The organism is Streptomyces sp. NPDC050560 (genome assembly GCF_044457285.1).
Taxonomy (GTDB): domain Bacteria; phylum Actinomycetota; class Actinomycetes; order Streptomycetales; family Streptomycetaceae; genus Streptomyces.
Genome location: NZ_JBITGT010000004.1, coordinates 455198 through 512868, shown reverse-complemented (window position 1 = coordinate 512868; position 57671 = coordinate 455198). Strand labels below are relative to the sequence as shown.

General features: G+C 73.2%; 44 protein-coding genes (2 of these 44 running past the window's edge). 32 read left to right on the top strand and 12 right to left on the bottom strand.

The window, feature by feature from the left end; genetic code table 11:
* On the bottom strand, positions 1 to 714 hold the 5' portion of the coding sequence (lexA, locus tag ACIBIW_RS12000; protein WP_399334746.1) for a transcriptional repressor LexA. Its footprint begins 63 nt before the window's first position; 714 of the gene's 777 nt are visible here — the first part of the coding sequence; it begins with the start codon at positions 712 to 714; its stop codon lies off the left edge, out of view.
* A 935-nt stretch (positions 715 to 1649) separates the two neighbouring features.
* Here lexA and nrdR point away from each other — a divergent pair.
* Positions 1650 to 2207, top strand: coding sequence for a transcriptional regulator NrdR (gene nrdR / locus ACIBIW_RS11995; protein ID WP_399334744.1), 558 nt, complete (start codon positions 1650 to 1652; stop codon positions 2205 to 2207).
* A gap of 168 nt (positions 2208 to 2375) precedes the next feature.
* Positions 2376 to 5297, top strand: a complete 2922-nt coding sequence (locus ACIBIW_RS11990) for a vitamin B12-dependent ribonucleotide reductase (RefSeq protein WP_399334742.1) — start codon at positions 2376 to 2378, stop codon at positions 5295 to 5297.
* Between the two features lie 280 nt (positions 5298 to 5577).
* Here the strand turns inward: ACIBIW_RS11990 and ACIBIW_RS11985 are convergent, their stop codons facing one another.
* Complete coding sequence (locus tag ACIBIW_RS11985) at positions 5578 to 5715, bottom strand: hypothetical protein (protein WP_399334740.1); 138 nt, start codon at positions 5713 to 5715, stop codon at positions 5578 to 5580.
* A gap of 379 nt (positions 5716 to 6094) precedes the next feature.
* On the opposite strand from ACIBIW_RS11985, the gene ACIBIW_RS11980 reads away from it, so the two are divergent.
* Positions 6095 to 7858 (top strand): immunity 49 family protein, encoded by a 1764-nt coding sequence (locus ACIBIW_RS11980; protein WP_399334738.1) that lies wholly within the window; start codon positions 6095 to 6097, stop codon positions 7856 to 7858.
* 136 nt (positions 7859 to 7994) lie between these two features.
* Here the strand turns inward: ACIBIW_RS11980 and ACIBIW_RS11975 are convergent, their stop codons facing one another.
* Positions 7995 to 8549, bottom strand: coding sequence for a TerD family protein (locus ACIBIW_RS11975; protein ID WP_399334736.1), 555 nt, complete (start codon positions 8547 to 8549; stop codon positions 7995 to 7997).
* Positions 8550 to 8682: 133 nt separating this feature from the next.
* Here ACIBIW_RS11975 and ACIBIW_RS11970 point away from each other — a divergent pair, with 133 nt between their 5' ends.
* From ACIBIW_RS11970 to ACIBIW_RS11960, 3 genes are all read left to right on the top strand, one after another.
* Entirely contained in the window at positions 8683 to 9288 is a 606-nt protein-coding gene (locus ACIBIW_RS11970; RefSeq protein WP_399334733.1) for a YdbC family protein, read from the top strand.
* 69 nt (positions 9289 to 9357) lie between these two features.
* Positions 9358 to 10017, top strand: a complete 660-nt coding sequence (locus ACIBIW_RS11965) for a histidine phosphatase family protein (RefSeq protein WP_399334731.1) — start codon at positions 9358 to 9360, stop codon at positions 10015 to 10017.
* A gap of 240 nt (positions 10018 to 10257) precedes the next feature.
* Positions 10258 to 11142: an ADP-ribosylglycohydrolase family protein gene (locus ACIBIW_RS11960; protein ID WP_399334878.1), complete on the top strand. Its 885-nt coding sequence runs from the start codon at positions 10258 to 10260 to the stop codon at positions 11140 to 11142.
* A gap of 210 nt (positions 11143 to 11352) precedes the next feature.
* Here ACIBIW_RS11960 and ACIBIW_RS11955 read toward each other — a convergent pair whose 3' ends face one another.
* Positions 11353 to 12900 (bottom strand): MFS transporter, encoded by a 1548-nt coding sequence (locus ACIBIW_RS11955; protein ID WP_399334729.1) that lies wholly within the window; start codon positions 12898 to 12900, stop codon positions 11353 to 11355.
* Between the two features lie 153 nt (positions 12901 to 13053).
* Between ACIBIW_RS11955 and ACIBIW_RS11950 the strand changes: the two genes are divergently transcribed.
* From ACIBIW_RS11950 to ACIBIW_RS11940, 3 genes are all read left to right on the top strand, one after another.
* Positions 13054 to 13674, top strand: a complete 621-nt coding sequence (locus ACIBIW_RS11950; RefSeq protein WP_399334727.1) for a TetR/AcrR family transcriptional regulator — start codon at positions 13054 to 13056, stop codon at positions 13672 to 13674.
* Between the two features lie 174 nt (positions 13675 to 13848).
* Entirely contained in the window at positions 13849 to 14550 is a 702-nt protein-coding gene (locus ACIBIW_RS11945; RefSeq protein WP_399334725.1) for a ribonuclease HII, read from the top strand.
* A gap of 68 nt (positions 14551 to 14618) precedes the next feature.
* On the top strand, positions 14619 to 15284 hold the full coding sequence (locus tag ACIBIW_RS11940) for a hypothetical protein (protein ID WP_399334723.1): 666 nt from the start codon (positions 14619 to 14621) through the stop codon (positions 15282 to 15284).
* Between the two features lie 220 nt (positions 15285 to 15504).
* On the opposite strand, the gene ACIBIW_RS11935 is transcribed toward ACIBIW_RS11940, so the two are convergent.
* A complete protein-coding gene (locus ACIBIW_RS11935; RefSeq protein WP_399334721.1) occupies positions 15505 to 16143 on the bottom strand; it encodes a hypothetical protein in 639 nt (212 codons plus the stop codon).
* 331 nt (positions 16144 to 16474) lie between these two features.
* On the opposite strand from ACIBIW_RS11935, the gene ACIBIW_RS11930 reads away from it, so the two are divergent.
* From ACIBIW_RS11930 to ACIBIW_RS11900, 7 genes are all read left to right on the top strand, one after another.
* Positions 16475 to 18634 carry a RecQ family ATP-dependent DNA helicase gene (locus ACIBIW_RS11930; protein ID WP_399334719.1) on the top strand — a complete coding sequence of 720 codons (2160 nt, stop codon included), beginning with the start codon at positions 16475 to 16477 and terminating at the stop codon, positions 18632 to 18634.
* 352 nt (positions 18635 to 18986) lie between these two features.
* Positions 18987 to 20624: a DUF4192 domain-containing protein gene (locus ACIBIW_RS11925; protein WP_399334717.1), complete on the top strand. Its 1638-nt coding sequence runs from the start codon at positions 18987 to 18989 to the stop codon at positions 20622 to 20624.
* Positions 20625 to 20815: 191 nt separating this feature from the next.
* On the top strand, positions 20816 to 21577 hold the full coding sequence (locus tag ACIBIW_RS11920) for an NUDIX domain-containing protein (RefSeq protein WP_399334715.1): 762 nt from the start codon (positions 20816 to 20818) through the stop codon (positions 21575 to 21577).
* Between the two features lie 446 nt (positions 21578 to 22023).
* Positions 22024 to 24021 (top strand): ATP-binding cassette domain-containing protein, encoded by a 1998-nt coding sequence (locus tag ACIBIW_RS11915; RefSeq protein WP_399334713.1) that lies wholly within the window; start codon positions 22024 to 22026, stop codon positions 24019 to 24021.
* A 173-nt stretch (positions 24022 to 24194) separates the two neighbouring features.
* A complete protein-coding gene (locus tag ACIBIW_RS11910; RefSeq protein ID WP_399334711.1) occupies positions 24195 to 25079 on the top strand; it encodes a FadR/GntR family transcriptional regulator in 885 nt (294 codons plus the stop codon).
* Positions 25080 to 25651: 572 nt separating this feature from the next.
* Positions 25652 to 27202 (top strand): RNA polymerase sigma factor, encoded by a 1551-nt coding sequence (locus ACIBIW_RS11905; protein ID WP_399334709.1) that lies wholly within the window; start codon positions 25652 to 25654, stop codon positions 27200 to 27202.
* A 375-nt stretch (positions 27203 to 27577) separates the two neighbouring features.
* Positions 27578 to 28435: a serine protease gene (locus ACIBIW_RS11900; protein ID WP_399334876.1), complete on the top strand. Its 858-nt coding sequence runs from the start codon at positions 27578 to 27580 to the stop codon at positions 28433 to 28435.
* 216 nt (positions 28436 to 28651) lie between these two features.
* Here the strand turns inward: ACIBIW_RS11900 and ACIBIW_RS11895 are convergent, their stop codons facing one another.
* Positions 28652 to 28882, bottom strand: coding sequence for a hypothetical protein (locus tag ACIBIW_RS11895; RefSeq protein WP_399334707.1), 231 nt, complete (start codon positions 28880 to 28882; stop codon positions 28652 to 28654).
* A 438-nt stretch (positions 28883 to 29320) separates the two neighbouring features.
* On the opposite strand from ACIBIW_RS11895, the gene ACIBIW_RS11890 reads away from it, so the two are divergent.
* From ACIBIW_RS11890 to ACIBIW_RS11865, 6 genes are all read left to right on the top strand, one after another.
* Positions 29321 to 31444, top strand: coding sequence for a type IIA DNA topoisomerase subunit B (locus ACIBIW_RS11890; RefSeq protein WP_399334705.1), 2124 nt, complete (start codon positions 29321 to 29323; stop codon positions 31442 to 31444).
* A 177-nt stretch (positions 31445 to 31621) separates the two neighbouring features.
* Positions 31622 to 32149, top strand: a complete 528-nt coding sequence (locus ACIBIW_RS11885; protein ID WP_399334703.1) for a DUF1453 domain-containing protein — start codon at positions 31622 to 31624, stop codon at positions 32147 to 32149.
* A complete protein-coding gene (locus tag ACIBIW_RS11880; RefSeq protein ID WP_399334701.1) occupies positions 32146 to 33300 on the top strand; it encodes a sensor histidine kinase in 1155 nt (384 codons plus the stop codon). The genes ACIBIW_RS11885 and ACIBIW_RS11880 overlap by 4 nt, the downstream gene beginning before the upstream one ends.
* Positions 33297 to 33998 carry a response regulator gene (locus tag ACIBIW_RS11875; protein ID WP_399334699.1) on the top strand — a complete coding sequence of 234 codons (702 nt, stop codon included), beginning with the start codon at positions 33297 to 33299 and terminating at the stop codon, positions 33996 to 33998. The genes ACIBIW_RS11880 and ACIBIW_RS11875 overlap by 4 nt, the downstream gene beginning before the upstream one ends.
* Positions 33999 to 34099: 101 nt before the next feature.
* Positions 34100 to 34567 carry a DUF485 domain-containing protein gene (locus ACIBIW_RS11870; RefSeq protein ID WP_399334697.1) on the top strand — a complete coding sequence of 156 codons (468 nt, stop codon included), beginning with the start codon at positions 34100 to 34102 and terminating at the stop codon, positions 34565 to 34567.
* Positions 34564 to 36156, top strand: coding sequence for a cation acetate symporter (locus tag ACIBIW_RS11865; RefSeq protein ID WP_399334695.1), 1593 nt, complete (start codon positions 34564 to 34566; stop codon positions 36154 to 36156). Before ACIBIW_RS11870 ends, ACIBIW_RS11865 begins: the two co-directional genes overlap by 4 nt.
* 42 nt (positions 36157 to 36198) lie before the next feature.
* Here ACIBIW_RS11865 and ACIBIW_RS11860 read toward each other — a convergent pair whose 3' ends face one another.
* Complete coding sequence (locus ACIBIW_RS11860) at positions 36199 to 37140, bottom strand: sucrase ferredoxin (protein ID WP_399334693.1); 942 nt, start codon at positions 37138 to 37140, stop codon at positions 36199 to 36201.
* Between the two features lie 185 nt (positions 37141 to 37325).
* Complete coding sequence (locus ACIBIW_RS11855; protein WP_399334691.1) at positions 37326 to 38588, bottom strand: citrate/2-methylcitrate synthase; 1263 nt, start codon at positions 38586 to 38588, stop codon at positions 37326 to 37328.
* 147 nt (positions 38589 to 38735) lie between these two features.
* Here ACIBIW_RS11855 and ACIBIW_RS11850 point away from each other — a divergent pair, with 147 nt between their 5' ends.
* The gene (locus ACIBIW_RS11850) at positions 38736 to 39896 is read left to right on the top strand and encodes a citrate synthase (RefSeq protein WP_399334689.1); all 1161 of its coding nucleotides are present in this window, start codon (positions 38736 to 38738) and stop codon (positions 39894 to 39896) included.
* A 389-nt stretch (positions 39897 to 40285) separates the two neighbouring features.
* Positions 40286 to 41419, top strand: coding sequence for a CobW family GTP-binding protein (locus ACIBIW_RS11845; RefSeq protein WP_399334687.1), 1134 nt, complete (start codon positions 40286 to 40288; stop codon positions 41417 to 41419).
* A 39-nt stretch (positions 41420 to 41458) separates the two neighbouring features.
* Here ACIBIW_RS11845 and ACIBIW_RS11840 read toward each other — a convergent pair whose 3' ends face one another.
* The gene (locus ACIBIW_RS11840; RefSeq protein WP_399334685.1) at positions 41459 to 43903 is read right to left on the bottom strand and encodes a DNA topoisomerase (ATP-hydrolyzing) subunit A; all 2445 of its coding nucleotides are present in this window, start codon (positions 43901 to 43903) and stop codon (positions 41459 to 41461) included.
* A 285-nt stretch (positions 43904 to 44188) separates the two neighbouring features.
* Between ACIBIW_RS11840 and ACIBIW_RS11835 the strand changes: the two genes are divergently transcribed.
* From ACIBIW_RS11835 to ACIBIW_RS11825, 3 genes are all read left to right on the top strand, one after another.
* Positions 44189 to 45547, top strand: a complete 1359-nt coding sequence (locus ACIBIW_RS11835) for a M16 family metallopeptidase (RefSeq protein ID WP_399334683.1) — start codon at positions 44189 to 44191, stop codon at positions 45545 to 45547.
* 32 nt (positions 45548 to 45579) lie between these two features.
* Complete coding sequence (locus ACIBIW_RS11830; protein ID WP_399334874.1) at positions 45580 to 46965, top strand: M16 family metallopeptidase; 1386 nt, start codon at positions 45580 to 45582, stop codon at positions 46963 to 46965.
* Between the two features lie 357 nt (positions 46966 to 47322).
* Complete coding sequence (locus ACIBIW_RS11825) at positions 47323 to 48021, top strand: GntR family transcriptional regulator (protein WP_399334681.1); 699 nt, start codon at positions 47323 to 47325, stop codon at positions 48019 to 48021.
* Positions 48022 to 48260: 239 nt separating this feature from the next.
* On the opposite strand, the gene ACIBIW_RS11820 is transcribed toward ACIBIW_RS11825, so the two are convergent.
* Positions 48261 to 48542, bottom strand: coding sequence for an HPr family phosphocarrier protein (locus tag ACIBIW_RS11820; protein WP_399334679.1), 282 nt, complete (start codon positions 48540 to 48542; stop codon positions 48261 to 48263).
* A 285-nt stretch (positions 48543 to 48827) separates the two neighbouring features.
* Here ACIBIW_RS11820 and ACIBIW_RS11815 point away from each other — a divergent pair, with 285 nt between their 5' ends.
* The 3 genes from ACIBIW_RS11815 (at position 48828) to ACIBIW_RS11805 (ending at position 53641) form a co-directional block, all read left to right on the top strand.
* Positions 48828 to 51668 (top strand): GNAT family N-acetyltransferase, encoded by a 2841-nt coding sequence (locus ACIBIW_RS11815; protein ID WP_399334677.1) that lies wholly within the window; start codon positions 48828 to 48830, stop codon positions 51666 to 51668.
* 183 nt (positions 51669 to 51851) lie between these two features.
* A complete protein-coding gene (locus tag ACIBIW_RS11810; RefSeq protein WP_399334675.1) occupies positions 51852 to 52451 on the top strand; it encodes a DUF5998 family protein in 600 nt (199 codons plus the stop codon).
* A complete protein-coding gene (locus ACIBIW_RS11805) occupies positions 52451 to 53641 on the top strand; it encodes an alkaline phosphatase family protein (RefSeq protein ID WP_399334673.1) in 1191 nt (396 codons plus the stop codon). The genes ACIBIW_RS11810 and ACIBIW_RS11805 overlap by 1 nt, the downstream gene beginning before the upstream one ends.
* A 9-nt stretch (positions 53642 to 53650) precedes the next feature.
* Here ACIBIW_RS11805 and ACIBIW_RS11800 read toward each other — a convergent pair whose 3' ends face one another.
* On the bottom strand, positions 53651 to 54538 hold the full coding sequence (locus ACIBIW_RS11800; protein WP_399334671.1) for a LysR family transcriptional regulator: 888 nt from the start codon (positions 54536 to 54538) through the stop codon (positions 53651 to 53653).
* Between the two features lie 77 nt (positions 54539 to 54615).
* On the opposite strand from ACIBIW_RS11800, the gene ACIBIW_RS11795 reads away from it, so the two are divergent.
* Positions 54616 to 55803 (top strand): MFS transporter, encoded by a 1188-nt coding sequence (locus ACIBIW_RS11795; protein ID WP_399334669.1) that lies wholly within the window; start codon positions 54616 to 54618, stop codon positions 55801 to 55803.
* Positions 55804 to 55845: 42 nt separating this feature from the next.
* Here the strand turns inward: ACIBIW_RS11795 and ACIBIW_RS11790 are convergent, their stop codons facing one another.
* A complete protein-coding gene (locus ACIBIW_RS11790; protein WP_399334872.1) occupies positions 55846 to 56658 on the bottom strand; it encodes a VOC family protein in 813 nt (270 codons plus the stop codon).
* Positions 56659 to 56990: 332 nt separating this feature from the next.
* Between ACIBIW_RS11790 and ACIBIW_RS11785 the strand changes: the two genes are divergently transcribed.
* Positions 56991 to 57671 carry the 5' portion of a sulfurtransferase gene (locus tag ACIBIW_RS11785; protein WP_399334667.1) on the top strand. The gene runs 150 nt beyond the window's last position, so the window shows 681 of its 831 coding nt (coding positions 1-681); the start codon lies at positions 56991 to 56993; its stop codon lies beyond the right edge, outside the window.

Genomic DNA, 57671 nt, shown 5'->3' with positions numbered 1-57671 from the left:
CCGGTAGGCGGCGTTGTGGGGGAGGAGCCAGACGTGGCCGTCCTCGCGCTTGAAGCGTTTGACGGTGGCTTCTCCGTCGAGCATGGCGGCGACGATGTCGCCGTTCTCGGCGACGGGCTGGCGGCGGACGGTGACCCAGTCGCCGTCGCAGATGGCGGCTTCGATCATGGAGTCGCCGACGACCTTGAGGACGAAGAGTTCGCCGTCGCCGACGAGTTGCCGGGGGAGGGGGAAGACGTCTTCCACGGATTCCTCGGCGAGGATGGGTCCGCCGGCGGCGATGCGGCCGATGAGGGGGACGTAGGAGGCGGCGGGTTTGCCCGTGGTGTCGGTGGGCTGGGGGGCGGGCTGGTCGGAGCCGCGGACCTCGTAGGCGCGGGGGCGGTGAGGGTCCCTGCGCAGGAAGCCTTTCCGTTCGAGCGCCATGAGCTGGTGGGCGACGGACGAGGTGCTGGAGAGGCCGACGGCCTGTCCGATCTCGCGCATTGACGGCGGGTAGCCTCGGCGCTGGACGGAGTCGCGGATGACTTCGATGACGCGGCGCTGGCGGTCGGTGAGGCCGGAGCTGTCGGCCCTGATGCCGGGAGGTCGGCCGGGCATGGAGCGGGTGGGCCTTGGCCCGTCCTCGTTCGTGCCGGTGTCGTTGACGCCTTCGGGTCGGCTCTGGTTTCGGTCCTGGGTGCTGAGGATGGCGGTGTCGGCGGTGGTGGTCACGGCGGCCCCTTTCGAATGTTCTCCCTGGCTGGACAACGGTAGTTGGTTTCGAAAGGTTGCGCCAAACACACGTTCGAGTGAAAAATTCCCGTGAACCTGAAACGATCATGGTCTTGGGTGTACTGCCGGTGGAATTCGGGGCGTTCGACGCGCCCGGACCAGGCCGTCCGGCGGAGGGTGGCGCATTCCGCGCGGGTTCGCGGGAACGGGGCCCGCGGCCGCTTCCGCCGCGTGCGGCGCACGGCACTCCGTACCGGCCGCATCCCGTGGACCGGGTGTTCCCTCCTCGCCGCCGCCCCTGTTTCCGCTTTTCCCGGCCCGCGGCGCCCTCTCCCGGAGGTGAACGTCGCGGAGCCTTGGAACGTGCCGGGAAAGGGCGTGCGCAGCCCTTTCCCGGGCCGCTGTTCCTCCCTCTCGGCGCCCGCTCCGTTCCGACGCCGCTTTCCCCGCCGCGCGGCTTTCCTGTGACGCACAAGGGGTCCCGTTGGCGCGCAAGGGCCCCGATTTCCTTGCTCTGCGTGACGATGCGCGCACCCGCCCGCGGCGGCCGGGCGACACGCCCGCGCGCACGCGCGTGCCGCTTCCGCCGCCGTCCCGCGCGCACGCGTGCTGCCTGCGGGGAGTGGGGCGCGCGGCGCCCCGGGCGGTCGCGGGCGGCCGCCGATGGGGGGACCCTGCTGAACGGCGGCGTACCGCGCCACGTACTCTTTCCGCCGGGCGGGTGCCGCGCCACCGCGACACGCGGCGGCGCGGAATATGAGACCCGCCCCCAGATGTAGTGGTTGGATGGCGACAGCGGCCCAGAAGTTGTGGTCCCGGGCCTTCCTTCGCCGGGATCATCGCCTATGCTTGGGGCTGCTCCACGAGCCGCACGGGTGTCTTCCCCGGGCTCGGGTGAGCCATCGATTCGTGCTGGGTGAGGAGGGTTGGACGCGATGCACTGCCCCTTCTGCAGGCACCCCGACAGCCGGGTCGTCGACAGTCGCACCACCGACGACGGGGCGTCGATCCGCCGTCGCCGGCAGTGCCCCGGATGCTCCCGTCGGTTCACCACCGTCGAGACCTGCTCACTCATGGTGATCAAGCGCAGCGGTGTGACGGAGCCCTTCAGCCGTACGAAGATCATCGCCGGGGTGCGCAAGGCGTGCCAGGGGCGGCCGGTCACCGAGGACGCGCTCGCGCAGCTCGGCCAGCGGGTCGAGGAGGAGCTGCGGGCCACCGGCAGCGCGGAGCTGACCACGCACGACGTCGGCCTCGCCATACTCGGCCCGCTCCAGGAGCTGGATCTCGTGGCCTACCTGCGGTTCGCGTCCGTGTACCGCGCGTTCGACTCCCTCGACGACTTCCAGGACGCCATCGCGGAGCTGCGCGCGGAGCGCACGGCGCCCGCGGGCGACGGCGCGGGGCCCGGCGAGGGCCCCGGCGCCGACCAGGGGCCCGGCGGGCCGGGAGCGGCTGACGAAGCCCCCGTGCCCGCCGCCACGACCGACTGACCGGCCGCTTCGGGCGCACCGCGGGCAAAGACGGCCCGGAGCGCACCGGAGGACGGCACACAGACCTGCCGGGGGCGGCGCAGTGGCGCCCACGGCACCAGACAGAACACCGTGCCCGGGGAACATCGGGGCACTTCGGGGCGTTTTAGCCCGGTATAGGGAGGCGGCATGACAGAAACGACGAGCGGCCCGGCACGAGGCTCCCGGACCAAGGGGGGAAAGGCGGGCAAGGGGTTGCGTATCGAGCGCATCCATACCACTCCCGGCGTGCACCCGTACGACGAGGTCGCCTGGGAGCGTCGTGATGTCGTGATGACCAACTGGCGCGACGGCTCGATCAACTTCGAGCAGCGGGGCGTCGAATTCCCCGAATTCTGGTCGGTCAACGCGGTCAACATCGTCACCAGCAAGTACTTCAGGGGTGCCCTCGGCACCCCCCAGCGCGAGACGGGCCTCAAGCAGCTCATCGACCGCATCGTGAAGACGTACCGGAAGGGCGGTGAGGACAACAAGTACTTCGCCTCGCCCGCCGACGCCGAGATCTTCGAGCACGAGCTGGCCTACGCGCTGCTCCACCAGATCTTCAGCTTCAACTCCCCGGTGTGGTTCAACGTCGGCACCAAGCAGCCCCAGCAGGTCTCCGCCTGCTTCATCCTGTCCGTCGACGACTCGATGGAGTCGATCCTCGACTGGTACAAGGAAGAGGGGATGATCTTCAAGGGCGGTTCAGGCGCGGGTCTGAACCTGTCCCGTATCCGCTCCTCCAAGGAGCTTCTCTCCTCCGGCGGCAACGCGTCGGGCCCGGTCTCCTTCATGCGCGGCGCCGACGCCTCCGCGGGCACCATCAAGTCCGGCGGCGCCACCCGCAGGGCCGCCAAGATGGTCATCCTCGACGTCGACCACCCCGACATCGAGGACTTCATCCAGACCAAGGTGAAGGAGGAGGAGAAGATCCGCGCGCTGCGCGACGCGGGCTTCGACATGGACCTGGGCGGCGACGACATCACGTCCGTCCAGTACCAGAACGCGAACAACTCGGTCCGCGTCAACGACGCCTTCATGAGGGCCGTCGAGAACGGCGAGAAGTTCGGCCTCCGCGCCCGGATGACCGGCGAGATCATCGAGGAGGTCGAGGCCAAGGCGCTGTTCCGCAAGATGGCCGAGGCCGCCTGGGCCTGCGCCGACCCCGGCATCCAGTACGACGACACGATCAACCACTGGCACACCTGCCCGGAGTCGGGCCGCATCAACGGCTCCAACCCGTGCAGCGAGTACATGCACCTGGACAACACCTCGTGCAACCTCGCCTCGCTGAACCTCATGAAGTTCCTCAAGGACGACGGCCACGGCCGCCAGTCCTTCGAGGCGGAGCGCTTCGCGCAGGTCGTCGAACTCGTCATCACCGCGATGGACATCTCCATCTCCTTCGCCGACTTCCCCACCCAGAAGATCGGCGAGAACACCCGCGCGTACCGCCAGCTCGGCATCGGCTACGCCAACCTCGGCGCCCTGCTGATGGCGACGGGACATGCCTACGACTCCGACGGCGGGCGCTCCCTCGCCGGGGCCATCACCTCCCTGATGACCGGCACCTCGTACAAGCGCTCCGCCGAACTCGCCGCGGTCGTCGGCCCCTACGACGGCTACGCGCGCAACGCCGAGCCGCACAAGCGCGTCATGCGCCAGCACGCCGACGCCAACGCCGCGGCCGTCCGCATGGACGACCTCGACACCCCGGTGTGGGCCGCCGCCACGGAGTCCTGGCAGGACGTGCTCAGGCTCGGGGAGAAGAACGGCTTCCGCAACGCCCAGGCGTCCGTGATCGCCCCCACCGGCACCATCGGCCTCGCGATGTCCTGCGACACCACGGGCCTTGAGCCCGACCTGGCGCTGGTGAAGTTCAAGAAGCTCGTCGGCGGCGGCTCCATGCAGATCGTCAACGGCACCGTGCCGCAGGCGCTGCGCCGCCTCGGCTACCAGGAGGAGCAGATCGAGGCGGTCGTCGCGCACATCGCCGAGCACGGCAATGTGATCGACGCCCCAGGACTCAGGCCCGAGCACTACGAGGTTTTCGACTGCGCCATGGGCGACCGCTCCATCTCCCCGATGGGCCACGTCCGGATGATGGCCGCGATCCAGCCCTGGATCTCCGGCGCCCTCTCCAAGACCGTCAACATGCCGGAGTCCGCGAGCGTCGAAGAGGTCGAGGAGATCTACTACGAGGCGTGGAAGCTGGGCGTGAAGGCGCTCGCCATCTACCGCGACAACTGCAAGGTCGGCCAGCCCCTCTCCGCCAAGAAGAAGGACCCGGCCGACAAGCAGGCCGAGATCGCGGAGAAGACCGAGGACGCCATCCGCTCCACGGTGGAGAAGGTCATCGAGTACCGCCCGGTCCGCCGCAGGCTGCCCAAGGGCCGCCCCGGCATCACCACCTCGTTCACGGTGGGCGGCGCCGAGGGCTACATGACCGCCAACTCCTACCCGGACGACGGCCTCGGCGAGGTCTTCCTGAAGATGTCCAAGCAGGGCTCCACCCTCGCGGGCATGATGGACGCCTTCTCCATCGCCGTCTCGGTCGGCCTCCAGTACGGGGTGCCGCTGGAGACGTACGTCTCCAAGTTCACCAACATGCGCTTCGAACCGGCCGGTATGACCGACGACCCGGACGTGCGGATGGCGCAGTCGATCGTCGACTACATCTTCCGCAGGCTCGCGCTGGACTTCCTGCCGTTCGAGACCCGCTCCGCGCTCGGCATCCACTCCGCGGAGGAGCGCCAGCGCCACCTGGAGACCGGCTCGTACGAGCAGCACCCGGGGGAGCAGCCGGACGACGCGGACATCGACGTCGAGAGCCTGGCGCAGTCCGCGCCCCGCGCGAGCGAGTCCCTGAAGGCGGTCGGCACCCCGAACGCCGCGGCGGACACCGCGAGGCCCACCCCCAGCCAGGCCCACACGAGCGCCGAACTGGTCGAGATGCAACTCGGCATCCAGGCCGACGCCCCCCTCTGCTTCTCCTGCGGCACCAAGATGCAGCGGGCCGGCTCCTGCTACATCTGCGAGGGGTGCGGGTCGACGAGCGGGTGCAGCTAGAACGCGCCGAGCCGGATCGGACGCGACGGGCTGAACGCCCTGCGCAGGTGACGGCGGGGCGGTCCCCGGCTTCCTGAACGGAGCCGGGGACCGCCCCGTCCCGTCTCGCCGCCGAGACGCGGCGACCGCCGTGATCGGGAACGGCCGCGAGACACCCCGGCCGGGGAGGGGCAGGGGTGAGGCAGACGGTTTCCTCCGCCCCGCCGCCGACGCGCCGCTGGAGTCTGGGGATCACCAGCGATGCCGGCCGGAGCAGTGGCTCCATCCGCCTCACCAGGGGTCAGAGATCGACCCCTTCATGGTCGAGCAGCTTCACCACCAGCGCCCACAGCGCTCGCGCGCCGAGGGCGAGCGCCAGCCGTGCGGCCACCCTACGTAACCGGCCGGATCTCACTCGGCCGGGTTCCGCGTCGACCATCCCTGCCACCTCATCTCATAGGCCGGGACCCACGTGGATGCCGTGAGTCCCCAGAACTCGCGGCCATCCGCGCATTCAAGAGCCCCGGCCCCGCCTTGAGATGAGGCCCTGCCAGGGTAAGCAACCGGCGCCGCGCGCTCCACCCCGATGGACACATCTCCGCCGCGGACCGCGGGGGAGCGGGCCGGGGCCGCGGCCTGCTCTCGCGGGAGGAGCGCCGGACGCGGTGGCCCACGGACCACCGGGCGCCGTGCCGGGCGGCGCCGCCCGCCGCCGCTCGTCTCGCGCCACCTCCCGGCAGGGGAGACGGACGCGTTGTCGGACCCCCTCCCTATGCTGGGAACCGCCGGGCGCTGAGTGGACAATCCGGGAGGCACGGGTGCGGATCGAGCGGCACGAGGTGGGCGAGGCACGGCTGGCCGCGGCGACGGCCGACTTCGCCGAGCGGGTGGGCAAGGACGTGCACATGATGCAGCACGACCCCATGCCCGCCGAGGGCTGGACCATGGTCGCGGAGACCTTCCTCGACTACCTGGGCGCCCGCTCCGTACACGATCCGGACCTCACGGGAAGGGACGCGGAGGTCGCGTTCCGCTCCGCGTCCGCCGCGGGCGTCGGCTCCCTGCTGCTGCGCACCCGCTTCCACCGCCCCCACGACATCTTCGTCGACTACACCGGCGTCGGCGCCTCCTACGGCCCCGAGCGGGAGGACGACACCGGCGGCCCCTCGCCCTCGGACTGGCTGGACGCCTTCTGGCTCGCCTTCCTCGCCGGGACGAGCGAGACGGCCGCGGAAGGCTTCATCGAGGCCGCCTCCGCGTGGCGGGAGCGCCCGCCGCGGCCCGACATCGCGCTCGTCCACGCCCTGCTGCTCTACACGTACGGGTGCGTCCCGCCGGGCGGCCCCGCCGGGGTCCCCGCGCCCTCGGAGGACGCGGGGCGCTGCGCCCTCATCGACACCCTGATCGCCCGGCTCGGCCCCGGCGACGACTTCCCCCGTCAGCGCGCCGCGCTCACCACTCTGCGCGCGATCGCCGCCACCGACGAGGACGCCTTCGGTGAGGCCCTCGCCGCCCAGCTCTCCGCGCACCGCGCCCACCAGCACGCGTACACGGCCGCGGGCGGCAGTCCTGGGCCCGGCACCCTGCTGCCGCTCGCCCCGATCGCGCTGGCCGCGATGGCCCGTCAGTGGCACGGCATACGGCCGGGGTTCGAGTCGGACTATCTCCCGGCGGCCCTGGTCACCGCGTTCGCCACGGGCGCGCCCCGGGTCGCCGCCCACGGCCGCGACAAGCGGCCCGACGCCGTCGCCGCGCTCGCCGCGGGCCCCTTGGCGGTGTCCCGCCCCCCGCACCCGTACGAGAGCGGCGCCGAGCCGCTGTCCTGGTACGACGAGCAGGCCGACGAGGCCATGGCCCGCTTCCGCGACCGGGCCCAGCCGCCCGGGCGCCGGCCCGCGCGGCCGCTGCTGTCCCTGATGTCGGCCCACCGCGCCCGCTTCCTCGCCCGCGCCGCCGCGGACCCGCGGGGCGACGACTCCGGCCTCTACGAGTCCCTCGCCCTCGCCGCGGAGGCGGGCGCCGCCGCCCTCCGGCTGGCGCGCGCGGAACCAGGCACCCAGGTCGAGGTCGCCATCGGCGTGACCGTCCGGATGCTGCCCGGCGTCCACGGCGAGGACGAACCCTCCGCGCACCACTGGCGGGTGGCGACCTCGGCCGCCCTCGCGGTGGGCGCCCGCAAACCGCTCGCCGACTGCGTGCTGATGGACCCCGCCTTCCTCGACGCGGACACCCCCACCCCCGCGAGCGCCTACAGCGCGGCCCTCCACGACTACTTGAGGGGCGCGGAACCGGAGGGGGCGCTCGACCGGGCCGCCGCGCTGACGGCCCGCGCGGGCGCCACCAGCGCGCCCCCGCCGCCCGTGGTGCTGCTGTCCCAACTGGTGCAGGGGGACAGGGAGGGGTTCGCGCTGGCCCTCGCCGACGCCCTGGAGGAGTACCGCGACCACTACTCCGTCGCCGACCGCGGCAACGCCGTCGAGGCCGCCGCGAGCATCGATATCCTCGGCCTGGCCTGCCACGCCCGCCGAATAGGCTGGCCGGTCCCGGTCGTCTCGCCCTATCTCCCGCGCAACGTGTTCTAGCCGGACCAGGCGACGGCCCGGCGGCCGGTGCCGGGCAGCGTGCGGGGCGGCCGGGAGCGGACGCACCCGCGGGTCCGTCCGCTCCCGGCCGCCCCGGGCCGTTCACACGCCGCTCAGTGCGCGGCTCGCATGCCGCTCAGTGCGCGACGCTCCCCATGGTCTGGGCGAACTGCGTCGGATCGGCGTCGACGAAACCCCGCAGCCCCGACTGCATCGTCCACGCCCCGGCCGCGTCCCGTACGAACTCCGCGACGACCGCGGCGGTCGCGTCGGCGACGGCCGCGAAGTCGCTCTCGACGACGACAAGGCCCTCCGAGCGGATGCGGAAACCGGGCCTGGCGACCTGACCGAACGTCAGACGGCCGTGGGTCTGCTGAATCGCCACTCCCACGATCACCCGGGAGTACGACTCGGACAGTCGGTAAAGTTCCACGGTCATGATCTCGTCGTATCCGAAACCGCTGCCGTCGCGGCTGTCCCGGTCGAGCGAGATCGTGCCGTCCGGCGAGCGGTGGTCGAAGTACACCAGGTAGGCAGGCTCGCCCTGGGGATCGTCGGCGGAGTAGGTCGCCGCGATGATGTCGAGGTCGTGCGGCGGTGTGCCGAGGGGACTGGGGTCCCATTTCGCCCCCACTTCCACCTTCTCAAGCCCCTTGTTGAGTTCACTCACCAGGCTTCCCCCTTTATGCATTTGTCTTCGGCTGGGCTTTGGCAGTGACCTGTGTGCCCATGGTGCCACGCTCGGGGAGCGCCTTCGGTTCCCGGGAAACGGCTTGGCCGTCGAAGGACGTTTCCCGCCCGGTTCCCGGCCTTACGATGGTGCGGTGCTGGTCACGTGGATGTGCTGCACCGTGGTGGACCGTCCGGGTTTCGAGCGGGGGCAGCGTAAGTGGGCGGGGCTTCTGGGCGAGCCGGGTTTCCGGGGACAGGGTGGGGGATGGAGCCGTGAACGGCCGGGTGTGGCCCATGTGTTCGCCTTCTGGGAGAGCAGGTCCCTCTACGACTCGTTCATGGCCCGCTCCCACCCCAGGCTCGCCGCCTCCCAGTCCGGTACGTACCGCAACGCGCAGAGCAAGCTCTTCGACCACCGCTTCGACGTGAAGACCGGTTTCGAGCCGCGTTTCGGCGACACCGACCTGGTACGGGTGGCCCACTGCCGGGTCCGTGTCGAGCGCGCCGACCACTTCGCGCTGATGCAGGAGAAGGTGTGGAACCCGGCGATGGCCGGTTCCCCCGGCATGGTGCGCGGCCTGTTCGGCCAGGGGCGGCCCGACGAGTTCCTGGTGCTGTCGATGTGGCAGTCGGCGGCCGAGCACGGCAAGTACCAGGCCGAGCGGGTCAGGCGGCTGACCGTGCGCGCCGAGACGGAGGCCGACGTGGTGGACCTGAGCGGCGACATAGTGGAGCTCGAACCCGCCTGGACGGTGTGAGGCGCCGCGCCGCGCCCCGAGGGGCCGCCGGCCCGTGCCCGTCCTGCGGGGGAGATCTACAGTCGTCGTATGCCACGTCCACGCCGCATCGTTCTGGTCAGGCACGGCGAGTCGGAGGGGAACGCCGACGACTCCCTCTACGAGCGCCGCCCCGACCACGCCCTCGCCCTCACCGCCAGGGGCCGCGACCAGGCCGAGGCCACCGGCCGGGAGCTGCGCTCCCTCTTCGGCGACGAACCGGTGAGCGTGTACGTGTCGCCGTATCTGCGCACCCACGAGACCCTGCGGATCTTCGCCCTCGACCGGGGCCGCGTCCGTATCCGCGAGGAGCCGAGGCTGCGCGAGCAGGACTGGGGCAACCTCCAGGACCCGGAGCACGTACGACAGCAGAAGGAGCTGCGGGACACCTACGGCCACTTCTTCTACCGCTTCGCCCAGGGCGAGTCGGGCGCCGACGTGTACGACAGGGTCGGCGCGTTCCTGGAGAGCCTGTTCCGCAGCTTCGAGGAGCCGGGGCACCCGCCGAACGTGCTGCTGGTCACCCATGGGCTGACGATGCGGCTGTTCTGCATGCGGTGGTTCCACTGGACGGTCGCGGAGTTCGAGGCGCTGGCCAACCCGGGCAACGGCGAGAAGCGCGTCCTGGAACTCGGCGAGGACGACAGGTACACCCTGGACAAGCCCTTCGAGCGCTGGCGGGAGCCGCGGTCCTACGGCGAAACCGACTAGCCCGGCGGGCGGTTGCGCATAGGGTGACCGTTTATGACCGCATCCGACTCCGACCGTCCGGCACCCGCCGACCAGACCCCTCGCACCGCCACGCCCCCGACCTCTCCGGCCTCCCCCTCGTCTCCCCTCTCGCCTTCCTCGTCTTCGCCGTCTCCCTCGTCTCCGTCTGTGGGGTCCCGTCCCGGGGCCGCCGCCGACGACCGCCCCGCGCGAGCGCCGCGCACGGGCGACGCGGACCGGCTGGCGCGCGCCCGCGCGGCGCTGCGCGGCCTGGCGGTGGGGGACGCGCTCGGCTCCCAGTACTTCGTGCCGGTCAACCTCCTGCTGCTGGCGCGCAGCGAGGTCCCCGAGGGGCCCTGGCAGTGGACGGACGACACGGAGATGGCGTGCTCCGTCGTGGCCGTGCTCGCCGGGCACGGGGCGATCGACGAGGACGTACTCGCGCGGTCCTTCGCCCTGCACCAGGACTTCGACCGCGGCTACGGGGCGGCGGCGGGCCGGCTGCTGCGCCAGGTGCGGGAGGGCGGCGACTGGCGCGAGTTGGCCGCCGCGCTCTTCGACGGCAGGGGCTCCTACGGCAACGGTGCCGCGATGCGGATCGCGCCGCTCGGCGCCTGGTACGCGGGCGACCCCGAGCGTGCGGCGCACGAGGCGGCACTCTCGGCGCGCCCCACCCACCACCACCCGGAGGCGGTCGCCGGCGCGGTGGCGGTGGCGGTCGCCGCATCGCTCCTCGCGGACGGCGGCGGCCGGTGGGACGGCGTGTGGCTGCTGCGCGCGGTGCTGCCGTGGGTGGCGCCAGGCGAGGTGCGCCGCGGTCTCGAACAGGCCGTGGAGCTGCTGGGACGCGACGACCCGGCCGCGGTCGCCGCGGTGCTCGGCTGCGGGCGGCAGGTGTCCGCGCAGGACACGGTGCCGTTCGCACTGTGGTCGGTGGCCATCGGCGGCGGCGACTTCGCGGGCACCTTCTGGCGCACCGCGCTGGCGGGCGGCGATGTCGACACCACGTGCGCGATCGCCTGCGGGGTGGCCGCGGCCGGGGGAGCCGTCCCGCCTGCCGCGTGGCGCGAGCAGACCGAGCCGCTGCCCGGCTGGGTGCCTGAGCGGGTGCCTGGGGCGGTGTAGCGGGTGCTCGGTGCGGTGCGGTGGTGGGCGAGGCGCGGACGATGCCGAGCGGGGTGCGGTCGGTGGCGGGTGAGGCGTGATTGATGCCGGGCGTGGTGTGGCGTGTGGCGGGTGAGGTGTGGCTTGTGGCGAGCGCCCGGGTGGTACGGCCGCCCGTCTCGGCCGTACCACCCGGGCGCCGTCCTCGTGGGTCCCGGCGGCGGGCCCGTGTCACCCGGCCCCGGGGCCCGCGTTGCCCGCGAGGGCGTCGAGGTCGCTCCTGCGCACCCGGACCACAAGCAGCGCGGTGAGCAGGGCGAGCACGGCCATGCCCACGGCGGGCAGGAACGCCTGGGAGATCCCGTGCGCCAGCACGTGGTCGCCCCAGGGGGAGGGGAGTTGCTGGGTCTTGGCCAGTTCCGCCTTCTGGCCGGGCGTGGCGTGGGCGAGGAAGTCGGGCAGTTGCTTCTTGGCCTCGTCGCGGCTCGCGGTGCCGAAGACGGTGGTCAGGATGGAGAGGCCGAGCGAACCGCCGACCTGCTGCATCGCGTTGAGCAGCCCGGACGCCGCCCCCGCCTCGTGCTGGGCGACCCCGGACACCGCGGTGAGGGTGAGGGTGACGAAGTTCAGCCCCATGCCGAACCCGAAGAGCAGCACGGGCCCGAGGACCCCGCCGAGATAGCTGCTGTCCGGGCTGAGGAAGGTCTGCCAGCCGAGCGCGACGGCCACCAGCGTGGAGCCCGTCACCATGAACGGCTTCGGGCCGAGCGTCGGCAGCAGCCGCTGGGCGATCCCGGCCGCGGTCACGATCGCCGCGGTCACCGGCAGGAAGGCCAGACCGGCCTGAATGGGCGAGTACTCCAGGACATCCTGCACAAAAAGCACGATGAAGAAGAGCATGCCGAGCATCGCCGCGGAGAGCCCCAGCATGATCACGTACGTGCCGGAACGGTTGCGGTCGGCGAACATCCGCAGAGGGGTGATCGGCTCCTTGGCGCGGCTTTCGATGAGCGCGAACGCCAGCAGCAGCACCACCGCGGCGCCGAACGACCCGAGCGTCAGACCGTCGCCCCACCCCTCGTCGCCCGCCCGGATGAAGCCGTACACCAGCGAGGCCATGCCCAGCGTGGAGGTGAGGGCGCCTGAGATGTCGAAGCGGCCCGGATGGCGTTCGGACTCGGCGATGAACATCGGGGCGAGCACCAGGATCAGCGCGCCGATGGGCACGTTGACGAAGAGCACCCACCGCCAGTCGAGCCACTCGGTGAGCATGCCGCCCGCGAGCAGCCCGATCGCGCCGCCGCCCGCGGAGACCGCCGCGAACACGCCGAAGGCACGGTTGCGCTCGGGCCCCTCGGCGAACGTGGTGGTGATCAGCGCGAGCGCCGTGGGCGAGGCGATGGCGCCGCCGACGCCCTGGATCGCGCGGGCGGCCAGGAGCTGCCAGGGCTCCTGCGCGAGCCCGCCGACCAGCGAGGCGATGGTGAAGAGGAGAATGCCGGACATGAAGACCCGGCGCCGCCCCAGGATGTCGCCGGCGCGCCCGCCGAGCAGCAGCAGACCGCCGAAGGTCAGGGTGTACGCGCTGACCACCCATGTCAGATCGGTCGTGGAGAACTTGAGCGCGTCTTGAATGTGCGGAAGGGCGATGTTCACAATCGTCGCGTCGAGGACGACCATGAGCTGACAGGCGGCGATGACGGCGAGGGCGATCCCGGGGCGCCGGTCGTGCGTCGCCGCCTTCGGATCGGGTACCTGAAGGGTTGGAGAAGTTGTCACTGTGGAAGTCCCCCAGAGGTGCTTAGTGAACGGTTGCGTTCACTGTCGCCCTACCGTAATGAGTCCCCTTCAGTGAACGCAAGCGTTCACTGAACATCGCGGGCCGGGCGACGTCCCCACGTGTCCGCTCGTCGCACCAACGGAGAATCTCTGATGGCTACTTCGCGCTTGACGGTCGAAGCAGGACAGCCGCCGCTGCGCCGGCGCGGCGCCGTGCTGGAGCGCGCGATCCTCGACGCCGCGCTCGACCAGCTCAACACCGTCGGCTTCAACGGCCTGACCATGGAGGGAGTCGCCGCGGGCGCCCAGACCGGCAAGGCCGCGGTCTACCGGCGCTGGCCCTCCAAGGAGGATTTGGTCGCCGACGCCCTGCGCGCCGCCCTGCCCTCGCTGGCACACGCCCCGGACCTCGGAAGCGTCCGCGAGGACCTGTTCGAGCTGTGCAGGACGCTGCGCGAGGCGATGTACTCACGCCCCGGTACCGCCCTCCGCTCGGTGCTTCACGAATGCGATCAGGCCGAAGCGGAACGCTTCCATGAACTGATCACGGAAGGCGTGATGCGGCCCACCGAGGAACGCATCAAGGAGGTCGTACGGCGCGGCATCAAGCGGGGTGAAGTGCGCCCCGGCGCCGACCACACCTTCGTGTACGAGGTCATCCCGGCGATGATGATGTACCGGGCGAAGGTGTGCGGAAGCGAATGGGCGGATCCGGACTTCGAGCAGATGGTGGATCGGGTGATGCTCCCCCTGCTGCTCGCCCCCGCCCCCTGACGCCGCCTCGTCCCGCCGCTTGGCGCCACGGCGTCCCCGTCTCCTGACGCCACCGCGGCCGCACCCGCCGCACGCCTTCCGCCGTGCTCCCGCGAAAAGCCGCCCGCGCGCGGGAGTTCCCCCGGCCGGGGCGGGTGTCGCACGCGGCACCGGGCGGCGTACGCTGTGACCGCCATGCCCTACGAAGCACCCACCCACACCGTTGAACGCTCCCTCCGTGCGACCACCGGAGCGAAGGTGATCGCCGGTGTCGACGAGGTCGGGCGCGGTGCCTGGGCAGGACCCGTCACCGTGTGCGCCGCGGTCACAGGACTGCGCAGGCCCCCCGAGGGGCTGACCGACTCCAAACTCATCGCCCCGCCACGCCGCACCGCTCTCGCGCAGGTGCTCCAGGGCTGGGTGACCGCCCACGCCCTCGGGCACGCGTCGCCGGACGAGATCGACAACGTGGGCATGACCGCCGCGCTGCGGCTCGCCGCCGTCCGCGCCCTCGAAGGGCTCCCGGTCCGCCCGGACGCCGTCATCCTCGACGGCAAGCACGACTATCTCGGCGACCCCTGGCGGGTGCGCACCGTCATCAAGGGCGACCGCTCCTGCGTCGCCGTCGCCGCCGCCTCGGTGCTCGCCAAGGTCCACCGCGACAGCCTCATGGCGGAACTCGGCGCGGACCACGCGCACTTCGACTTCGGCGGCAACGCCGGATACCCCTCGCCCGTCCACCAGGCGGCGCTCGCGGAGTGGGGACCCACCCCGCACCACCGGCTCACATGGGCGTATCTTGATGCGCTGCCGCAGTGGCGGCACCTCAAGAAACCCCGCACGTGGGCGGAAGGTGGCATCCCGGAGATCGAGGGTCAACTGGAACTCGAACTCTGATGCTCATGTCCGTACTCACCGGCCACCCGCCCGAGCGGGCCGCACCGGTGTTTGATTAATATCAACTCATGCCTCTCATTCCCGAGGAGTCTCAGATTCACGAGAGTGCCCAGGGTCCGCGCGCCGCTTCGGCCGGTGGCCGTAACGTGCCGACCCCCCGTCCCGTACCCGGCCCCCGTCCCGCGGCCCCGCCGCGTCCCGGCCGACCGGGTCCCGCCCGGCCCATGCCCCCCGCGCAGCGCACACCGCGCGAGCAGGCACCGGCCGCCAAGCAGGGGCCCACGGCCCCCGCTCCCACAGCCCCGACGAAGAAACCCGCCCCCGACAGCACCCCGGCCGCCGGGGCGCCGCAGATCCAGATCATCCCGGCCTCGGCCGAGGGCGCGATCGACGCCGCCGAGGAGGCCGTCGACCTTCTGCTCGACTCCGGCCGCGCCCCCGGCGACATCCTGGTGATCACGACGGGCGAACAGCACCCGTGGACCGCGCACGAACTCAGCTTCGGCGAGCCCGCCTACTGGGCCCAGCACGACGCGGGCGACGACGTGTTCTTCACCGCCGCCGCGATGGCCTCCCGGGCCACCGCACGGCCCGTGGTCGTCGTCGCGGTCAACGGGGGACCGGACGAGGTGGCCGCGACCACCCTGCCGCTCGCCCTCGACCGCGCCGGGGCCCTGCTGATCGTCTGCGGCGACCCCCAGCGGATCAACGGAGTGCTCGGCGCCGGAGTCTGACCCCGAGAGGTCGGGCTCCGCGCCGTGCCGGGCCGCACCCGACACGGTCGGTGAGGCCCGCTCCCGGGCGCCTCGGCCCGCTCACCTGGGCCCGCGGAACCGGGCCCGGGACCGTGCCGTCCGTCACTGCCCCCGTGCCGCCGACCGGCGGCCCCACCCGCAGGCGGTGACGGTACGTGGCCGCCCCACCGCCTCGTTGGGAGCCCGGCGCGTCCAGCGGTCAGCGTGCCGCCGCCCGCCGCATCAGATCCGAGGCGGCCCCTCCGGTGCGATGCCGGGGCGCCGTGTCCGCCCGGCCGAGCGGCGCCGGCTCCGACGTCAGTGCCGGGCGCCTGCCGCCCCGGCCCTCCCCGAGCACCTGCCAGCCTTCCCCGGTCAGCGTGATGTACGCGCCGCAGCGCAGCCCGTGCAGGGTGCAGGCGTCCCTGAGCCCCCACATCCAGGCACCGTCCTCCTCGGTCCACCGGGTGTCGCCCTCGCGGCAGTACATCAACACCGCCGTACGCACCGGAGTCCGCCGTCGCAGATCGTGCGGGATGACCCGGCGCAGATGCGACAGCAGCGAGTTGCGCAGCACCCAGCCGTCCGCCACCGCCTGCCGCCCGCCGAACGAGGCGCTGGCCCTGAGCCGTTCTTCCGGATCGAGCACCGCCACCACCGCCGTGCTCGGCACAGGCCGGTGCCTGGTGTGCAGTCCTGTCACGATGTCGCGTGGATTGCGCAGCAGCGGTATGCCCGCCGACGCCCACTCCGCCGGTTCGAGAATGCGCGAGAGAGCGTGGCCGGAACTCGCGGACGGTCCGGCCTGCCCGGTACCCGCCGACGACCCCGACGGGGGCGGGGCGAATCCGAAGGTCATGGTCCTCCCTTCGGCTGCGCGCCAGCATGGCGTGCGGAGTGTGGGCTTGCGGAAACGCCCGCGGCGGAGTCCTCCAGGGCCTTGGGCGGACCACAAGGGAGTAGGCCCAATTCTTCCCTTCGCACTGCCTTGCGGCAACGAGCAATCGAGCGGTGACGAGTGATCTGCGGTGATACGCCGTGTATATCCCCGCCGCCCCACCCCGAACCCTCCGCCCCCGCACCCGTCCACCACCCGCAACCCGGCCGACAGCCCCCGCACCGCCCGCCCCCGGCGACGCGCGCAGGGCCGCGACTGGCAGAGCACCGGTGCCGTCAGGTTGCATGGGGGCATGGAAGAACCGGAGTTGCGCACCGAGGCCGACACCCTCCTCGCCCGGCTCGTGGGCGACCCGACGGGCTCGGCACGGCTGCGCGAGGACCAGTGGGCGGCCGTCTCCGCCCTGGTGCGGGAGCGCAGGCGCGCCCTCGTCGTACAGCGCACCGGCTGGGGCAAGTCCGCGGTGTACTTCGTCGCCACCGCGCTCCTGCGCAGACGCGGCTCGGGCCCCACCGTGATCGTCTCCCCGCTCCTCGCCCTCATGCGCAACCAGGTGGAGGCGGCCGAGCGCGCCGGTATCAGGGCCCGCACCATCAACTCCGCCAACCCCGAGGAGTGGGCGGACATCTACGGCGAGATCGATCGCGGCGAGACCGACGTGCTCCTCGTCAGCCCCGAACGCCTCAACTCCGTCGACTTCCGCGACCAGGTGCTCCCCGGGCTCGCCGCCACCACCGGGCTGCTCGTCGTCGACGAGGCCCACTGCGTCTCCGACTGGGGCCACGACTTCCGCCCCGACTACCGCCGACTGCGCGCCATGCTCACCGAACTGGCCCCCGGCGTACCGGTACTGGCCACCACCGCCACCGCCAACGCCCGCGTCACCGCCGACGTGGCCGAGCAACTGGGCACCGGCGCCGGCGAGGCCCTGGTCCTGCGCGGATCGCTGGAGCGGGAGAGCCTCAGGCTCGGCGTGGTAAGGCTCCCGGACGCCCCCCACCGGCTGGCCTGGCTCGCGGAACACCTGCACCAACTGACCGGCTCCGGCATCATCTACACCCTGACCGTGGCCGCGGCCGAGGAGACCACCGCCTACCTCGGACAGCGCGGCTTCCAGGTCGCCCCCTACACCGGCCGCACCGAGAACGCCGACCGCCAGGCCGCCGAGACCGACCTGCTGGAGAACCGGGTCAAGGCACTGGTCGCGACATCCGCCCTCGGCATGGGCTTCGACAAACCCGACCTGGGCTTCGTCATCCACCTCGGCTCCCCCTCCTCCCCGATCGCCTACTACCAGCAGGTGGGACGCGCCGGCCGCGGCGTGGCCCACGCCGACGTCCTGCTGCTGCCCGGCAAGGAGGACCAGGCCATCTGGCGCTACTTCGCCGACACCGCCTTCCCGCCCGAGAACCAGGTCCGCCAGACCCTCGCCGCCCTCGCCGCCGCCGAACGCCCGCTGTCCGTGCCCGCCCTCGAAGCGGCCGTCGACCTCCGCCGCAACCGCCTGGAGACCATGCTCAAGGTCCTCGACGTCGACGGCGCCGTACGGCGCGTCAAGGGCGGCTGGGTGGCCACGGGCGCCGACTGGACCTACGACACCGAGCGCTACGCCCGGGTGGCCGGGCAACGGGCCGCCGAACAACAGGCCATGCGCGACTACGCCGACACCGACGGCTGCCGCATGGAGTTCCTGCGCCGCCAGCTCGACGACGAGGCCGCGGCCCCCTGCGGCCGCTGCGACAACTGCGCCGGGGCCTGGGCCGACCCCTCCGTCTCCGCCGGTACGCTCACCGAGGCGGCGAAGGAACTCGACCGCCCGGGAGTGGAGATCGAACCGCGCAGGATGTGGCCCACCGGCCTGCCCGCACTCGGCGTCGACCTCAAGGGACGCATCCCCGCCACGGAGCAGTGCGCCACCGGGCGCGCCCTCGGACGGCTCTCCGACATCGGCTGGGGAAACCGGCTGCGCCCCCTGCTCGCCGAGAACGCGCCCGACGGCCCGGTCCCCGACGATGTGCTGCGGGCCGCCGTCGACGTCCTCGCCGACTGGGCGCGCACCGCCGGAGGCTGGGCCCCCGGAGTCGCCGACCCCTCCCCACGACCCGTCGGGGTCGTCGCCGTACCGTCCCTGTCCAGGCCCGAACTGGTCGGCTCCCTCGCCCGGGGAATCGCCGACATCGGCCGCCTCCCCTGCCTCGGCACCCTGGCCCACACGGGCCCCGACGGCGCGCACACGGTGCGCCGCAGCAACTCCGCCCAACGCGTCAGGGCCCTCTCCGACGCCTTCGCCGTACCCGAGGAGCTGGCCGCGGCCCTGACCGGCGCGCCCGGCCCCGTCCTCCTCGTGGACGACTACACCGAGTCCGGCTGGACCCTCGCGATCGCCGCCCGCCTCCTGCGCCGGGCGGGCGCGGAAGGCGTCCTCCCCCTGGCCCTCGCCGCCACGAGCTAAGGCCAAGACCTCGGCAGCACCCGTCATCGCCACGCCCCCCACTCCCGTCAGTCGTCGTCCGTCGCCGGGTGAAGACTCCGGCGGCAGGCCGCCCCACGCCGTCCGGCACCCGCCTCGCCGCCGCACCCGCCCCGGGCGAGGCACACGGCAATGCCCACGGAGAACCGGGAAGACGCGGACGGCGACCGCGGCGGCCCGGCGGCCGGTGTCGCGTCCAGCGGTCCCCATGCAAGCCGACCGACCGGAAATCCGCGACCCACCCCCCTGAGCTGTGGATAACCTCTGTCGTGTCCCTGACTTGAGTTATCCACAGGAACAACCGGAGCATTCAATTCCGGTGCATGGTCGACCCATGACACACCGCACCGACCACCTCGGCCCCCTCAACCCCGACGACCCCAACCACCCCCGCCCCACCACGGAACCCCCCGCCCGCCTGACCCCACGCGACCTCACGAACCCCGTCCACCCGCCCGGCCCCGGCACCCTCCCCACACCCGACTGGGCCGCGGTGACCGTCGAGGACACCGCGGAAGACGACCCCCATGACCACATGGAACCCGTCACCCTCCACTCCGCCGCCGACCTCGCCGACGCCCTCCCCTACCTCCTCGGCTACCAACCCGAGGAGTGCATGGTCCTCGCCGCCGTCCACTCCGGAGACGGCCCCGGCAAATTCGGAGCACGCGCCCGACTCGGCCTCCCCCGACACCAGGACGACTGGCCCGAAGCGGCCCGCCACCTCGCCCACACCCTCATCGACACCAGCGCCCGCCGCCGCACCAAGCCCGACGCCCTGGTCGTCTTCCTCTGCGACGAACCACCGCCGGGCGGCACAGGACGCGACGTCATGCGCTACCTGCGCCCGCTCGCCCAACTGCTCAGGACCGCCTGCGGCGACCTCGACGTCCCCGTCGTCGAAGCCCTCTGCATCTCCGACGGCCGCTTCTGGTCCTACTGCTGCGCCGCCGACGAATGCTGCCCCACCGACGGCACACCCCTCGGAGTCCCCGGCACCTCCGTCCTCGCCGCCGCCGCTGCCTACGCGGGGCTACGGGTCCGCGGAAGCCTCAAGACCTTCCACGCAAGGCTCCTGCCCCGCGAGACCGGAGACGCCGCCCACCAGGAGAACGCTCTCGACAGCGCGGCACTCCGCCTGGTCCCCGGCATCCTGAGCACCACCGACAGCCACCGGGTCGCCGTCGAAACCCTCACCCTGGCCCGCCAGGTCCTCCGCCGCCTCGCCACCGCCATCCCCGCCCCCACCGACAGCGAAGCCGACCGCAGGGACGACGCACTCCTCACCGACGACGAGGCCGCCGCCCTGCTCCTCGGCCTCCAGGACCGCACCACCCGCGACTACGCGGCCCGCTGGACCGAGCAGGGCGAAGGCCCCACCGCCATCCGGCTCTGGCGCGCCCTGGCCAGGCGCTGCGTCGGCGCCTACGGCGAACACGCCGCCGCACCCCTCACCCTCGTCGGCTGGGTCGCCTGGACCCTCGACGACGAACTCGAAGCACGCGAAGCCCTCGCCATGGCCCTCGGCGCGAACCCGGACTACCTCTTCGCCCGCCTCCTCCACCAGGCGTGCAACGAGGGCCTGACTCCGGACGCGGTCCGCGAATGCCTCCGCGACACCACCCTGCGCACCCCCGAAGGCGAGGAGATCACGCTGCCCGACGGCCTCCTGCCCACACCCCGAACCGCCACGCCCTCTTCCCTCACCGAAGCACCCACCCACCCCACGGCCACCAGCTCCCACAGCCCCGACGCCAGCACCACACCGGCCACCCCCCAGACACCCCAACAGGAAACAGCCCATGAAACGGCCCGTGAAGCGACACCCCCGCGCGGCACCGCCCCCACGACCCGGGACCCCGGCAGGCCGCGACGCCCCGCCGCCCAACGCTCCGGCGCCAGGAACGGCCGCGCCGGCACAGGACCCAAGCGCCGCTCGGGCACCTGCCGCCCCCCGACCAGGGAAGCCTGACACCCCGACAGCCCCGCCCCGCCCCACCCGTCACAGGAGGCCGCGCCCCGTCCGCCCCACGCGCCCGACACCTCCGCGCGACCCGCTCCACGCGCGCCGGCGCACAAGACCCACCAGGAAGGGAGGCCGGCGAGCCCGGGCAACCCCGCGGAACGCGTGTTTATCGTCAGGCAGACGACTATGATCACGGCATGCCGCCCTACGACCCGTCGGGCTTCCCGCCCTTTGCCGTCACCGTCGACCTGGTCGTACTCACCGTGCGCCGCCACGCCCTCTGCGCGCTCTCGGTACGACGTGGCGAACCCCCCTTCCAGGGCCGCTGGGCGCTCCCCGGAGGATTCGTACGGCCCGACGAGGACCTGACGGCCGCGGCGGCACGCGAACTCGTCGAGGAGACGGGGCTGTGCGTCCACGACCCGGACGCACCGGCCCAGGACAACGGCGCGCACCTGGAACAACTCGCCACCTACGGCGACCCCAAGCGCGACCCGAGGATGCGCGTGGTCAGCGTCGCCCACCTGGCCCTCGCACCCGACCTCCCCGCCCCGCGACCGGGCGGCGACGCGCACAGCGCCCGCTGGGCACCGGTGGACACGCTGCTGGCACGGGGCGGGGAGGCCCGCGAGGAAGAGGGCGCCGCGCCGCTCGCCTTCGACCACGCGCAGATCCTGGCCGACGGCGTGGAGCGGGCCCGCTCCAAGATCGAGTACTCCTCGCTCGCCACCGCCTTCTGCCCCGCCGAGTTCACCGTCGGCGAGCTGCGCAGGGTCTACGAGGCCGTGTGGGGGGTGGCCCTGGACCCACGCAACTTCCACCGCAAGGTGACAGGCACACCGGGCTTCCTGGTACCGGCGGGTGGCACCACCACCCGCCAGGGCGGCCGCCCCGCTCAACTCTTCCGCGCGGGCGGCGCCACCCTCCTCAACCCACCCATGCTCCGACCTGAGGTGTGAGGAGGGGCGGGGCCTGGGGGGCGACGGTGTCGGGCGGTGTCGGTGGAGTGGCTTCGGCCGGGAGGTGTCACCGGGGCGGCTTGGCTGACCGTGTCGGTGGGCCGGTGCCCGTGCCGGTGGGGCGGTGGTGGTGGCTGGGGGTGGGTGTGGTGTGGGGATTTGAGGGGGTGGGGGAGGAGGGGGAGGGGAGGGGGGAGGGGGGGCCCCCCCCCCCCCCCCCCGCCCCCCCCCCCCCCCCCCCCCCCCCCCCCCCCCCCCCCCCCCCACCCCCCAGCCCCCAACGTCCACCCCACCCCGCCCCCACCCCCATGACACCCCCCACCCCCACCTAACCCATATGTCCACAATGTCGAGTTATCTTGCAGAGGTACAAGCGGGGTCCGTCCGTCTCTGAGTCGGCGGGGCGCCCCGGCCGCCGAGCGGTCGCACCTCCTGTGAGAGAAGCGATGATCCAGGCCATCGGACTGACAAGCACCGCACGAAGACACCGCGCGTCCGCGGTCGACGATGTCTCCTTCGAGGCGGAGCCCGGGCGCGTGACCGCGCTGCTCGGCGCCCCCGGGGCGGGCAAGACGGCGGTTCTCAGGCTGATGCTGGAACTTCAGCGGGGCCGCGGCGTTGCGCACTTCCGCGGCAGGCCGCTGCACCAGATCCCGCACCCGGCGCGCGAGGTCGGGGTCGTCCTCGGGGAGGTGCCGGGGCATCCCGCGCGGACCGTGCTCGGCCAGTTGCGCATGCTGTGCGCCGCAGCGGGCGTTCCGGCGCGGCGAGCCGACGACGTGCTGGAGGCCATGGGCCTCGCCGAGTTGCGGCACATCCGTCTCGGCTCGCTCTCCCGGGGGCTCGACCGCAGGCTCGGGCTCGCCTGCGCCCTGCTGCCCGACCCCCACACCCTGGTGCTCGACGATCCCGCCGGGGACCTCTCCGCACGCGAGGGGCGGTGGCTGCTCGGCGTCCTGCGCGAGCACGCCGAGCACGGCGGGACGGTGCTGTTCACCACGGCCGACCCGAAGGAGGCGGCGCGCAGTGCGGACCAAGTGGTCACCCTGGACCAGGGGAGGGTCGTGGCGGACCAGGCCGCCGGGGACTTCGCGCGCACCAGGCTCCGCCCCCGGGTGGCCGTGCGCAGCCCGCAGGCGGCGCGGCTCAGCCTGCTCCTCGCCAAGGAGGCCCGCGCCGCCCGGCGCTCCGTCGAGGTCGTCAGGGAGAGCGGCAGCAGGCTCTCGGTGTACGGGAGCAGTTGCGCGGGTGTCGGCGAGATCGCCTACCGGCATGGGGTGCTCGTCCACCAACTCGCCGACGAGATCGGCGACATGGGCCCTTCGGCGGGCACCTACGGCAGAATCTCCGCCCGCGCGGTGACGGTCGGTCCCGCCACCGCCGCCACCGTCCCTGGGCGGGCGCGGCCGGCTCGGGGAGCCGCCGTCGTGGACTCCCCGGGCGGCGGAACGGTGACCGCCGAAGCCGACGGCCTCCCGGGCGCACAGGACGGCACACCGCAGCCCAAACCGCCCCGGCCGACGCCCTCCCACGAAGTCCTCGCACCCTCGACACCGCCCGCCGGGCAGCCGCCCGTCCACGGAGCGACCCCGCCCCGTCCCCGCCGGGCCCAGGCCCCCCGCACCTCGCCCGCCCCGTCCCCCTCTGCCCTGCCCCCGGTGCTCGTACAGCCCGGGCGCGGACCGCTGCGGCCGCTGCGTTACGAGGTGTACCGGGCCACGGGGGTCGCCACGGGATACGCGGTCGCCGCCGGGGCGTTGCTGACCTCCGCCCTCATCTGCCTCCTCCTCGCCAGAGCGGGGCACACACCGCAGCCGCGGATGCTCGCGGCCTGGCCGCGCGAACTACCGCTGCCGCCGGCCGCGCTGGGCGCGGGGCTGCTCGGGGCGTTGGCGTTCGGGGAGGAGTTCCGGCACCCCGCGCTGGCCGCCGACCGTGGCACCGTGCCCCGAAGGGTGGGGCTGCTGGCCGCCAAACTCCTGGTCGCGGGCGGTACGGCGGTGGCGCTCGCGGTGGGTGCGCTCGGCTGCGACGCGGCCGTCGTACAACTTGTCTACGGGCCCGAACTCACCCGGGTTCCGCCCGACTGGCCTTCGCTGACGGCGAGTTGGCTTGCCCTGACGATGGGCTGCGCATGGGCGGGGGTGCTCGCGGGCGGTGTGTTCCGCTCCACGGCCGCAGGACTCGCCGCCGTCCTCGCCGTACCGGTCGCGGTCGTACCGCTGCTGCACAAGGCGCTCGCGGGGCCGTCCGCGCACACGGCCGCGGGGTTTCCCGCACGGGTGCGCGATCTCGTGCTGGTGCAGTGGCCGTTCGGCGCCGGGCGTTATCTCGCCGCCGGGGCGTCGATGGCGGTGCAGCCCGTGGGCGGTGCGCTGCTGCTGTCGCTCGCGGCGCTGCTCGGCGCGTATGTGCTCACGGGGCTTCGCAGCAGGCCCCGTTGAGGCACCGGAGGGGGAGACCGAGGCCGCCTCGTATCGAAGCTGCCCGCAACTCCCCCGACAACGTCCGTATCTTTCCTATAAGGCGTCAATTGAGGTGAGGCGAGCGATCACCCTTTCGTGTGCTTTTCACCAAAGCCCTCAAGGCACTTCGGAGCGACGCCGACAAAAGTTCCGTGACTACCCTTGCGCACACCATGATGAACGCCGCCCGCTCCAGCGACTCCGGCCTTGCCGGACCGGGCGAAATCGACCGCTACCCGTATCCGGAGACCCCCGGGGCCGACCGTGCGAACACCGGCTGGGAGAGCGCCGACCCCGAGCTGGGCCGGATGGGCCGCCGCTCAGGCGGCAGCCGAGGCCGCGGGCTGCACGGGCAACTCGTCCAGCAGCTCGGTCAGATGATCGTCTCGGGCGACCTGGGCGCCGACCGCCCGCTCGTCCCCGAGGAGATCGGCCACCGCTTCGAGGTCTCCCGCACCGTCGTCCGCGAGTCCCTCCGCGTCCTTGAGGCCAAGGGCCTCGTGAGCGCCCGTCCCAACGTGGGCACCCGGGTCCGCCCCGTCACCGACTGGAACCTGCTGGACCCGGACATCATCGAGTGGCGCGCCTTCGGGCCGCAGCGCGACGACCAGCGCCGGGAACTCAGCGAGCTGCGCTGGACCATCGAGCCGCTGGCGGCCAGGCTCGCCGCGGGCCACGGCCGCGAGGACGTGCAGCAGCGGCTCGGCGACATGGTCGACATCATGAACCACTCCCTCGGCCAGGGCGACGTCGTCACGTTCGCGCGGGCGGACGCCGAGTTCCACTCCCTGCTGATCCAGGTGGCGGGCAACCGCATGCTGGAGCACCTCTCCGGCATCGTCTCGGCCGCCCTCCAGGTCTCCGGTGGCCCCGTCACCGGCTGCGACCGGCCGGGCGAGGCGTCGCTGGCGCTGCACGGGAGCATCACCGAGGCACTCGCGGCGGGCGACGGCGCCGGTGCCGAGGCGGCCATGCGCCAACTGCTGGCCGTGCACCCGGAGGTGGAGCGGGTCGTGCCCGCGCCGCGCGAGCACTGAACGTGGGGCAGCGGCCCGGCACCGGAAAGCCGGGACTGACGGCGGCCCGGCCGCCCTCCGCGTCCGCCCACGGGGGCCGCAGCCCCGCCCGCACCGGGCCTGGCTCCGGCCCCCACACGACTCGAACGGCCCACGCACGCCGCGTGTGTGTCGGCGGTGGTCCTGAGGAGGCGCGGCGGCCCTGACGCCGCTGTGCCGGGCGCGGAGCGGGTGTGGCGCGTGGGGCACCGCCCGGAGGACGGGCCTGGCGAAAGGGGTGACAAATACCGTTCCCGAAGGATCACGTCCGTTCACTGAACGCCCGTCTGCGACTCCTTCTGGCCGTGTCTAGTCGCATTTGTTGTGATACGGGGTGTGACTCGGGCCACGTGGATTGGGCGTAACGCTCCTCGGAACAGGGCGATGACCTAAGAGGTGACAGTCGAGGAAGGACACAGCGGCCGGCCGTGGCGCGCTGTGCGTCTCCACGGCGCCGCCCGCGCCACCGGCCTACTCCCAGCCGGTGGACTTCGGCTCCGCTCCTGACATGGACGGGGTCGGAAGCCGTTTTCCAACGTTCCGAGAGGTTGTTCGTGTCGGCCAGCACATCCCGTACGCTCCCCCCGGAGATCGCCGAGTCCGTCTCTGTCATGGCTCTCATCGAGCGGGGAAAGGCCGAGGGGCAGATCGCCGGCGATGACGTGCGTCGGGCCTTCGAAGCTGACCAGATTCCGGCCACTCAGTGGAAGAACGTACTGCGCAGCCTCAACCAGATCCTCGAGGAAGAGGGTGTGACGCTGATGGTCAGTGCCGCGGAGCCCAAGCGCACCCGAAAGAGCGTCGCTGCGAAGAGTCCGGTCAAGCGCACCGCAACCAAGGCCGTCACGGCCAAGCCGGCAGCGGTGAAGAAGCCCGTCGTCCCCGCCGCGCCCCCGGAGCCGCAGGCCGTCGACGCGCTCGTCGCCGACGAGGCCCCACCCGCCAAGAAGGCCGCACCGGCCAAGAAGGCGACCGCGAAGAAGGCCGCCGCGAAGAAGACGGCCGTCAAGAAGACTGCGGCGAAGAAGACCGTGGCCAAGAAGGAGACCGAGGAAGTCCTCGACGAGGAGGCCACGGAGGAGACCCCCACCGCGGCCAAGCCCGGCGAGGAACCCGTCGAGGAGGGCGCGCAGGGCTTCGTCCTGTCCGACGAGGACGAGGACGACGCGCCCGCGCAGCAGGTCGCCGCCGCGGGAGCCACCGCCGACCCGGTCAAGGACTACCTGAAGCAGATCGGCAAGGTCCCCCTGCTCAACGCCGAGCAGGAGGTCGAGCTGGCCAAGCGCATCGAGGCCGGCCTCTTCGCCGAGGACAAGCTCGCCAACGCGGACAAGCTCGCGCCCAAGCTCAAGCGCGAACTGGAGATCATCGCCGAGGACGGCAGGCGGGCCAAGAACCACCTGCTGGAGGCCAACCTCCGCCTCGTCGTCTCCCTCGCCAAGCGCTACACCGGCCGCGGCATGCTCTTCCTGGACCTCATCCAGGAGGGCAACCTCGGTCTGATCCGCGCCGTCGAGAAGTTCGACTACACCAAGGGCTACAAGTTCTCCACGTACGCCACCTGGTGGATTCGTCAGGCGATCACCCGCGCCATGGCCGACCAGGCACGCACCATCCGCATCCCCGTGCACATGGTCGAGGTCATCAACAAGCTCGCCCGTGTCCAGCGCCAGATGCTCCAGGACCTGGGCCGCGAGCCCACCCCCGAAGAGCTGGCCAAGGAACTCGACATGACCCCGGAGAAGGTCATCGAGGTCCAGAAGTACGGCCGTGAGCCCATCTCGCTGCACACCCCCCTCGGCGAGGACGGCGACAGCGAGTTCGGCGACCTCATCGAGGACTCCGAGGCGGTCGTGCCCGCCGACGCGGTCAGCTTCACCCTGCTCCAGGAGCAGTTGCACTCGGTGCTCGACACCCTCTCCGAGCGGGAGGCAGGCGTCGTCTCCATGCGGTTCGGGCTCACCGACGGCCAGCCGAAGACCCTCGACGAGATCGGCAAGGTCTACGGCGTGACCCGCGAGCGCATCCGCCAGATCGAGTCCAAGACGATGTCGAAGCTGCGCCACCCGTCGCGGTCCCAGGTCCTCAGGGACTACCTGGACTGACCGGCCCGCGGCGGCCCCGCGTGTCGATCCGGTCGAGTGCGTCGTACCCGACCGGATCTGACCGCAGCATCGATACGACGCGCTCGGACACCGCCCGAAACGGTCGGTAACGGACCGAAGCCGGTGGCCGATACCGCCAAAGGACTGACGCAAGCGACACACAAGGGCCCGGACCCCGCCCAGGGGACCGGGCCCTCGCGCGTGCCGTGCCACGGCCCCGCCATCCGGGTGTTCCGGGCGGTGCCCCGCGCCTCTCTCCCGCCGTCCCGCCCCGGGCACCGCGCACATGCGAAGCGCACCGACGCGGACGACCGTGGGTGGCGTAACTGCCACTCGGAGTGAGGAGAGCGCATGCGCTGCCGCAGATTCCGTACGGTGCGTCGCATACTCGTCCGCATACGTGCCGTCCTGACGGTGACCCTGGCCGCCGCCGCGGCCCTCGCCGTACTGCCCGCGGCGCCCGCGGCCGCGACCGACACCGTCGTCGGGGGTCAGGCCGTACGGCTGGCGGACACCCCCTGGACGGTGGCCCTGTCCAGCCGTCACCGGTTCGGGGGAACGCGATCCGGACAGTTCTGCGGCGGCGCGGTCGTCGGCCGCTCCACGGTGCTGACCGCCGCCCACTGCCTGAGCGAGGAGCTGCTGGGCGTTCCCGCGCGGGAGGTGCACGACCTGAAGGTCATAGCGGGCCGCGAGGACCTGGGCACCCGAGAGGGTGAGGAGATCCCGGTCAGCGGCATCCATATCGCCCGTGGCTACGACGAGAACAGCAGCACGCGCGACCTCGCGTCCCTCACCCTGTCCACGCCGCTGCCGGGGCGCTACGTCGTGCCGACCGCGCGTGACGACGACCCCGCCTACCGGCCGGGCACGGAGGCGGAGGTGTACGGCTGGGGCGACACCACAGGGGAGCGCAGCTACGCGGCCAGCCTGCGGGCGGCCGGGCTGCGGGTACTGCCCGACACGTCCTGTCAGCAGGCGTATCCGGGGGGCGGCGAGGAGGGGACGTACAAGAGCGACGTGATGCTCTGTGCGGGGGAACAGCAGGGCGGCCACGACGCCTGTCAGGGGGACAGCGGGGGGCCGCTCGTCGCCGACGGGCGGCTCATAGGGCTCGTGTCCTGGGGGAGCGGCTGCGGCCGTCCGGGCAGCCCCGGCGTGTACACGCGCATCTCCGGCCTTCTGGACGCGGGGGAGGACTCCGGCGCCGACGGAGCGGGGCAGGGCCCCTGAGGGCCGCCTGAGGGCGTTCCCGGGCCTCACGGCCGGGAGAACGCGGGGCGCCGGCCGTCGCTGTGCCTGCCGGGCCGGACGGAAGCGCCCGTGCCGGGCGCACTGACTTCACAGCCGAAACGGGCGGCCTCCTCGTGGTGAGGAGGCCGCCCGTTCTCCGGCCGCTGCCGGAAAGGCTCGTCGTCGGTGGCGGAGTGACGACGCCGACCTGGGGGATCAGCGTTCGTCGTCGTTGGCTGACGCGGGAACGGAGGTGAGACGCTCCGTCTCGTCCTGTATCTCAGCGGCGATCTTCTTGAGTTCCGGCTCGAACTTACGACCGTGGTGGGCGCAGAAGAGCAGTTCGCCGCCGCTCGTCAGGACGACGCGCAGGTATGCCTGGGCGCCGCAGCGGTCGCAGCGGTCAGCGGCCGTCAGCGGGCTTGCGGGGGTCAGAACAGTAGTCACGTCGCCTCTTCTCTAGCTCGACGAGCTGTCGTACCAGGGTCAACATCCAACCAGCCCCGAAACGTTCCCGCTCGTGGCTTATTCCCGAAGATTTCTCTCCCGGTGGCTGTCTGCTGACGGTTGGCGGCGAATGGGCCGTATTGCGTTTCTACGTCTCTTACGGGTTCGCTCGGTCTGTGGGGTGGTCCGCCGGCCGGGTTGCCGGTTGTTCATGAGGACGTGCCCGGAGCCTAAATGGTTCATGCCTCGAAGGGAACGTGATGTACACGTCACCGATCTCGGGCATCGAACGTCCGTGCGATAATGGGGTGGGGTCCGATTTGTGGGCGGGTGGCGCTACAACGGCTCTACCAGGCGTCGGTACCCTCTCACCCAGTGACAGAAGTCGGCCCCTTACCCCCAAGGGAGCCACCTGAAATTCAGCGAGGAGCGAACCGCGTGACCGCCGAGACGTCCGTGCCGTCCACAGCGCTGCTGACCGGAGCAGACCGGGACGGTTCCAACTACACCGCGCGGCACCTGCTCGTCCTTGAGGGGCTCGAAGCCGTCCGAAAACGTCCGGGCATGTACATCGGCTCGACGGACAGCCGCGGTCTGATGCACTGCCTGTGGGAAATCATCGACAACTCCGTCGACGAGGCCCTGGGCGGCTACTGCGACCACATCGAGGTCATCCTTCATGACGACGCCTCCGTGGAGGTGCGGGACAACGGGCGCGGCATCCCGGTGGATGTCGAACCCAAGACCGGCCTGTCGGGTGTCGAGGTGGTGATGACCAAGCTGCACGCGGGCGGGAAGTTCGGAGGCGGTTCGTACGCCGCCTCGGGCGGTCTGCACGGTGTGGGCGCCTCCGTCGTGAACGCGCTCTCCGCGCGGCTCGACGTGGAGGTGGACCGCGGCGGGCACACCCACGCCGTCAGCTTCCGGCGCGGCGTCCCCGGCGCCTTCGCGAAGCCGGGGCCGGATTCCGCTTTCAAGCCCGAGACCGGTCTGCGCAAGGTCCGCAAGCTCCCCAAGAGCCGCACGGGCACCCGGGTGCGTTACTGGTCCGACCGCCAGATCTTCCTCAAGGACGCCAGACTCTCCCTGGACACCCTGCACCAGCGGGCCAGACAGACCGCCTTCCTCGTGCCGGGGCTGACCATCGTGGTGCGGGACGAGTTCGGTCTCGGGGACGGCGGCAGCAAGGGCGAGGAGTCCTTCCGCTTCGACGGCGGCATCAGCGAGTTCTGCGAGTACCTCGCCTCCGACAAGCCGGTCTGCGACGTGTTCAGGCTGAGCGGCGGCGGCACCTTCAAGGAGACCGTGCCCGTCCTCGACGACCACGGCCAGATGACGCCCACCGAGGTCACCAGGGAACTCGGCGTCGACGTGGCGCTGCGCTGGGGCACCGGCTACGACACCACCGTCAGGTCCTTCGTCAACATCATCGCCACCCCCAAGGGCGGCACCCATGTGACCGGCTTCGAGCGGTCGCTGACCAGGACAGTCAACGAGGTGCTGCGCGCCCAGAAGCTGCTGAGGGTCGCCGAGGACGACGTGATCAAGGACGACGTCCTCGAAGGTCTGACCGCGGTCGTGACCGTGCGGCTCGCGGAGCCCCAGTTCGAGGGGCAGACCAAGGAGGTCCTGGGCACCTCGGCCGCCAACCGCATCGTGGCCAACGTTGTCGCCAAGGAGCTGAAGTCGTTCCTGACCTCCAACAAGCGCGACGCGAAGGCGCAGGCGCGGGCGGTCCTGGAGAAGGCCGTCGCCGCCGCCCGTACCCGCATCGCGGCCCGCCAGCACAAGGACGCCCAGCGCCGCAAGACCGCGCTCGAGTCCTCGTCGCTGCCCGCCAAGCTGGCCGACTGCCGCAGCGACGACGTCGGCCGCAGCGAGTTGTTCATCGTCGAGGGCGACTCGGCGCTCGGCACCGCCAAGCTGGCAAGGAACTCCGAGTTCCAGGCGCTCCTGCCGATCCGCGGCAAGATCCTCAACGTCCAGAAGTCGTCCGTCACGGACATGCTGAAGAACGTCGAGTGCGGCGCGATCATCCAGGTGATAGGAGCGGGTTCGGGCCGTACGTTCGACATCGACGCGGCCCGCTACGGAAAGATCATCCTGCTGGTGGACGCCGACGTCGACGGCGCCCACATCCGCTGCCTGCTGCTCACGCTCTTCCAGCGGTACATGCGGCCCATGGTCGAGGCGGGCCGGGTCTTCGCCGCCGTGCCCCCGCTGCACCGCATCGAGCTGGTGCAGCCCAAGAAGGGCCAGGAGAAGTACGTATACACGTACTCCGACCGGGAGCTGCGCGAGACCCTGCTCGACTTCCAGCGGGACGGAGTGCGCTACAAGGACTCCATCCAGCGCTACAAGGGCCTCGGGGAGATGGACGCCGACCAGCTCGCCGAGACCACGATGGACCCGCGCCGCCGCACCCTGCGCCGCATCAACATCGCCGACCTGGACTCCTCCGAGCAGGTCTTCGACCTCCTGATGGGCAACGACGTCGCGCCCCGCAAGGAGTTCATCACCGGCTCCGCCGCGACCCTGGATCGCTCCCGGATCGACGTCTGAGACCACGGGTCCCGGCACCGGGGACCCCCGCCGCCGACCGGTCTCCACCCTCGGGTGGAGGCCGGTTTCCACCTCGGTTCCACCCGTGCTCCGATCTCCCGGGCGATCACTCTCCGTACCGTCGAAGGCGTGCTCAGCTCCCGCCCAGCCGCTCTTCGCGTCCCCACGGAGGTTTCGATGTCCGGGCTCACCACAGTCCTGATCGCGTTGGCCGTCATCGCCCTGGTCGTCGTGCGCCTGACCAGGGCGCAGCAGGTCAGCGGGCAGGGGCGCTGGTGGGTGGTGCCCGTCGTGCTGATCTTCGTGGGGGCGCGCGAGCCCGGCGTCTACGACCCGCACCACGCCGCAGGCTCGGTCGCCCTGCTCGCCGCGGGCCTGGTGGTCTCCGTCCTGGTGGGCCTCGGCTGGGGCTATACGAGCAGGCTGTGGCGGGCCGACGACGGCACGGTCTGGGCGCGGGGCAGCGCCGCGGCGATCGGCATCTGGGCCGTGGGGGTCGCGCTCCGTGGCGGGCTCATGGGGCTCGGGGCCCTCTTCGGCATACACGAGGGCTCGGGGGCGCTCCTCCTCGCCCTCGCCCCCTCGCTGCTCCTGCGCTCCATGGTCCTGATCCACCGCTCGTCCGCTCTCTCCCCGGGCGATGGGTCCGCTCCGGCGTACGGTGGCCGGGTGGGGGCCGGGCAGGGGAAGGACCGCAAGTGGTGAGCACGAACGCGTGGACGAGATGGCCGTCACGCGAGGCGCTCGCCCAGGCCGGCCTCACCCGCGCCCGCCGCGTCCTGAGCAACGGTGTGCGGTACGGGGCCGTGACCGCCCTGCTGTGGAGTTCCCTCGCCCAGGACCACAGGGGCACGCTCGCCTCCGCCGTCGTGCTGCTCTGGGCGGTCGGGTGCGTCCTGGCGGCCCGCGGGCTGTACCAGCTCTCCCTCGCCCACCGGTTGTGGCCGTCGGTGGCGATGCTCGTGCTGCTCCTGGTCGCGGGCGGCCTCGGCCGGGCCCAGGGCCTGGACGTGGCGTCGCTGGTGGTCTGGTGCGGATGCGCGATCGCGGCGCTGGAGCGGCTGCCGCTGGCGGCGGCGCTGCCGGTCACCACGGCCGGGGTCGGCTGCTACATCGCGTATGACAACGACGGCTGGCTGACCACCCTGATCACCGCGGTGGGGCTGGTGCTCGCCGGGTACGTGGTGCGGCTGGAGGCCGAGGCGCGCGGGGGAGCGCAGCGGCTGCTGGAGCAGGAGCGTGCCGCTCGGGTGGCCGAGGCCGAGTCCGCGGCCCTGGCCGAGCGCGCGAGGATCGCCCGGGAGATCCACGACGTGCTGGCCCACAGCCTCTCGGCGCAGATGGTGCACCTGGAGGCGGCCCGGCTGCTGATCGAGAGGGACGCCGACCGGGGGCAGATACTCGAGCGGGTCGTCGACGCCAGGCGGATGGCGCGCGACGGCCTCGCGGAGACCCGGCATGCCCTCTCCGCGCTGCGCGGCGAGATGACACCGCTGGAGCAGTACCTCAAGGAGCTGGCGGGTTCCACGGACGGCGCGGAGGTCACCATTTCGGGGGACCGCAGGCCCCTCGCGGCCGAGGCGTCACAGGCGGTCCGCAGGGTCGCCCAGGAAGCACTCACCAATGCCCGCAAGCACGCACCGGGGGCGACCGTGGCCGTGGTCCTCACTTACGGGGACGACGATGTGACGCTCGACGTGAAGGACACCGGCGGCGCGGGAGCCGGGGAACTCGCGGCGACGGGCGGCGGCTACGGTCTGCGGGGGATGAGGGAGCGCGCCGAACTGCTCGGCGGCACGCTCGCGGCAGGACCGCACGAGGAGGGCTTCGCGGTGACGTTGAAGGTGCCCGCATGACGGCGGACACGGAGGGAGAGGGACCGGAGGTGTCGGCGCGGGTCGTCGTCGCCGACGACCAGACCGTGGTCCGCGAGGGCATCGTGATGCTGCTGGGGCTGCTGCCCGGCATCGAGGTGGTCGGGTCCGCGGAGGACGGGGAGGAGGCGGTGCGGCTCGTCGGGGAGCTGCACCCCGACGTGGTCCTCATGGACCTGCGGATGCCCCGGTGCGACGGCGTGGAGGCGACCCGCCGCATCCGGCGGCACCACCCCGGCACCCAGGTCGTCGTCCTCACCACCTACGCGGACGACGGATCGCTCTTTCCCGCCCTGCGGGCCGGGGCGCGCGGCTACCTCACCAAGGACGCGGGCGGCGACGAGATCGTCCGGGCCGTGCACAGCGTGCTGTCCGGGGACGCGGGGCTCTCGCCGAAGATCCAGCGGCGGCTGCTGGAGAGCCTGTCCACACCGCAGCAGCCGCCCCCGCCGTCCCCTCCGCCGGACGATCTGACCGTGCGCGAGGGCGAGGTCCTGGTGCTGATCGCGGAGGGCCTCAGCAACCAGGAGATCGCCCGTCGGCTCCATGTCTCCACGGCGACGGTGAAGACACACATCAACAACCTGTTCGCCAAGACCGGCCTCAAGGACAGGGCCCAGGCGGTGCGATACGCCTATCAGCACGGTCTTGTTCGCTCACCCAGCAAGGGAATCACCTGAAGGAGTGAAGAGGCGGGAGAGAAGAGTCCGGGATCTTCGACCGCTGCCCATCCTTGGCTCCGCGGCAGCAGCGTGCCGCGGACAAGGAGAGACCGGTGGACATGCACGACCGACCAGAAGGCGCCGGGCCCCGCCTCGACGACCCCTGGGGCGAGGCGCTCACGGGCCCGGGTGAGCACGACGGCACCGGAGCCCCCGCCCCCCGGGGCCCCGCCCGGCCGCAGCCGCAGCCCGCGGGGCACGGCAGGGCGGGCGTCTATCTGGAGGTGCAGCGCAGTCCCGCGTTCCAGGAGGTGCGGGCCCGCTACCGGCGGTTCGTGGTGCCCGCCTGCACGGCCTTCACGGTCTGGTACCTGCTGTACGTCGTGGCCGCGACCAGCGCCCCCGGGCTGATGGCGCGGCCGGTGGTGGGCGCGGTGAACGTGGCCATGCTCGCCGGACTCGCCCAGTTCCTCACCACGTTCCTGCTGACCTGGGCATACGCCAGGCACGCCAGGCTGCGCAGGGACCGGGCGGCGCTTGAGCTGCGGTGGCAGACCCAGGAGCGGACGAGGAGGGCGGACGGTTGACGGAGCACCACCAGACACTGGCGCTCGTCCTGTTCAGCGCCTTCGTCGCGGTCACCCTCGCCATCACGACATGGGCGGGGCGGCACCGGCGCGGCGGCGCGGAGGAGTTCTACGCGGGCGGAAGGCTGTTCACGCCCCTGGAGAACGGCCTGGCCATCGCGGGCGACTACATGTCGGCGGCGTCCTTCCTCGGCATCTCCGGCCTCATCGCCCTCTACGGCTACGACGGGCTGCTGTACTCGGTGGGCTTCTTCGTGGCCTGGCTCGTCGTGCTGCTGCTGGTGGCGGAACTGGTGCGCAACTGCGGCCGGTTCACGCTGGCGGACGTGGTCGCGGCACGGATGCGGGAGCGCCCGGTGCGGATCGCGGCGGGGCTCTCCTCGGTGACGGTGTCCGTGCTCTACCTGGTCGCGCAGATGGTGGGGGCGGGGACCCTGGTGTCCCTGCTGCTCGGGCAGGCGAGCGGCGCCGCGCGGTCCTGGGCGGTGATCGGGGTGGGCGCCCTCATGGTGGTCTATGTGTCGCTGGGCGGGATGCGGGCCACGACCTGGATTCAGATCGTCAAGGCGGTGCTGCTGATGGCCGGGGCGCTGGCGCTGACGGCGCTGGTGCTGGTGCGCTTCCACGGCGACTTCGACCAGTTGCTGAGGGCGGCCGCCGACCGCAGCGGCCATGGCCGGGACTTCCTCGCGCCGGGGCTGAAGTACGGCGGCGGCTGGGCGGCGCGGCTGGACTTCATCAGCCTCGCGGTCGCCCTCGTACTGGGGACGGCGGGGCTGCCGCACATCCTGTCCCGCTTCTACACGGTGCCGACGGCACGGGCGGCGCGGCGGTCCGCCGTCTGGTCCATCGGGCTGATCGGCGGCTTCTACCTGATGACGATCGTGCTGGGGTTCGGGGCCGCCGCGGTGGTCGGCCCCGGCGCGGTGCGCGCCTCGAACGGGGCGGGGAACACGGCCGTCCCGCTGCTGGCGCTCGACCTCGGCGGCGGCTCGGGCTCCCTCGGCGGGACGGTGCTGTTCGCGGTCGTGGCCGCGGTGGCGTTCGCGACGATCCTGGCGGTGGTCGCCGGGATCACCCTCGCGTCCTCGGCGTCCGTCGCGCACGACCTCTACGCGTCGCTGCGGCGCCGGGACCGCGGCCCGCTGCGCGAGGTCGCGGTGGCGCGGGTGGCGGCGGTGGTGATCGGGGCGGTGGCGATCGCGCTGGGGCTCCTGGCGCGCGACCTCAATGTGGCGTTCCTGGTGGGGCTCGCGTTCGCGCTGGCGGCGTCGGCGAATCTGCCGGTGCTGCTGTACTCGCTGTTCTGGCGCCGGTTCACCACCCGGGGCGCGGTCTGGGCGGTGTACGGGGGGCTGGTCCCCGGTCTTGCGCTTGTCGTGCTGTCGCCCGTGGTGTCGGGGCGGCCCTCGTCGCTCTTCCCGGGGCTGGACTTCCAGTACTTCCCGTTGGAGAACCCGGGGCTGGTCTCCATCCCGCTCGGATTCCTCGCGGGCTGGCTGGGCGCGGTGACGTCACGGGAGCCTGCGGACGAGGCCAAGCACGCGGAGACGGAGGTGCGCGCCCTCACCGGCGCCGGAGCCGTGTGACGAGGCAGCGGTGCGCCTGCGGCCGTGCGCCGGGGCCTGTGGTCAGCCGGTTCCGGCCGTGTCCGGCGCCAGTTCGCGCGGGGCGCCCGGGGTCATCGTCGCGGGGGTTCCCAGGGCGGCGCCGCAGCTCTCGGGGCGGGGCGGTCCCGCGGGGCCCTCGGCCACGTCGACCCGCCAGCGCCGCCCGTCGGTGTGCGCGAGGGTGACGGCCCAGGCGGGGGCGCCGCCCTCGACGGCGAGGACCCGCAGCGCGCCCGCCGTGTGCTCGCCGAGGCGGGCGCGCAGGGCGAGTTCCGCGGCCTGCGCGGGCCGCGGCCAGGTCGAGTTGCCGCGGCAGCCGTCGAGGACCACACGGCCGAGCCGCGCCTCCCGCAGGATGTCCTTGACGTCGGCCCCGCCGACGCGGCCGTAGGCGTAGCCGAAGGGCAGGACCAGCACCGTCGGCGCGAAGCGGTGGCCGCCGAGGTGGGTGACCTCCCAGATGCCCTCGTGCCCCGAGGCGGCGAGTTCCTGGGCGAGCGGGCGGCCGAGGGCGGCGCAGCAGCGGTCGCGGCGGCCGTTGGTGCACACGAACGCCAGCGGCGCCCCGGCGTGCGGTCCACCGCAGAGGAGACGGTCGAAGCCCCGGTGCTCACCCGCGCCCAGCGCGCCGAAGTCCAGGTCGAGCAGGGCGGCGGGGTCGGCGGCATGCGCCGCGTGCACCCAGGGGTGCGCGGGATCGGCGGAGGCCGCGTACACGGTGCGTGATGCCGTCCCCGGCCCGACGGGGTGCCGGCCGGGGCGCCGGATCAGCGCGACCCGGACGCCGCTGCCCGCCGCGGCGGCGTCGAGGGCGCGACCGAGGCCCGGGTCGAGGCGGCTGCCGGTGAGGGCCTTGGCGCCCCAGGGGCCGGGCTGTTCGACCAGGAGCCAGGTGCGGGCCACGGCGGCCGTACCGGCCACGGGCTCGTCCCACTCCCTCGAAGCAGTCGCACACAGGGTCACGAAAGGGCAGCCTAACCTAAGGGGTCACCGGGACCGCTGGGACGGCGGGCCACCCGTGAGTTGTACGGGCCCGGGACGCCGTCTCCGTCGGCGCGCCCCCGCCCTGGCGGTAGGGCCGTCGGCGGAGGGGCTGTTTCCGAGTGCGCGCCGGAACGGCGGGGCTGGTGATCGTGCCTGCCGCCCGGTCAGTCCGTGGCCGGGGCGGGCAGCGGTTGCGGGGGTGTCGGCCCCGTGTAGTCGCCGAGGGGGCGCATCCGCAAAGGGGCCTCGGCGTACTCCTCCAGGGCGTGGGCGATCCAGCCCGCAGTGCGGGCGAGGGCGAAGACGGTCTCGCCCGCGGTCGGGGGCATGCCGCAGGCGGTGGTGAAGACGGCGAGCGCCAGGTCGACGTTGGCGTGCAGGCCGGTGTGCCGGGCCGCGGTCCGCACGATGTCCCGCGCGGCGGCCAGCGACGAGTCCGCCTGCGGCAACTGCTCCAGCAGAGCGAACAGGACGCGGGCGCGCGGGTCCTCGCCGCGGTAGACGCGGTGGCCGAGGCCGGGGATGCGGCGGCCCGCGCGCAGTTCTTCCGCGACCACGGGGGCGGCGTTGCCCTCGTCGAGCACGTTCAGCAGCATCCGGTGCGCCTGGCCGCTCGCGGCGCCGTGCAGCGGGGCGTCCAGCACGCCGAGCCCGGTGGAGACGGCGGCGTACACGTGGGCGCGGGCGGAGGCGGCGACGCGTACCGCCAGGGTGGATGTCGCGAGGTCGTGGTCGACGAGCAGGGCGAGCGCGGTGTCGAGGACGCGCAGCGAGCCGTCGTCGGCGGGGTGCGGGGTCAGCCTGCTCCACAGCCGCCGGGCCAGCGGGCCCTCGCCCCGCTGGTCGGGGCCGGCCGGGGGCAGCGCGGCGACCAGGGTCGGGATCAGACCGCGCCCGGTCGCGAGGACGGCCTCGCCGGACAGGTCGAAGCGGAGCGGGTCGACGGCCCCCGCGGCGGAGGCCGCGACCCGCAGCAGGTCCGTGGTGCCGCTCAGCTCCGGCATCGCGCGCACCGCGGCCCGCGCGGCCCTGGCCGCCGCCCGAGGGGCGGTGAACGCGGCCCCGGGCCGCAGCCGCCCCGTCCACAGCCACTCGGCGACCTCCTCGTAGGTGCGGTCGCGCGCCAGCTCCGCCGCGTCCACGCCGCGGTAGTAGTACCGGTCCGCCTCGATCAGGGTGAGCGCGGTGCGCACCGACAGGTCGGTGCCGGTGCGCTGGACCGGCCTGGCGGGCCCGGTACGGCGCGCCAGCGCGGCCACCTCCCCGGCGTCGAAGGTGCTGCCGCGGCCGCCGGGGGCGCGTCGGCTGCCCAGGCGGCCCCGGCTCACATACGCGTACACGGTCTCCGGTTTCACGCCGAGCAGTTCGGCGGCCTCCCGGGTGGTCAGCCGCCGGTCCCCTCCCGCTCCCGGTGCTTCATCCGTCATGGGCGCCACCGTATCCACTTGATCCACCCCGACGGGACGCCCGTGCCCGCCCGTCTTGATGGACTCATATTGATTTGATCAACGTTGACAGTAATGCATCAATCATAGATGGTCGAATCAATGGATGACAGGGAAGGAGCGTCACCGATGGACGCCACCAGGACCACCCCGGCCGAGGTGCCCCGCGGGCTCGCGGGCGTCGTCGTCACCGACACCGCGATCGGCGACGTGCGCGGGCACGAGGGCTTCTACCACTACCGCCAGTACTCGGCCGTGGAACTCGCCGCCGAGCGCTCCTTCGAGGACGTCTGGCACCTTCTCGTCAACGGCGCCCTCCCGGACGCCGAGGAGAGCGCCGAGTTCGCCGGGCGGACCGCCGCGCTGCGCGCCCTGCCCCCCGAGGTCGCCAAGGCGTTGCCGGTGATCGCGGCGTCCGGCAGCGGCTCGGGGCCGCTCGCCGGGCTGCGCACCGCGCTGTCCCTGTTCGGCGCGGCACGGGGGTTCGCGCCGCTCTACGACAGCGACGCGGACCGGCGGCGCGCCGACACGCTCGCGGCGTCCGCCGCGGTGCCCACCCTCGTCGCCGCCCTGTACCGGCTCGGCAGCGGCCTCGACCCCGTCGAACCGCGGGCCGACCTGCCCTACGCCGCCAACTACCTGTACATGCTCACGGGCGAGGAGCCCGGGCCGCGCCACGCGCGTGCCCTGGAGCGCTACTTGATCTCCACCATCGACCATGGATTCAACGCGTCAACCTTCACCGCACGGGTGATCGCGTCGACCGGCGCTGACGTGGCGGCGTGCCTCGCGGGCGCCGTCGGCGCGCTGTCGGGCCCGCTGCACGGCGGGGCGCCCAGCCGGGCGCTCGACACCCTGGACGCGATCGGCAGTCCGGAGCGCATAGACGGCTGGATCAGGGAACGGGTGCTCGCGGGCGAGCGGATCATGGGCTTCGGACACCCGGTGTACCGCACCGCTGACCCCCGCTCGGTGATGCTGCGGGACATCGCCCGCGACTTCGGCGGCCCGCTGGTCGACTTCGCGGTGCAGGTGGAGGGCCGGGTGGAGGCGATACTCGCCGAGCTCAAGCCGGGCCGGGAACTCCACACCAACGTGGAGTTCTACGCCGGGGTCGTCATGGAGCTGTGCGGGCTGCCACGGGAGATGTTCACCCCCACGTTCGCGGCGGCCAGGGTGATCGGGTGGAGCGCCAACATCCTGGAGCAGGCCGAGGACTCGAAGATCATCCGCCCCGCGGCCCGCTACGTCGGCGAGCCCGCCCCCGTGCCCCTACCCCCGGCCGCCTGAGCCCGCGACCGGGGCGCCGGGCCCCGGTCGGCACCGTGGCGGCCCGCACCCTGCCGCCAGGCCGCCCCGCCAGGCCGCCGCCACGCTGGCCCGCATCACGCCGCGTCACGTCACGCCAGCGCGCGTCACACCGGCCCACGTCACGCCCAGCCGCGACGCGTCGCGCCCCGCAGCACCACGCCCCCCCCGCAGCGCCACGTCAGGCCACGCAACACCACGCAGCACCACGCGGCGACACGGCGCCCTGGACGCGTCGCCCTGGCGGCCCGGCGGGGGAGCGGCGCTCGTATCCTGGGCGCTGTCACCCCCCGGTCGCGCGGCGCCGTGTCCCGTACGGCGGGCGCCGGGCGTTGCCGCCCGGGACCGGGCCGAACGAGAGGCCGTCGTACGTGAGTCCCCAGCAGATCCCCGTCATCGTGCTCGCGGGCTTCCTCGGGTCGGGCAAGACCACCCTCCTCAACCACCTCCTGCACACCGGCGGCGGCACCCGCATCGGGGCCGTCGTCAACGACTTCGGGGCCATCGACATCGACGCGATGGCCGTCGCGGGCAGCCTGGGCGACTCCACCGTGTCCCTCGGCAACGGATGCCTGTGCTGCTCCGTCGACGTCAGCGAACTTGACACCTCCCTTGACGTATTGACGCGTCCCTCCGCCGGCATTGATGTGGTGATCATCGAGGCCAGTGGTCTCGCCGAGCCCGGCGAGCTGGTGCGGATGGTTCTCGCCAGCGGCAACCCGCGCGTGGCGTACGGGGGCCTGGTGGAGGTGATCGACGCCGCGGAGTTCGACGCGAGCCGCGAGCGCCACCCCGAACTCGAACGGCACGTAGGGATCGCCGACCTGGTGGTGCTCAACAAGACCGACCGGGTCACACCAGAGGACAGGGAACGGCTCCTTGCGCGCGTACGGGACCTGAACGCGCACGGCGCCGTGGTCTGCGCCTCCCACGGCCGGGTCGACCCCGAACTGCTCTTCGACCGCAAGGCGGTGACGGAGCGTTTCGGGCAGCTCTCCTTCGACGACCTGCGGGAGCGCGAGGAGGGCGGGCCCGGCGGCCACCAGGGGCATCTGCACGCGGCCTACGACACCGTGTCGTTCACCTCGGCCGTCCCGCTCGACCCGCGGCGCACCACGGCCTTCCTCGACAGCAGGCCGCCCGGTCTCTACCGGATCAAGGGCCATGTCGACTTCGGCGCCGCCGACCCGCGCAACCGCTACGGGCTGCACACCGTGGGCGGCGCCGTGCGCTTCACCCCCGAGCCCTGGGCGCCTGGCCAGGAGCGCGGGAGCGCCCTCGTGCTCATCGGCTCAGGCGTGGACACCGAAAGCCTCCTCGCCGCCCTCACGGCCTGCCGCAGCATCGCGGAACAGGCCCCCGAAGGCGAGGGAGCCGAGGGGGCCGGGGAGGACGACGCGGCGATGTGGGGCGTGCTGCGCTTCGTCGCCGCGGCGCAGGACGAGGAGGAGCCGCGGCGGCCCGAGCCCGAGCCCGGACCTGAAGACCCCGCCCTCGCCCCCTGACCGCGCCGCGCCCCGCGCCACCCTCGGCTGACGCGCGCGTTACGCGGGCCCCGCCACCACCGCCACCGTCCTCGGCAGCGACACGCCCGAGCCGTCCCTGCGCGGGTCGGGCTCGGGCAGTTCGACGGGGGTGCCGTTCCGCTGCGCCGCGCGCGCGGGCACCGGGCCCGCCCATGCCAGGCTGAGGCAGTCCTCGCCCTTCAGGAACCGCTGGCAGCGCACCCCGCCGGTGGCTCGCCCCTTGCGGGGGTACTGGTCGAACGGGGTCAGCTTCGCCGTCGTCTGCACGGAGTCGTCGAGGGTGCCGCGCGAGCCCGCGACCGTGAACACCACCGCGTCCGCCGACGGGTCGACGGCGGTGAACGAGATCACCTTGGCGCCCGTGGACAGCTTGATCCCGGCCATGCCGCCCGCCGCACGGCCCTGCGGGCGCACCTGGGACGCCTGGTAGCGCAGGAGCTGCGCGTCGTCGCTGATGAACACGAGGTCCTCGTCGCCCGTGCGCAGCTCCATGCCGCCCACGACGCGGTCACCCTCACGGAGCGCGATGACCTCCAACTCGTCCTTGTTGGTTGGGTAGTCGGGCACGACGCGTTTCACGATGCCCTGCGCCGTGCCGAGCGCCAGCCCCGGGGAGGACTCGTCGAGCGTGGTCAGACAGACCACCTCCTCGTCGCCTTCGAGGGACAGGAACTCCGCGACCGGGGCGCCCCCCGCCAGGTCGGGCGGCGAGTCCTCGGGCAACTGCGGCAGGTCGACGACGCTGAGCCGCAGCAGCCGCCCCTCCGAGGTGACCGCGCCGATATCGCCGCGCGCGGTGGCGGGCGCCGACGACACGATCAGGTCGTGCTTGCCGCGCTTGGCCTCCTTGGCGAACGGCTCACCGTTCGCCGTGCGCGCCAGCAGGCCCGTCGAGGACAGCAGCACACGGCACGGGTCGTCGGCGACCTGGAGGTCCACCACGACGGCGGGCGCGCCCGAGGACTCCACCAGCATGGTGCGCCGGGGGGTGGCGAACTTCTTGGCCACCGCGGACAGCTCGGAGGAGACCAGCTTCCGCAGCTCCGCGTCCGATTCCAGGATGCGGGTCAGCTCCTCGATCTCCGAGTTCAGCCGGTCGCGCTCGGACTCCAGCTCGATGCGGTCGAACTTGGTCAGCCGGCGAAGCGGGGTGTCCAGGATGTACTGGGTCTGGATGTCGCTCAGTGCGAACCGCTCGATGAGCCGCTGCTTGGCCTGCGCCGAGTTCTCGCTGGAGCGGATCAGCCTGATGACCTCGTCGATGTCGACGAGCGCCGTCAGCAGGCCCTCGACCAGGTGCAGCCGGTCGCGCTTCTTGCCGCGCCTGAACTCGCTGCGCCGCCGCACCACCGTGAACCGGTGGTCCAGGTAGACCTCAAGCAGCTCCTTGAGCCCGAGCGTGAGCGGCTGCCCGTCGACCAGGGTGACGTTGTTGATGCCGAAGGACTCCTCCATCGGCGTGAGCTTGTACAACTGCTCCAGGACGGCCTCGGGCACGAAGCCGTTCTTGATCTCGATGACGAGGCGCAGCCCGTGGCCCCGGTCGGTGAGGTCCTTGACGTCGGCGATGCCCTGGAGCTTCTTCGAGCCGACCAGATCCTTGATCTTGGAGATGACCTTCTCGGGGCCGACGGCGAAGGGCAGTTCCGTGACGACGAGCCCCTTGCGGCGGGCGGTGACGTCCTCCACGGCGACCGTCGCCCGGATCTTGAACGTGCCCCGGCCGGTCTCGTACGCGTCCCTGATCCCGGTCAGGCCCACGATGCGGCCGCCGGTGGGCAGGTCGGGACCGGGGACGTACTTCATCAGCGTCTCCAGGTCGGCGCCCGGGTGTCTGATGAGGTGCCGCGCGGCGGCGATGACCTCGCCGAGGTTGTGCGGCGGCATGTTCGTCGCCATGCCGACCGCGATCCCCGACGCGCCGTTCACCAGCAGGTTCGGGAACGCGGCCGGGAGGGCTACCGGCTCCCGCTCCTGGCCGTCGTAGTTCGGCAGGAAATCGACCGTGTCCTCGTCGATCGACTCCGTCATCAGCGAGGTCGCGTCGGCCATCCGGCACTCGGTGTAGCGCATCGCGGCGGGCGGGTCGTCGTTGCCCAGCGAGCCGAAGTTGCCGTGGCCGTCGACCAGGGGCAGGCGCATCGAGAACGGCTGCGCCATGCGCACGAGGGCGTCGTAGATCGACGCGTCGCCGTGCGGGTGCAGCTTGCCCATGACCTCGCCGACGACACGCGCGCACTTCACATAGCCGCGGTCGGGGCGCAGGCCCATCTCGCTCATCTGGTACACGATCCTGCGGTGGACGGGCTTCATGCCGTCCCTGGCGTCGGGCAGGGCGCGCGAGTAGATGACCGAGTACGCATATTCGAGATAGGAGCCCTGCATCTCGTCGACGACGTCGATGTCGAGGATCTTCTCCTCGAAGTCGTCGGGTGGCGGGGTCTTCGTGCTGCGGCGGGCCATCGCTGCGCGGCTCCTTCACGGTTTCTGCCGGGGCATCACGGGATCTGACGCCGACCATTGTGGACCGCGCCACCGACAAGCGGGACCGCGACCTGTCCCGGCACCCCCTCGACCGGCCGCGCGCGCCGCCCCGCCGCGCGCCCCCGAGGGCGCCCGCACACCCGCGGCCGGCGGGGCGCGAGCGGTCCGGCGGGAACTTCGCGGCGCCCCGGAACGCTTGCATACAGTGGCAGGGCCACAGCGCTTCTGGCGCTTCCGCAGTCATCCGCGATCGAAGGGACGTACATGCCCATGGGTCACCCGACCACGGCCCAAGCCGACTCCGGCGGTCTCACTGCGACAGAGCACCGCCTGGACAACGGCCTGCGGGTAATCCTCTCCGAGGACCACCTGACCCCGGTCGCCGCGGTCTGCCTCTGGTACGACGTCGGCTCACGCCACGAGGTCAAGGGCCGCACGGGCCTCGCGCACCTCTTCGAGCACCTGATGTTCCAGGGCTCGAAGCAGGTCGGCGGCAACGGCCACTTCGAACTGGTCCAGGGCGCCGGCGGCTCCCTGAACGGCACCACGAGCTTCGAGCGAACCAACTACTTCGAGACCATGCCCGCCCACCAGCTAGAGCTGGCACTGTGGCTGGAAGCCGACCGCATGGGCTCCCTGCTGACGGCGCTCGACCAGGAGTCCCTGGACAACCAGCGCGACGTGGTGAAGAACGAGCGCAGGCAGCGCTACGACAACGTCCCGTACGGCACCGCCTTCGAGCGGCTGACCGCGCTCTCGTACCCGGACGGGCACCCGTACCACCACACGCCCATCGGCTCCATGGCCGACCTGGACGCGGCCACCCTTGAGGACGCGCGCGCGTTCTTCCGCACGTACTACGCGCCCAACAACGCCGTGCTGTCGATCGTCGGCGACATCGACCCGGAGCAGACCCTGGCCTGGGTGCAGAGGTACTTCGGCAGCATCGCCTCCCACCAGGGCAAGCCCGAGCCCCGCGACGGCACGCTGCCCGACACCATCGGCGCGCAGCTGCGCGAGGTCGTCGAGGAGGAGGTGCCGGCCCGCGCCCTGATGGCCGCCTACCGACTGCCCGCCGACGGCACACGCGCGTGCGACGCGGCCGACCTCGCCCTGACTGTGCTCGGCGGCGGCGAGTCGTCCCGGCTCTACAACCGCCTCGTGCGCCGCGACCGCACCGCGGTGGCCGCCGGGTTCGGCCTGCTGCGGCTCGCCGGGGCGCCCTCGCTCGGCTGGCTCGACGTGAAGACCTCGGGCGACGTCGAGGTGCCCGTCATCGAGGCCGCCGTCGACGAGGAGCTGGCCCGCTTCGCCGAGGAGGGCCCCACGCCCGAGGAGATGGAGCGCGCCCAGGCCCAGTTGGAGCGCGAATGGCTCGACCGCCTCGGCACGGTCGCCGGGCGCGCCGACGAACTGTGCCGCTTCGCGGTCCTCTTCGGCGACCCGCAGCTCGCGCTGACCGCCGTCGGCCGCGTCCTTGAGGTCACCGCGGAGGACGTGCAGGCCATCGCCGCCGCCCGGCTGCACCCGGACAACCGCGCGGTCCTGGTCTACGAGCCCACCGCCGCGTCCGACGACAGCGCCGACGCCGGTACCGACGACGAAGAGGAGGCGGCCCAGTGAGCGGCGCCGAGACGTCCCCGAAGCTCGCCACCATGGAGTTCCACCCGCGGCCCGAGGCGGGCGAGCCGCGGCCCTGGGCGTTCCCCGCGCCCGAGCGCACCGCCCTGGCCAACGGGCTCACGGTGCTGCGCTGCCACCGCCCCGGCCAGCAGGTGGTGGCCGTCGAGGTGCTGCTCGACAGCCCTCTCGACGCGGAGCCCGAAGGGCTCGACGGCGTCGCCACGATCATGGCGCGCGCGTTCTCCGAGGGCACCGACAAGCACACGGCCGAGGAGTTCGCCGCCGAACTCGAACGCTGCGGCGCCACCCTCGACACCATGGCCGACCACCCGGGCGTGCGGGTCTCCCTCGAAGTGCCCGCCTCCCGGCTGCCCAAGGCGCTCGGGCTGCTCGCCGACGCGCTGCGCGCGCCCGCCTTCGACGACGGCGAGATCGAGCGCCTGGTGCGCAACCGGCTCGACGAGATCCCGCACGAGATGGCCAATCCCGCGCGCAGGGCCGCCAAGGAGCTGTCCAGGCAGCTCTTCCCCGCCGAGTCCCGCACGTCCCGCCCGCGCCAGGGCACCGAGGAGACCGTCGCCGCGATCGACTCGGCCGCGGTGCGCGCGTTCTACGAGAAGCACGTGCGGCCCGGCACGGCCACCGTCGTCGTGGTGGGCGACCTGACCGGCACCGACCTCGACGCCCTGCTCGCCGACACCCTCGGCGCCTGGACCGGCGGCGCGGCCACCCCGCACACCATGCCGAGGACCACCGCCGACGACTCCGGGCGCGTCGTCATCGTGGACCGCCCCGGCGCGGTCCAGACGCAGCTCCTCATCGGCCGCGTGGGCCCCGACAGGCACGAGAGCGTGTGGCCCGCCCAGGTGCTCGGCACGTACTGCCTCGGCGGCACCCTCACCTCGCGGCTCGACCGGGTCCTGCGCGAGGAGAAGGGCTACACGTACGGCGTGCGCGCGTTCGCGCAGGTGCTGCGCTCCGCGGCCCCCGACCCGGCCTCCGGCGTCCAGGGCGCGGCCATGCTCGCGATCTCCGGCAGCGTGGACACCGAGTCCACCGGGCCCGCGCTCGACGACCTGTGGAAGGTACTGCGCTCGCTCGCCGCCGAGGGCCTGACCGACGAGGAGCGCGACGTCGCCGTGCAGAACCTGGTCGGCGTCGCCCCGCTGAAGTTCGAGACCGCGGCGTCGGTCGCGGGCACCCTCGCCGACCAGGTGGAGCAGCAGCTCCCCGACGACTACCAGGCGAGGCTGTACCGCGCGTACGCCGAGACCGGCACCGTCGAGGCCACCACGGCGGTGGTGCGCGCCTTCCCCGTGGACCGCCTGGTGACGGTCCTCGTCGGCGACGCCGCGCGTATCGAGGAGCCGGTACGGGCCCTCGGCATCGGCGAGGTGAGCGTCGTCACGGGCGGCTGACCCGCCCGCGCGTGAGCACCGCGCGGCACCACGCGCGCGTGCCCCCACGCACCACAACCGCCGGGCGCGCGGCGCCCTCCGGCGCCCGGCACCGCGCCACCCGGCGCACCGCGCCCGCCCGTCAGGCGCACCGCACCCACCACGGACAAAAGCCCCGGCACACCGCCGGGGCTTTTGCGTGCCCGCGCGCCTTCCGCGGAACCGCACGCGCGTTTGCCGCACACCCCGGCCATGGCCAAAAAAATCCCATGAATTCTGGACCCGGGCGCGGTAATAAGGCCGACTGCCTTAGAGTCTTTTTGAAACAGGTGTCGGTCGACCGCGGTGCCGGCGGTAAACGAAGGCGGAGGTCCGGTCATGCGCATTGCCGCGCACTCGGTATGCACGGCCATTCGTGACGACATCGTGTCCGGAGTGCACGAGCGGGGCAGCCGCCTCACCGAGGACGTGCTCGCGCGCCGCTACGGCGTCTCCCGCGTCCCCGTACGCGAGGCCCTGCGCACCCTGGAGGCCGAGGGCTTCGTGGTCACCAGGCGGCATGCGGGTGCCTGCGTGGCGGAGCCCACCGAGCAGGAGGCGGGCGACCTGCTGGAGATCCGGATGCTGCTTGAGCCCCTGGGTGCCGCCCGCGCGGCCCAGCGGCGCACCGACGCCCACCTCAAGGTGCTGCGCGGCATGGTCAGACTCGGTCAGGACCGGGTCAGACGCGGTCACGGCGAGGACCTGCGCTCCCTCGACGGCTGGTTCCACGAGACCCTTGCCCAGGCCGCCGGAAGCCCCGGCCTGACCGCGCTGCTCACGCAGTTGCGGCACAAGGTCGCCTGGATGTTCACCCTGGAGCCGCCGCGGCGGCCCGCCGAGTCCTGGGCGGAGCACGGCGCCATCGTGGACGCCGTGGCCCGCGGGGACGCCGAGCGCGCACGGGCGCTGATGGCCGCGCATACCGAGCGCGCCCGCCCCGAGCACCGGCCGCGCCACCCCCGCCCCCCGGCCGCCCGCCAGGGCCGTGTGAGGGATTCGCAACATGCCGTAAACACGTCGAGCGCCCGCGATTAACAAAGCCGCCGTATACAAAGAGGTGACTTCACGGCCGAAGAAATGGGCGTGGGCGCTCCCGGTATTCACGGACGCATTTCGCGCGCCGCCGGGCAGGAAATGACGTCTGCCTTTTTTCGGCTGCCTGGATTCACGCGGTACGGCGGCGGCGATTACACGCCACGGAAGCGACCGTGAAAACAGAACGGCCCCGTCCCGCCGACAAACGGCAGAACGGGGCCTAAAAGGGGGAAGCCGCCTCAGGCGGTCTCCGGAAGCTCCTCAAGGCCGTCGGCGACCAGACGCGCGAGCCGGTCGAGCGCCGCCTCCGCGCCGTCCGCGTCCGAGGCCAGCACGACCTCGTCACCACCCTCGGCGCCGAGGCCGAGCACGGCCAGCATGGACGCGGCGTTCACGGGGGTGCTGCCGGCCTTGGCAATGGTCACGGGAACGCCCGTCGCCGTGGCCGCACGGACGAAGAGAGAGGCGGGGCGGGCGTGGAGTCCCTCCGCCCAGCCGATGGAGACGCGGCGCTCAGCCATGTGTTGCTGCCCTTCGGACGACGAGTACGGGGCGGCGGCCCCGGCCCGCCCGGCACCCACCGCCTCCTTGTCTAGACCAGTCTCCCACAGGTGCCCCGGGAACCGGGGACCCCCCGCGCCCCGCCGGAAGCGCGCCCCACGCCCCCGCCGGGCACGCGCGCACGGCGCGCGGACCACCGGGCCCCCGCGCACCCGCCGCGCGGACCACCGAGCCCCCGCGCACCCGCCGCGCCGCATCCCCTGCGCCACATCCCCGGCGCCCCCTGAGCCCCGTACGCTGGCCGTATGGACGACGCGCCGCAACCGCCCGCGTACCCGGCCCACTGGGAGGCCGACGTGGTGCTGCGCGACGGCGGCACCGCCCGGATCAGGCCGATCACGGCCGACGACGCCGAGCGCCTCGTCGGCTTCTACGAGCAGGTCTCGGACGAGTCGAAGTACTACCGCTTCTTCGCCCCCTACCCCCGCCTCTCCGACCGCGACGTGCGCCGCTTCACCCACCACGACCAGGTGGACCGCGTCGGCCTCGCCGCGCTCGTCGGCGGCGAGTTCATCGCCACCGTCCGCTACGACCGCGTCGACGCGGACGGCGGCCCCGCGAGCGGCGACGCCGACGAGGCCGAGGTCGCCTTCCTCGTCCAGGACGCCCACCAGGGCAGGGGCGTCGCCTCCGTGCTGCTCGAACACCTCGCGGCGGTCGCGCGCGAGCGCGGCATCAGGCGCTTCTCCGCCGAGGTGCTGCCCGCCAACCACCGGATGATCAAGGTCTTCACGGACGCCGGCTACCGCCAGCAGCGGAGCTGGGAGGACGGCGTCGTACGGCTGGAGTTCGACATCGAGCCCACCGAGGCGTCCCGCACCGTGCAGTACGCGCGCGAGCAGCGCGCCGAGGGCCGCTCCGTGCAGCGGCTGCTGCGCCCCGAGTCGGTCGCCGTGATCGGCGCGGGACGGCGGCCGGGCGGCGTGGGCCGCAGCGTCCTCGCGCACCTCGCCGACGGCGGCTTCCCCGGCCGTCTGTACGCCGTCAACAGCGCGCTCGAAGCGGGGCGCACCGACCTCGCGGGCGTCCCCGCCCACCGCTCACTCGCCGAGATCGGGGAGCCGGTCGACCTGGCCGTCCTCGCCGTGCCCGAGGCCCGGGTGCCCGAGACCGTCGCCGCCTGCGGCGCGCACGGGGTGCGCGGCCTCGTCGTCCTCGCCTCCGGCTACGCGGAGAGCGGCGAGGACGGCAAGGAGCGCCAGCGCGCCCTGGTGCGCCAGGTCCGCTCCTACGGGATGCGGCTCATCGGACCCAACGCCTTCGGCGTCGTCAACACCGCCCCCGACGTCGCCCTCAACGCCTCGCTGGCGCCCCGCATGCCCAGGCCCGGGCGGATCGGCGTGTTCGCGCAGTCCGGCGCCATCGGCATCGCCCTGCTCGCCCGCCTCGAACGGCGCGGCGGCGCCGACCCCGCCACCGCGGGCCCCGCGGGCGTGAGCACGTTCGTCTCCAGCGGCAACCGCGCCGACGTCTCGGGCAACGACGTCCTCCAGTACTGGTACGACGACCCCGACACCGACGTCGCGCTGATGTACCTGGAGTCCATCGGCAACCCCCGCAAGTTCACCCGCCTCGCGAGGCGCACCGCCGCCGTCAAGCCGCTCGTGGTGGTCCAGGGCGCCCGGCACACCGGCGCCGCCCCCGCGGGACACGCCGTGCCCACCACCGGGCTCCCGCACGCCACCGTCTCCGCGCTGCTGCGGCAGGCGGGCGTCATCCGCGTGGACACCATCACCGAACTCGTCGACGCCGGGCTCCAGCTCGCCTCCCAGCCGCTGCCCGCGGGCCCGCGCGTGGCCATCCTCGGCAACTCGGAGTCCCTCGGGCTGCTCACGTACGACGCCTGCCTCTCCGAGGGGCTCAGCCCGCTCGCGCCGCTCGACCTCACCACCCGCGCCACCCCCGACGACTTCCGCGCGGCGCTCGGCACCGCGCTGGCCGACGACACCTGCGACGCCGTGATCGTCACCGCGATCCCCTCACTCGGCGAGCGCGCCGCGGGCGACGACGAACTCGCCGGGGCGCTGCGCGCCGCCGTCGGCCCCCGGCCGCCCAAGCCCGTCTGCGTGGTCCACGTCGAACTCGGCGGCCTCGCCGAGGCCCTTTCCGTCGCGGGGAGCACCGGGCCCGCCGCGACCGCCCCGCAGCCCCACCGGGCACGCCCTGAACCCGGGGCCCGCGCCCCGGAGAACGCCGCCCACATCCCCGCCTACCCCGCGGCCGAGCGCGCCGTACGCGCGCTCGCCGAGGCGGAGCAGCACGCGCGCTGGCGCCGGGAGGCCGCCTCGCCAGGACGGGTGCCCGAGTACGACGACATCGACCCCAGGGCGGCCGCCGCCCTCATCGACGCCCTGCTCTCGCGCCCCACCGCGCCCCCGGCCGGCACGCCAGGGCACGGCAGCCCGCTCGGCCAGGACGACGCCCGCCGCCTGCTGGCCACCTACGGCATCCATGTGCCCGCCGCCGTGCCCGCGCCAGGACCCGGCGAGGCGGCCGCCGCCGCCGGGCGCCTCGGTTACCCCGTCGCCCTGAAGACCACGGCGCCCCAGTTGCGCCACCGCGCCGACCTCGGCGGCGTACGCCTCGACCTCGCCGATGAGAGACAGCTACGCCGCGCCTACGCGGAGCTGACCGCGGCCCTCGGCGGCCCCGGCGTGCTGCGCCCCGTCGTGCAGCGGATGGCGCCCCGCGGCGTCGACACCGTGGTCCGCGCCGTCATCGACCCGACCGCGGGCGCGGTGCTCTCCTTCGGGCTCGCCGGGGTCGCGTCGGAACTCCTCGGGGACACCGCGCACCGGCTGATCCCGGTCACCGACCAGGACGCGGCCGCCATGATCAGGTCGATCAGGACGGCCCCGCTGCTCTTCGGCAGGCGCGGCGCCGCCCCCGCCGACACCGGCGCACTCGAAGACCTCCTCCAGCGCCTGTCACGGCTCGTCGACGAGCACCCCGAGGTCGTCGCCGTCGACCTGGAACCGGTCGTGGTCGCGGCCGTCGGCCTCACCGCGCTCGACGCCGAGATCCGGATCGCGCCGCCGCCCCCGCGCGGCGCCGACCTGGGCCCGAGGACCATGCCCGCGTACTGATCCCGACACCCGCCACGCGCGCGTACGGCGCCGCTCCGTCGCCACGCGCGCGTACCGCGGAAGCCCCCTCCACGCGCGCCCCCGCCGGGCCGTCGCGGGCTGCGTCCCGGGCCCGCGGGCGCGGCCTCCCGGCCGCCCTCCCGCGGCGTCCCGCGCACCCACGCGGGCCGTAGGATGGGCGGCATGGCCAAGACCAGTACGACGACCCAGGGACTGCGGACGGCGATCGAGCGCAGCGGCTACTATCCGGCTCTCGTCGCCGAGGCGGTGGAGGCCGCGATCGGCGGCGAAGGAATCGGGTCGTTTCTGGTCCATCAGGAGACCACCTTCGACGCCAACGAGGTGCGCCGCCATGTGACGGTGCTGGTCCTCACGCCGACCCGGTTCATCGTCAGCCACACCGACGAGCAGGCCGCCGACTCCAGCTCGCCGACCCCGTACGCCACCACCTCCACCGAGTCCGTACAGCTCGGCAGGATCTCCTCCGTGGTCGTCAGCAGGGTCGTCGCCAACCCGGAGTCGTACACCCCCGGCACCCTGCCCCGCGAGGTCGTCCTGACCATCGGCTGGGGCGCCGTGTCCCGGCTCGACCTGGAGCCCGCGGCCTGCGGCGACCCCAACTGCGAGGCCGACCACGGCTACACCGGCAGCTCCACCGCCGACGACCTCAGCCTGCGCGCCAGCGAGGCGGGCGACGGACCCGACACCGTCCGCCAGACCCTCGCCTTCGCCCAGGCACTCTCCGAGGCGACCACCGCGGGCCCCCACGGCCCCGCCCGCTGATGGCGCAGCCCGACTGGGGCCTGGACACAGAGCCGCTTTCCCTGGCCTCCGCGCCCGTGCCCGAGTACGGCGGCGGCTCCCTCGCCGACCTGCTTCCCACGCTCGCCTCCGGCCTCGCCGTACCCGGCTGCGCACCGGCCATGGCCGAACTCGCCCCGGCCGACCGGAACTGCGTGTTCCTCATCGACGGCCTCGGCTGGCACCAGCTCGCCGCCCACGCCGCCGACGCGCCCTTCCTCGCCTCGCTCATGGCAAGCTCGCGCGGCGGCACGGGACGCCCCATCACCGCCGGGTTCCCGGCCACCACCGCCACCTCCCTCGCCTCCGTCGGCACCGGGCTGCCCCCGGGCGAGCACGGGCTGCCCGGCTACACGGTGCGCGACCCGGGCACCGGCGAGCTGATGAACCAGCTCCGCTGGCACCCCTGGACGGCGCCGCACGTCTGGCAGCCGTACCCCACGGTCTTCCAGCGGGCGCACGCCGCGGGCGTGCACACCGCGCAGGTCTCCGCGCCCGCCTTCGCGAGCACGCCCCTGACCAAGGTCGCCCTCAGCGGCGGCACCTTCCACGGGCGGCTCGACGGCGGGGACCGCATGGACCTGGCCGCCGCCCAGCTCGCCGCCGGTGACCGCGCCCTGGTCTACACGTACTACTCCGACGTCGACGGCATGGGCCACCGCCACGGGGTCGACTCCGACGCCTGGCGGGCCAGGCTCGCCGAGGCCGACCGGCTCGCCGCCCGCCTCGCCGAGCAACTGCCGCCGCGCTGCGCGCTGTACGTCACCGCCGACCACGGCATGGTCGACATCGCCCAGGACGAGCTGCACCGCATCGACTTCGACGAGGACTGGGAGCTGCGCGCGGGCGTCGCGCTCCTCGGCGGCGAGGGCAGGGCCCGCCATGTGTACGCGGTGCCGGGCGCCGCGGGCGACGTCCTCGCGGTGTGGCGCGAAGTGCTCGGCGACCGCTTCTGGGTGGCGAGCCGGGACGAGGCGCTGGCGGCGGGCTGGTTCGGGCCCGTGGTCGACGACCGGGTCCTCGCCAGGATCGGCGACGTGGTCGCCGCGGCCCACGACGACGTGCTGCTGATCGCGTCCCAGCGGGAGCCCAAGGAGTCCGTCATGGTGGGCAACCACGGCTCCATGACGCCCGAGGAACAGCTCGTGCCCCTCCTTGAGGTGCGCACCTGAGACCGCGGCTCACCACATCTCCGCGGCAAGCGAGGCCAGTTCCGCCAGGGCCCTGGGCCCGCCGCGGCCTGCGCCCGTCACCAGGTAGACCCCGAGGCCCGGCCGCAGCCGCCAGTCCAGGGCCGTCAGCTCGCCCCGCGCCAGCTCGTCCCGCACCGTGGCCCGTGGCACCAGCGCCACCCCGAGCCCGGCCGCCGCGCACCGCTTCAGCGCCTCCATGCTTACGAACTCCATCACCACGGGGTCGGTGACGGCGCCCGCAAGCTCCGCGTCGGCCAGCTCGCGCAGCGCACAGCCCCGCTCCACCACCAGCAGCGTGTCGTCGGCCAGCTCGGCCGCGGCGATCCCCGCGCGCCCCGCGAGCGGGTGCCCCGGGTGGGCGACCAGCGCGAGCGGCTCCTCGGCGAGCCGCCTGGCGGCCACCAGCGGCGCCTCGATCCGCTCCTCCAGCAGGAAGCCCGCGTCCAGGGCGCCGTCCGCGAGCGCCGTGAACACCGCGGCACGCTCGGCGGGCCCGAAGGCCAGGCGCAGCGCGGGGTGGCGCCGGGTGAGGGTGCGCAGCACCGTGGGCAGCCGGTACGCGCAGAGGCTCTCGGCCGCGGCGATCCGCAGCGTGCCGCCCACCTCGCCCCCCGAGCCGCCCGCGGCCCTGGTCGCCTCGCCCGCGCGGGCGGCGAGGGCCAGCAGCTCCCGGGCGTGGCCGCGCAGTTCGCGCCCGGCCTCGGTGAGCGCGACCCGGCGCCCGAACCGCTCGAAGAGCGGCACGCCCAGCTCCGTCTCCAGGGCCTTGACGTGCGCGGTCACGCTGGACTGCACATAGCCCAGCTCGTGCGCGGCCCGGGTGAACCCGAGCGTCCTCGCGACGGCCAGGAAGGTCGCCAGGTGCTTCAGCTCCATACCCATCGGCTCTCCCGATCGAGGACATCGGAAACGTTCGTTGGACGCGATGGCACCTCGCCCCCTACAACTCGGGTATGCCTCTCACCGCACCCCGTCCCGCCACCCGCGCCGCCGCCCTGGCACCGCCGGGTGGCCGGGGCTTCCTGCTGCTGCTCGCGGCCACGGTGGGCGCCTTCTCGAACTACGCGCCCATGCTGTCCGTAGTGCCCCTCTGGTCCGCCGAGGGCGGCTCGCGGGGCGCGGGGCTCGGCGCCGCGACCGGGGTCACGATGGCCGCGACGGTCGCCGTGCAGTGCTGCATGGCGCGGCTGACGGCCCGCTACGGAGCCAGAGCGATGTTCGTGGCGGGGGCGCTGCTGCTGGGACTTCCGACGCCGCTGTACGCGCTCTCGACGGCGATGGGCCCGGTGCTGGCGGTGTCGGCGGTACGGGGCGCCGGGTTCGGCATGGTCGCGGTGGCGGGGAGCACGCTCGTCCCCGCGCTCGTCCCGGCCGCGCGCCGGGGCGGCGCCGTCGGCTGGTACGGGGTGGCGACGGCGCTCCCGCAGGTGGTGTGCCTGCCGCTGGGCGTGTGGGCGGCCGGGCGCTTCGGGTTCACCGCTGTGTTCGCGGCGTCGGCCGTGCCCGCGGTGGTGGCGGCCCCGCTGGTGGCTGCGGTGCGCGTGCCGCGTGCGGCGCCCGCGCGCGCGGGAGGGCGGCCGGCGGGCGCGGTCGCGGCGTGGCGGCAGGCGGCGCCGGTGGCGGTGCTCGCGGCGGCGGCCTGCGCGATGGGCGGCGCGACCTCGTACCTGCCGCCCGCGCTCGGCACGGACACGGCCCCGCTCGTGCTGTTCGCGCTGGCGGCGGGGATCGTGGCGGGCCGCTGGTTCGCGGGCGTCTGGAGCGACAGGCGCGGCACCGGGGGCCTGTTGGTGCCGGGGATGGCGGTCTGCGCCGCGGGTGTGGCGGGGTGGGCGGCCGCCGTGGCGGTCCCGGGCTGCGCGGGGCTGGTGGCGCCCGCCGCGGGGGTGCTGTACGGGCTCGGTTTCGGGGTGGTGCAGAACGACACGCTTGTGCTGATGTTCGAGCGGGCGGGGGAGGGCGGCGTGGCGTCCGCGGGGTCGCTGTGGAACATGGCCTACGACGGGGGCGCCGGTGTGGGCGCCCCCGCGCTCGGCCTCGCCGCGGCGGGCTTCGGACTGCCCGGCGCCTTCACGGCGTTGACGGCGCTCCTCGCCGCCGCCCTCGCCCCGGCCCGCCGTACCGCGAGGAAGCCACGCTGAGCGCGCGGCGGGCCGGGCCGGGCGGGGTGGGGTGCGGGTGTCTCAGGTCTGCTGCCGGTCCGTCGTGAGCAGTCGGAAGACCCCGCCCTGGGGGTCGGCCACGACGGCGGTGCGGCCGAACCGGGTGTCGCGTGCGGCCTCCACGAGGCGCCCGCCGAGTTCCACGACCCGCCGCGCGGAGCGGTCGACGTCGCCGGTCTCGAAGTACGTCATCCAGTGCGCGCCGCGGTTGCCCGGCAGGTCGCGGCCCATGCCCTGCGCCGAGGCGACGGCGCGCCCGTCCACGTGGAGGGTGCGGGCCGCGTCCGCCGTCGGCCTCGGGAGCCCGCGGTTGTACCCGAAGACGGCCTCGTAGAACCCGGCGTCGGCGCTGTCGTAGGTGAGGAGTTCGTTCCAGGCCAGGGAGCCAGGGGCGCCGCTGAGGGAGAGGCCCGGCAGGCCGGTGGCCTGCCAGAGCCCGAAGACGGCCCCGCAGGGGTCGACGGCGACGGCCAGGCGCCCCGCGTCGCCCGCGTCGAGGGGGCCGACGCCGACGGTGCCCCCGCAGAGCCGTACCAGGTCGGCGGTCGCGTTCACGTCGTCGGTGGCGAAGAACGGGGTCCACCGCACGGTCAGATGGCGGTTGGGCGGGAGCTGTCCGATCCCGGCGACGTCCCGGTCGCCGAGCAGGGCTCCCACGTAGGGGCCGAGTTGGTGCGGTCCCGGCCTGAAGGTCCAGCCGAACAAGGTCGCGTAGAACTTACGCGCCGCGGTCAGGTCGTGCGCCATCAGGCTCATCCAGCACGGTGTGCCGGGTGTCAGCCGAGAGGCCGTACGCGTGCTCGTTCTGTCGGTCGACCCCAGCGCCTCGGTCATCGTCATGTGTCCTTCGACCCTTCATGGTGCCGCGTTGCCGCCACTATGCGAATGTGTTCGCGCTCGCGCGCGCGTGCCGCCCGCCGCCGCTCGCCGCGGTGGTGCGTGCCGACCGTGCCGCCCTGCGCCCTCGGAAGACGAGCGGGCGCCGACCTCACCGGGCGAGGCTGCCTCGGTGGGGATGCCGTTTCGTTTCTGCGGAGTGGCGTGACGGTGTTGATCGGCTGCACGGGGTGTGCGCGGGGCCTCGTTGCCCCGCCGGTGTCCCGGTCCGGGCGAGCACAGTATCCGGAGAGCGACCGGGTGGCCACCCTGTGCGCGATGATGGCGCTATGCCAATCATTTCTCCCACCGAGCTTGCCCGCGAGACGGCGGGACCGAATCCTCCGGTTCTGCTGGACGTCCGCTGGCAGTTGGGCGCGCCGTCCCAGCGCCCGGCCTTCCTCGCGGGGCACCTTCCCGGCGCCGTCTTCGTCGACCTGGACCGCGACCTCGCGGCGCCGCCGGGACCCGGCGGCCGCCATCCGCTCCCGGATCTCGGCCGGTTCGGGGCGGCGATGCGGGCCGCCGGAGTGTCGGCGGCGCGTCCGGTCGTGGCGTACGACGGCGGGCAGGGCTGGGCGGCGGCGCGCGCGTGGTGGCTGCTGCGCTGGAGCGGCCATCCGTCGGTACGGGTCCTCGACGGCGGGCTCGCGGCCTGGGAGGGCCCGTTGGAGACCGGGGAACCGCGGAAACGCGACGCGGCACCGGGTGACTTCGTGCCGGTGGCGGGGGAGCGGGGGCTGCTGGACGCGGCGGGTGCGGCGGAGCGTGCCGCGTCGGGCCTGCTGCTGGACGCCCGCGCGGGCGAGCGCTACCGGGGCGAGGTGGAGCCGCTCGACCCGGCTGCCGGGCACATCCCGGGCGCGGTGTCGGCGCCGACCGCGGAGAACGTGGCGGCGGACGGCAGGCTCAGGCCCGCGGCCGAACTCGCCGAGCGCTTCAGGAAGCTGGGCGCGCGGGACGCGCCCGTG

Bases quoted from the DNA above. Each gene is read 5' to 3' on its own strand.
- nrdR (WP_399334744.1), top strand. From the start codon at position 1,650: ATGCACTGCCCCTTCTGCAGGCACCCCGACAGCCGGGTCGTCGACAGT.
- ACIBIW_RS11990 (WP_399334742.1), top strand. From the start codon at position 2,376: ATGACAGAAACGACGAGCGGCCCGGCACGAGGCTCCCGGACCAAGGGG.
- ACIBIW_RS11985 (WP_399334740.1), bottom strand. From the start codon at position 5,715: ATGGTCGACGCGGAACCCGGCCGAGTGAGATCCGGCCGGTTACGTAGG.
- ACIBIW_RS11975 (WP_399334736.1), bottom strand. From the start codon at position 8,549: ATGCATAAAGGGGGAAGCCTGGTGAGTGAACTCAACAAGGGGCTTGAG.
- ACIBIW_RS11965 (WP_399334731.1), top strand. From the start codon at position 9,358: ATGCCACGTCCACGCCGCATCGTTCTGGTCAGGCACGGCGAGTCGGAG.
- ACIBIW_RS11950 (WP_399334727.1), top strand. From the start codon at position 13,054: ATGGCTACTTCGCGCTTGACGGTCGAAGCAGGACAGCCGCCGCTGCGC.
- ACIBIW_RS11945 (WP_399334725.1), top strand. From the start codon at position 13,849: ATGCCCTACGAAGCACCCACCCACACCGTTGAACGCTCCCTCCGTGCG.
- ACIBIW_RS11940 (WP_399334723.1), top strand. From the start codon at position 14,619: ATGCCTCTCATTCCCGAGGAGTCTCAGATTCACGAGAGTGCCCAGGGT.
- ACIBIW_RS11935 (WP_399334721.1), bottom strand. From the start codon at position 16,143: ATGACCTTCGGATTCGCCCCGCCCCCGTCGGGGTCGTCGGCGGGTACC.
- ACIBIW_RS11930 (WP_399334719.1), top strand. From the start codon at position 16,475: ATGGAAGAACCGGAGTTGCGCACCGAGGCCGACACCCTCCTCGCCCGG.
- ACIBIW_RS11925 (WP_399334717.1), top strand. From the start codon at position 18,987: ATGACACACCGCACCGACCACCTCGGCCCCCTCAACCCCGACGACCCC.
- ACIBIW_RS11920 (WP_399334715.1), top strand. From the start codon at position 20,816: ATGCCGCCCTACGACCCGTCGGGCTTCCCGCCCTTTGCCGTCACCGTC.
- ACIBIW_RS11915 (WP_399334713.1), top strand. From the start codon at position 22,024: ATGATCCAGGCCATCGGACTGACAAGCACCGCACGAAGACACCGCGCG.
- ACIBIW_RS11885 (WP_399334703.1), top strand. From the start codon at position 31,622: ATGTCCGGGCTCACCACAGTCCTGATCGCGTTGGCCGTCATCGCCCTG.
- ACIBIW_RS11875 (WP_399334699.1), top strand. From the start codon at position 33,297: ATGACGGCGGACACGGAGGGAGAGGGACCGGAGGTGTCGGCGCGGGTC.
- ACIBIW_RS11870 (WP_399334697.1), top strand. From the start codon at position 34,100: ATGCACGACCGACCAGAAGGCGCCGGGCCCCGCCTCGACGACCCCTGG.
- ACIBIW_RS11855 (WP_399334691.1), bottom strand. From the start codon at position 38,588: ATGACGGATGAAGCACCGGGAGCGGGAGGGGACCGGCGGCTGACCACC.
- ACIBIW_RS11850 (WP_399334689.1), top strand. From the start codon at position 38,736: ATGGACGCCACCAGGACCACCCCGGCCGAGGTGCCCCGCGGGCTCGCG.
- ACIBIW_RS11840 (WP_399334685.1), bottom strand. From the start codon at position 43,903: ATGGCCCGCCGCAGCACGAAGACCCCGCCACCCGACGACTTCGAGGAG.
- ACIBIW_RS11835 (WP_399334683.1), top strand. From the start codon at position 44,189: ATGCCCATGGGTCACCCGACCACGGCCCAAGCCGACTCCGGCGGTCTC.
- ACIBIW_RS11830 (WP_399334874.1), top strand. From the start codon at position 45,580: ATGGAGTTCCACCCGCGGCCCGAGGCGGGCGAGCCGCGGCCCTGGGCG.
- ACIBIW_RS11825 (WP_399334681.1), top strand. From the start codon at position 47,323: ATGCGCATTGCCGCGCACTCGGTATGCACGGCCATTCGTGACGACATC.
- ACIBIW_RS11820 (WP_399334679.1), bottom strand. From the start codon at position 48,542: ATGGCTGAGCGCCGCGTCTCCATCGGCTGGGCGGAGGGACTCCACGCC.
- ACIBIW_RS11815 (WP_399334677.1), top strand. From the start codon at position 48,828: ATGGACGACGCGCCGCAACCGCCCGCGTACCCGGCCCACTGGGAGGCC.
- ACIBIW_RS11810 (WP_399334675.1), top strand. From the start codon at position 51,852: ATGGCCAAGACCAGTACGACGACCCAGGGACTGCGGACGGCGATCGAG.
- ACIBIW_RS11805 (WP_399334673.1), top strand. From the start codon at position 52,451: ATGGCGCAGCCCGACTGGGGCCTGGACACAGAGCCGCTTTCCCTGGCC.
- ACIBIW_RS11800 (WP_399334671.1), bottom strand. From the start codon at position 54,538: ATGGAGCTGAAGCACCTGGCGACCTTCCTGGCCGTCGCGAGGACGCTC.
- ACIBIW_RS11795 (WP_399334669.1), top strand. From the start codon at position 54,616: ATGCCTCTCACCGCACCCCGTCCCGCCACCCGCGCCGCCGCCCTGGCA.
- ACIBIW_RS11790 (WP_399334872.1), bottom strand. From the start codon at position 56,658: ATGACCGAGGCGCTGGGGTCGACCGACAGAACGAGCACGCGTACGGCC.